The organism is Thioalkalivibrio versutus, from assembly GCF_001999325.1.
Taxonomy (GTDB): domain Bacteria; phylum Pseudomonadota; class Gammaproteobacteria; order Ectothiorhodospirales; family Ectothiorhodospiraceae; genus Thioalkalivibrio; species Thioalkalivibrio versutus.
In genome coordinates this window covers 57,528-109,166 of sequence record NZ_MVAR01000024.1, presented here as the reverse complement: position 1 = coordinate 109,166, position 51,639 = coordinate 57,528, and the positions used below count along the sequence as shown (strand labels likewise).

Sequence of the window (51,639 nt, the reverse complement as noted above, 5' to 3'; positions counted from 1 at the left end):
CCGGGATGACGGGGTATGGCGTTGCGGGCGGGATGACGGGGGGTGCGGTTGGTGCGGGCAGGGGGTGGCGGCGTTGTTGGCGCCATCCAGTCACAAAAAAGGCCCGGGCCGAGCGAACTCGGTCCGGGCCTTTTGCGTTCCCGGGCGAGTGCCCGGGGCGGCGGGGTGCTTAGTAGCGGTAGCCGAAGGCCTTTTCGAACTTGTCGGCGAACTCTTCGGCGGTGAAGTGGTGGTTCTGGGTGCCGGAGTGCGCGATCTTGATCGAGCCGATCAGCGAGGCGATACGGCCGGTGGTCTCCCAATCAAAACCCTTTTCCAGGCCGAACAGGATGCCGGCGCGGTAGGAGTCGCCACAGCCGGTCGGATCCTTGATCGCGGCCGGTTCGACCGACGGGATGGTGATCTTCTTGCCGCCGGTGTAGATGTCGGAGCCCTCGCCACCGCGCGTGACGATCATGGCGTCGACCATCTCGGCCAGCTGTTCCAGGCTCAGGCCAGTGCGGTCGGCGGTCAGCTGCGCTTCGTAGTCGTTGAACGCGGCGTAGGTGGCGTTCTCCATGAAGCGCTTCAGGTCGTCGCCGTCGAACATCGGCAGGCCCTGGCCCGGGTCGAACATGAACGGGATGCCGGCGTCGGCGAATTGCTGGGCGTGCTCGATCATGCCGTCACGGCCGTCCGGGGAGACGATGCCGACCTTGATGCCGTCGGCGTCGGTGACCTTCTGCTGGTGCGAGAAGCCCATCGCGCCCGGGTGGAAGGCGGTGATCTGGTTGTCGTCCTGGTCGGTGGTGATGAAGGCCTGACCGGTGTAGGTGTCCTTCAGCTCCTTGACGAACTTGCGCGAGATGGCGTGCTTGTCCATCCAGTCGGCATACGGGGTGAAGTCGCCGCCCACGGTGGCCATGATGGTCGGGTCCGCGCCCAGCAGCTTCATGTTGTAGGCGATGTTGCCGGCGCAGCCGCCGAACTCGCGGCGCATGTCCGGGACCAGGAAGGACACATTCAGCATGTGCACCTTGTCCGGGAGGATGTGGTTCTTGAAGCGATCGGGGAACACCATGATGGTGTCGTAGGCCATGGACCCACAGATCAGTGCGGACATTGTTGCTCCTTAGCGTTGGCTGAAATCGTTGTCGTGCGCGCCTTTGAAGCCGGCACAGGACGTCCCGTGGCGCGCGCTGGAAGCCCGAATGGCGCGCCGGTCACGGGTCGTGCGATGTGCATAGGGTAAGTATTTGGGCGCAAAACAACAAATCAGGGGGGCTGCACGACGCCCGTCGAGTGCGTCCGCAGCCCCCTGAAGACGTGCCCGGACGGAGGTTCCGGGGCGGTTCGGCTCAGTCGTCCTGTTCGAGCAGGTGGCGTTCCATGTCGACGATGAAGTCTGGCAGGGTGTCGAGGTCGTGCTCGTCGCGGACGCCGAGCTCGCCTTCCAGCACCAGCGCCTGTCCGGGGTGCTTCTCGCTGTGGAGGAACTGATTGGTGATCTGGCCGGGATAGAATACCTCGATCTCGGTCCACTCCGGTTCCGCGTCGTCGAGGTTGCCGTCCACCCGGCGGGCCACGATGTCCGCGTCCTCGTTCTCCAGACCCAGGGTCTGCGGCAGCGAGACCAGATGCCAGCGGGCGCCCGCAGCACTGTGGACGGCGAAGGCCACGTTGTAGGTGCCGCCGTGTTCCAGCGTCTTGCTGTCGCGTTCGTTCGGGGCTTCCAGCGAACGCGTCAGGGCGATGCGCCAGGCACCGTCCTCGTAAGCGCCCGAGGCGCTGATGGCCCCGCGGCTGCCGCTCGGCTCCTGCAGGAAGCGTTGCGGGATGACGTCACCCTCTTCCCAGTCGTGGTCGGGGTCGAACGGGACCGCATTGTCTTCGGAGATGTAGTAGTGGTCATCCTGATCGTACTGGCGATCCAGCAGGGCCTCCCAGTCGAGGGAGCGTGAGCCGGTCTGCTCGGGGTCGAACATCCAGGCGGGCTGGTCCTGCTCGTCGTCCCAGTTGTCGGTGAACATGCTGTCCCCCTCGGAGGACAGCCGGTAGTGCAGCACGTAGTTGTTATCGGCGTAGCCCATGGGGTGGCTGCGATGCGAGCGCCACTGCCACAGATCGATAAAGCCCCCGGCTTTCTGCAGCTCCTCCAGGGCCCCGTCGTCCTTGATCTGGTCCCAGGACTTTTCCGTGGGGTCTTCGGTCGTGCGGGTCTGGGGCAGGTACTTGCGCACGTCGCTGCGGCCCAGTTCCTCACCCAGCTTGGGATGCTCGGTCACGGCCTCGGAGTCCACCTCGGAGGTCAGGCTGCGCATGCCCTCGTGGGCAGTCATCCAGCCGCCCAGGCGATCGAAGCCGTCGACCGCGCCGTCATCCAGCATCATGGAGATGCGGTCTTCGTACAGGCCATGTTCGTCAGGGCCGGGGCCGCCGGAACCGTAGCGGACCCAGTCGCCATCCTCGTAGCGCCACACCTGGTGATACCAGCTGGGATCGTCGGTCTCGTACTTGTAATGGATACGGAACTCTTCGTCGTTGTACACCGCGCCGACGCTCAGTACGGCGCTCCCGTCCTCCTCGGAGGGGATGTACACGTTGCGATCGGTATCGACCATGCGGGGTTCTGCCAGGCCGAGCCCCGGGACTGTTCCGGCGATCGCGATCACGAGCAGTGAACGTTTCATGGTAAATCCTTTCGTTCTGGGTGGGAATTCAATGTGACACCCAGTAGTTCTGGCAGTTCCGCCGGGGCCTTTTCCCCTTCGGCCAGAGTCCCCGGGGCTGGCCTGTGGCAGCATGGGGTCATTCCCGCGAGCGAGGGCGTGACTGATGAATCCGCGTGTACTGATCCCGATCCTGATCATCCTGCTGTTGTTGCTGAGCCTGTGGTCCATGAGCCTGGACGGCGACGGGGGCATCCTGCCCGGCGCGCCCGATACGGGTGCGGCACCGGCGGCCGAGCGCCTGGCCGATGGATCAGGATCGGTTGCGCCCCGGGCGGCATGAATACAGCCACGGCGCCCGCCCCGGATGCGCCGCACGCCGGGCGCGAAGTGATCTTCCGCGCCGCCGGGGTGACCAAGGTCTACCGCATGGGCGAGGTGACGATCCACGCCCTGCGCGGCGTGGACCTGGAGCTCTATACCGGCGAGCTGGTGGTGATGCTGGGGGCCTCGGGCTCCGGCAAGTCGACGCTGCTGAACATCATGGGCGGGCTGGATACCGCGTCCGAGGGCGAGGTGCGCTACCGCGACCAGGACCTGGCACAGGCCTCCGGGCGCACGCTGACGGCCTTTCGCCGTGACCATGTCGGCTTCGTGTTCCAGTTCTACAACCTGATCTCCAGCCTGACCGCGCGCGAGANNTCTCGCGCGACCCGATGCCACCGGAGGAGGCGCTGGCGCTGGTCGGGCTGGAGGACCGCATGGACCACTTTCCCTCGCAGCTCTCCGGCGGCGAGCAGCAGCGGGTGGCCATCGCCCGCGCGATCGCCAAGCAGCCGGCGGTGCTGCTGTGCGACGAGCCCACTGGCGCGCTGGACTCGAAGACCGGCATCCGCGTGCTGGAGGTGCTGCAGCATATCAACGAGCGCCTGGATACGACGGTGGCGATCATCACCCACAACGCGGTGATCGGCGAGATGGCCGATCGCGTGATCCACCTGAGTGACGGCCGCGTGAGCGAGATCCACGAGAATGCCAGCCGGCAGTCTCCTGCCTCGCTGCACTGGTAGCGGCGCCGGTCCCGTCTCGTGCGCGCCCTGAACCGCAAGATCCTGCGCGATCTCGGCCACCTGAAGGGCCAGGCGGCGGCCATCGCGCTGGTGATCGCCAGCGGGGTGATGACGCTGGTGATCGCGGTGACCAGCCTAGATGCCCTGACCATCACCAAGGAGCGCTTCTACTCCGAATACCAGTTCGCTGATGTGTTCGCGGAGATCACGCGCGCGCCGGAGAGCGCGGTGGAGCGCTTCCGCGATGCGCCGGGCATCAACCAGATCGAGACCCGCGTGCAGGCCCCGGTGCGTCTGGAGGTCGCCGGCTTCGACGACCCGATCCGGGGCACCATGCTTTCCCTGCCGGACGGGGGCGAGCCGCTGCTGAACCGGCTCTACCTGCGCGAGGGCCGGCTGCCGGAGCCCGGGCGCGAGCGCGAGGTGGTGGTCAGCGAGGCCTTCGCCGAGGCGCACGGGCTGGGCGCCGGGGATGCCCTGCGCGCGATCATCGACGGGCGCCTGACCGATCTCCAGATCAGCGGCATCGCGCTGTCGCCGGAGTTCGTCTACCAGATCAGCCCCACCGACCTGCTGCCGGACTACGAGCGCTACGGCATCCTGTGGATGAACCGCCGTGCGCTGGCGGCCGCCTACGGCATGGAGGGGGCGTTCAACTCCGTCACCGTGAGTCTGCAAGCGGGCGCCGATCCGGAGCCCGTGATCGAGACCATGGACCGCGCGCTGGCCCGCTACGGCGGTCTGGGCGCCTACGGGCGCGAGGACCAGTTCTCGCACCGCTTCCTGTCCGAGGAGCTGACCCAGCTGCGCGCCCAGGCGGCGATCCTGCCGACCATCTTCCTGGCGGTGGCGGCGTTTCTGCTGAACGTCGTGGTCGGACGCATCATCCGCTCGCAGCGCGAGCCGATCGCGGTGCTCAAGGCCTTTGGCTACGGCAATGGCGCGATTGCCGCGCACTACGGCCTGCTGACCGGCGGCATCGTGCTGGTGGGTTGTGCGCTGGGGCTCGCGTTCGGGGCCTGGGCCGCGCAGGGCCTGGCCGGCATCTACGCCGAGTACTTCCGCTTCCCGGAGATGAGCTTTCGCCTGCAGCCCTGGGTGATGGTGCTGGCGGTGGCCGTGGCGATGGGCGCGGCCATGCTCGGCACCTTCCGCGCGGTCTGGCAGGCGGTGCGCATGGCCCCGGCCGAGGCCATGCGCCCACCGGCACCGGAACGTTTTCACCGCGGCTGGATGGAGCGCACGGCGGCGTGGCGCGGGCTGGATCAGCCGACCCGCATCATCCTGCGCAACCTCGCGCGCCACCGGCTCAAGTCCGTGCTGTCGGTGATCGGCATCGGTCTGTCCGGTGGACTGCTGCTGATGGGCGCCTACCAGCTGAACGCCGTGGATCAGATGCTGGATACCCAGTACGGCCAGGTCCTGCAGATGGACATCGACCTGCAGTTCACCGACCCGGTGCCGTCGCGCGTGGCCGGGGAGCTGCGCCACGAGCCGGGTGTGCTGGCGGTGGAGACCTTCCGCGCGGTGCCGGTGCGGCTGGTCGGCGTGAACCGCGAAGAGCGCGTGCGCCTGCTGGGTCTGGACGCGGAACCGCGCCTGCGTCAGTTGCCGATGGCGGGCGGGCGCGGCCGCCTGCCGGACGAAGGCATCCTGCTGACCGACTACCTGGCGGAGCAGCTGGGGCTGCGCGTCGGCGATCCGGTGGAGCTGGAGATCCTGGAGGGACGCCGGCGCACGGTCTCGGTGCCGCTGGCCGGGGTGGTAGAGGAGCCGATCGGCGTTGGCGCCTACATGTACCGCCCGGCGCTGAATCGCCTGATCGGCGAGGGGCCGGCCGTCTCCGGAGCCTGGCTGCTGACCGACCGCGCGCAGGAGGACGCGCTGTTCGCGCGGCTGTCGGATCGCCCGCGCGTTGCCAGCGTCGGTCTGATCGCGGAAGCCGAGCGCAACATCCGCGAATACATCGGCGAGACCATTATCGTGTTCGCCCTGGTGTTCGTGGCGCTGGCGGTGTCCATCGCCTTCGCCGTGACCTACAACAACGCGCGCATCACCTATGCCGAACGCGCCCGTGACCTGGCGACGCTGGAGGTGCTCGGCTACTCGCGCGGACAGGTGAGCTGGATCCTGCTGGGCGAGATCGCCGTGCTGACGCTGGCGGCGATCCCGGTCGCCTGGCTCACCGGTACGGGTTTCGCCTGGCTGCTGAACCAGGCCTTCGCGATGGACCTGCTGCGCGTGCCGTTCGTGATCACGCCGCAGGCCTACGGCTTCGCCGCGCTGGGCATCCTGGTGGCGGCCAGCCTGACCGCGTTCCTCGCCTGGCGCCGCCTGCAGAGCCTTGACCGCGTGCAGGCCCTGAAGGCCGCGGAATGACATTCCGGAGGACCGCCCAACATTCGAGCAGGCCGGCCGTCATTGCGAGGAGCCGAAGGCGACGCGGCAATCTCCATCCGGAACCACCACAGCCGGATCTTGAACGCATTCCCAGCTTTCGGAGATTACTCGCTGCGCTCGCCTTTCAGGTCGGCCTGCGGCCGTTCAACGCGCTGCGCGCTTTTGTGCTTCGTCGCTGCGCTCCTCGCAATGACGGGTACGGATTTGGGTGGGTGCGGCGCGGGGCAGCGACGTAGGATGTGATGAGCGGAGCGAATCGCATCATCTGGAAGCCACGGGAATCCACCGATGCAAAAAGGTGGCAAAACCGTGGATACCGGCCATTCGCGCGGCTTCCCGGCGCCGTCTTGATGCGATTCGCTTCGCTCGTCGCATCCTACGTGTGGGGGGCGTGTTGCTCGGGGGTGGCCCTGGGCGCGTCGAGGCGGGATTTGCGAGACTGATGGCATGTTGATGAAAAAGCGGATCACGATCGGGCTGGTGGTGCTGGCGGGGGTGGCCGCACTGGTGTGGGCGCTGCGGCCGCAGCCGGTGCCGGTGTCGCTGAGCGAGGTGCGGGCCGGGGCGTTCGAGGAGACCGTGCGCGAGGAGGGGCGTACCCGGCTGCGCGACACCTACACGGTGTCGGCGCCGATTGCCGGCTATCTGCATCGGGTGGCGCTGGAGGAGGGCGACGCGGTGGCGCTGGGCGATACGCTGTTCCGCCTGGAGCCGTTGCCGACGCCAGCGCTGGATGCGCGCTCGCGCGAGCAGGCGCGCGAGAACCTGGCCGCCGCGCGTTCGCGGCTGCAAAGCGCGGAGGCGAACCTGGAGAACCTGCGGGCCGAGGCGCGGTTTGCCGAGTCCGAGTATCGCCGCCACCAGGAGTTGTTCGACCGCGGGGCGGTGTCCGCGACCGAGATGGAGCGCATGGAGACGATGCGCGACCGGGCGCGTTCCGCCGTGCGCGCGGGCGAGTCCGCGGTGGAGGTCGCCCGCAGCGAGATCGAGAGTGCCCGGGTGGTGCTGGATATCGCGAGCGGCCAGATGCCGGAATCCGAGGCGGATACCCTGTCCGTGCGTTCGCCCGCCGAGGGCGTGGTGCTGGAGCGCTACCGCTGCTGCGAGGGCACCATCGGCGCCGGCGAGCCGGTACTGGTCGTCGGCGATCTGGACGACCTGGAGGTGCAGGTGGACCTGCTGTCGATGGATGCGGTGCGCGTGGTAACGGGGATGCGCGTGCGCCTGACCGACTGGGGTCGCGACACGAAGCTGGACGCCACGGTGCGCCGTGTGCAGCCCTTCGGCTTCACCAAGATCTCCGCGCTGGGCGTGGACGAACAGCGTGTGCCGGTGATCCTCGATCTGGATGCGGTGGAGGCGCGCCTGGCCGGGCTGGCCGTTGGCTACCGCGTGGAGGCCGAGTTTCTGCTGTGGGAGGGTGACGACGTGCTGCAGGTGCCGACCAGTGCGTTGTTCCGCGACCGTGGCGACTGGTCGGTGTTCGTGGTCGAGGACGGGCGTGCGGAGCCGCGACGGGTCGAGGTGGGCCGCCGTTCCGGGTTCACCACGCAGATCCTTGAGGGCCTGGAGGCAGGCGAGCGCGTAGTTACCCGTCCGGGCGACCGCGTGCAGGCCGGTACCCGCGTCGTCGAAAACTGACCTGCCCATGGTCGAAACCCCGAATGCCTCGCCCGAGGCGCTGGATGACCTGCTGAGTCCGCTGGATGCCGCGCTGGCCACGCGCGGTGCGGCCGTGCTGGTGGCCGAACCGGGGGCGGGCAAGACCACGCGGGTGCCGCTGCACCTGGCGGATTCCGTATCCGGGGGGCGGGTCATCGTGCTTCAGCCGCGCCGCCTGGCCGCGCGCATGGCGGCCACGTTCATGGCCGGGCAACGCGGCGAGCCGGTCGGGCAGACGGTTGGTTACCGCGTGCGCGACGAACAGAAGGTCTCGGCGCATACCCGCGTCGAGCTGGTCACCGATGGCCTGTTCCTGCGCCGCATCCAGGCCGACCCGCTGCTGGAGGATGTCGCCGCGGTCGTGTTCGACGAATTCCACCTGCGCCGGCCCGAGGCCGAACTGGCGCTGGCTTTCGCGCTGCAGGTGCGCCGGTTGCTGCGCCCGGAGCTGCGGATCGTGGTGATGTCCGCCACCCTCGACGACGAGGCCGTGGCGCGACTGCTTGCGGGGCCGGAGGCGGACCCCGTGCCCGTATTGCGGGCTCGCGGACGACAGTTCCCGGTGGAGGTGCGCTACGCGCCGCCGAGGAAGGGCGCCCCGCTGGCCGACACCGTGGCGCAGGCCGTGCGCGAGGCACTGGAGGCCGAGCCGGGTTCGGTGCTGGTCTTTCTGCCCGGCGAGCGCGAGATCCGCGAGGTGGCCGCGCGCCTGGGGGAGACCCTGGAGACGCCGGTCGGCCCCGCGCGGGTGGCACCGTTGTTCGGGCGGCTGTCGGCGGAGGAGCAGAACCGTGCGGTGCGACCGGCTCCGCAAGGCGAACGCAAGGTGGTGCTGGCCACCGACATTGCCGAGACCAGCCTGACCATCGAGGGTGTGCGCGTGGTGGTCGACGCGGGGCTATCCCGTGAGCCGCGTTTTGATGCCGCCACCGGGCTGTCGCGACTGGTGACGGTCGCCGCCTCGAAGGCCGCGGCGGAACAGCGCGCCGGCCGTGCCGGACGGACCGAACCCGGCGTCGCGATCCGGCTGTGGGCGCGCGCCGAGGAGGTGCAGCGTCCGGACTACGCGACGCCCGGGTTGCAACAGGTCGATCTGTTGCCGCTGGCCCTGGAGCTGGCCGGCTGGGGCGAGGCGGTGGCCGAACTCGACTGGCTGGAGCCGCCGCCGGCGCACGGCATGGCCGCCGCGCAGGCGATCCTTTCGGAGCTGGGCGCGCTGGACGCCGAAGGGCGGATCACCGGTCACGGCCGCGCCCTGCTGCGGCTGCCGACGCATCCGCGCCTGGCGCACATGCTGCTGCGGGCGCGCGAGCGGGGCCTCTCGCGTCTGGCCTGCGAGCTGGCGGTGGTGGTCGAGGAGCCGGGAATGGCCGGGCCGGGTGCCCCGCTGGAACTGGGGGAGCGCCTGGTGCAGGCACGGCGTGCGGGCGGCCGCGCCTGGAAGTCCGGGCTGCGGCGGCTGGAGCAGGCCCTGGCGCGGCTGGACGACCGCGCCGGCGCAGCAGAATCCGTACTGGACGAGGCTGTGGCGCTGGGGGTGCTGGCTGCGCTGGCCTGGCCCGAACGCATCGCGCGGCCACGCGGCGGGCAGGCCGGGCGCTTCGTGATGGGCAATGGCCGCGGGGCGTTGCTGTCGGAGCGCGAGCGCCTGGCGCATGCCGAGTACCTGGTGGCGGTGGACTGCACCGACGCCGAACGCGAGGCACGTATCCGCTGCGCGGTGGCGCTGGACCTCGCCGCGCTGGAGCGCGAGGCCCCGGAGCTTTTCCACCGCGAGACGCGTTGCGACTGGGTGGAGGACGGGGCGCGGCTGGAGAACGCGCGCATCCGCCGCATTGGCACGTTGGTGGTCGAGCGGCAGATGGTCGCGCTGGACGACCCCGCGTCCACGATCCCGCGCTGGTGTGAACGGATGCGCCGCGAAGGGCTTGCGCTGCTGCCGTGGGATGACGCGGCGACCCAGCTGCGCGCGCGCATCCAGCTGCTGCATCAGGCGATGCCGGAGGCGGGCTTTCCCGACATGGGTGACGCCGCGTTACTCGCCGGTCTCGAGGACTGGCTGGGGCCGTACCTGGCCGGGATGACGCGGCTGCGCGATCTGGACCGGCTGGACCTGGCTGCGATCCTGCGCGCGCGGCTGGACTGGGAGCATCAACAGCGACTGGAGCGCGACGCGCCGGCCCGTATCGCGGTGCCCTCCGGTTCCGCCCACCGGGTCGACTACACCCAGGACCCGCCGGTGCTGGCGGTGAAGCTGCAGGAGCTGTTCGGCCTGGCGGAAACGCCCGCGGTAGCCGGAGGTCGCGTGGCGCTGGTGCTGCACCTGCTGTCGCCGGCGCGGCGCCCGGTGCAGGTCACCCAGGATCTGAAGAGTTTCTGGGAGAACGGCTACCCGGAGGTGCGGCGCGAGCTGAAGGGCCGTTACCCGAAACACCCGTGGCCGGAGGATCCGTGGAATGCGCCGGCCACGCGGCATGCGAAGCGGCGTGGGTAGGCAGTCCAGGTTTGGCGGGGGCTTCGCCTGCAAGCAGGCTCCCACAGAGGTCAGCACAACGCGGGACGCCGCGCGTGACCCCCTGTGTCGTCATCCCGGAAACCGCGGAGCGGTTATCCGGGATCTCGGGCGTCGGGGTGGCCATGGCCGCGGAGATCCCGGCTCTTCGCTGCGCTGTGGCCGGGATGACGCCGGGGTGATGAGTGCCAGGCAGCACCTGGGGCGCCGGGTGGTGTGGACGATGCGGCGGAGGGCGTTCTCCGGTAGTGTCGCGTTCAGCTCTGTTGCGAGTCCCGTGCGAGGAAGCGAACCCCGATGCTGAAGTTTCTGACCGTGATCCTGATCCTGCTGTTCGTCTGGTGGCGGGTGTCGCGCTGGATGGATGTGCGCCGCCGCCGTGCGCGGGGGGAGGATGTGTCCTATCAGGTGGACGTGAAGGGGTTTCGCCCGATCACGGTGCTCAGTGTCATCTTTCTGCTGCTGTACGGCGGCTACGTGATCTGGTTTGCCCTGAACGAGTGGTTCGATCTGCTGTAGATCAACGTCTCCCTAGTCGATCCCGAGTTTCTTCAGGCGATAACGCAACTGGCGGAAGCTGAGGCCGAGCAGGCGTGCGGCGGCCGTGCGGTTGCCGCCGGTCTGCTGCAGGGCGGTAGCGATGGCCTGGCGTTCCTGCGCGGCGAGCTGGTCGTCCAGGGCGCTCTCCGCGCCGTCGAAGCCGTTCTCGGGTTCGCCGTACTTCGCGCCCGGGGTGGGTTCGGTGCCCAGACCGTTCGCCGGCAGGTCGATGTTGCCGGCGCGGATCAGCGGCCCTTCGCACAGCGTGGCGGCGCGTTCCAGGATGTTCTCCAGCTCGCGGACGTTGCCGGGGAAGCCGTGCCCCTGCAGGGCCGCGAGGGCGTCGGGTGCCAGCTCCAGGTCGCCGGTCTGCCACTGCTCGCCGATGCGTTGCAGGATGCGCGTGGCCAGGCGTTCGATGTCGCCGCGGCGCGCGCGCAACGGCGGCACCTTCAGCTCGATCACGTTCAGGCGGTAGTAGAGATCCTGGCGAAAGCGGCCCTCGCGCACGGCCTTTTCCAGGTCGTGGTGGGTGGCGCTGAGGATGCGTACGTCGACCGGGATCTCGCGGGTGCCACCGACCGGCTTGATGGCGCGTTCCTGGATGGCGCGCAGCAGCTTCACCTGCATCGGCAGCGGCAGGTCGGCGACCTCGTCGAGGAACAGCGTGCCGCCGTCGGCGGACTGGAACAGACCGGTATGGTCCTGGGTGGCCCCGGTGAACGCGCCCTTGCGGTGGCCGAAGAATTCGCTCTCCATCAGCTCGCCGGGGATGGCGCCGCAGTTGACCGGCACGAACGGACGTTCGGCGCGCGGGCCGAGGCGGTGGATCTCGCGCGCGACCAGCTCCTTGCCGGATCCGGACTCTCCGGAGATGAACACCGGGGCCTGGCTGCGCGCCAGCTTGTGGATGGTGGCACGCAGACGCTGCATGGGCTCGGACTGGCCCAGCAGCGGGCTGTCATCGGGGGTAGCCGGGGTGGCGTCGTCGCCGGGCTCTTCCGCGATCGAGGCAGCCGGCTCCAGGCGCAGGGCCGCGTCGATCAGTTCGCGCAGCTGTTTCAGGTCCACCGGCTTGCTGACGAAGTCGAAGGCGCCCAGCTTCAGCGCCAGGACGGCGGTATCCACGCTGCCGTGGGCGGTGATGACGGCCACGGGAAGCTCCGGGCGTTCGCTCTGGATGTGGCGGACGAGGTCCAGCCCGTCGCCGTCCGGCAGGCGCATGTCGGTCAGGCACAGGTCAAAGTCGTGCTCGGCGATCAGGGCGCGGGCCGGCTCGAGGCGGGTGGCCGTGGTGGCCTCAAGGCCCATGCGGGCCAGGGTGATCTCGAGAAGTTCGCAGATGTCGGGTTCGTCGTCCACGACCAGCACGTGGCGGATGCTCATGCGCCTTGTTCCTTTGGCGAATCGGTTTCCAGGGGGGCGAACAGGATCCGGAAGCAGCCGCCGATGGGTGTGTGGACGTATTCCAGCGACGCCCCGTTGTTTTCGCACAGCATGCGCGAGATGTACAGGCCAAGGCCGGTGCCCCCGGCACGCCCGGAGACGAACGGTTCGAACAGGTCCTTTTCCTGTTCGGCAGAGATGCCCGGCCCGGCGTCGATCACGTCCAGACTGACCACCCGCGCGACCTGGCCGGCGCCGCCGCGCAGCACGATGGGCGGGCTGTCGGGCTGATCGTGGCCGCCATGGATGCGCGCATTGCTGCACAGGTTCCACAGGATCTGGTTGAGCTGGGAGGGGTCGAACTGGATCTCGGAATCGGCCGGTTCGATGCGCGCATGCAGGGTCTCTCGCGGCAACTGCAGCGCACCGCAGAACTCCTCGGCGAAGCGATCCAGGGTCTCCTGAAGGTTCAGCCGCTCGCGTCCTCCGGCGTCCCTGCGTGACAGGCTGAGGACGTTGGAGATCAGTTCGTTCACGCGCTTGCTCTGGTTGTTGATGATGTCGAGCAGGCGCTGGTCGTGAGGCTTGAGATCCGGCGATTCGCCGAGCAGCTGCGCGCTGTGGCTGATGGCTCCCAGGGGGTTGCGGATCTCGTGGGCAATGCTGGCGGTCAGGCGGCCGAGGGCCTGCAGCTTGCCGGCCTGGGCCTGACGCTGGAGTTCGGCGGCGTCCTCCAGGATCAGCAGACTGCCCTGGTCGCCGCGGTCACCCAGCGGGGCCAGACGGATCCGCAGGGCCGGCTGGTCGCGGTCGCCCGGCAGCTGCTGGCTGGTCGTGGGCATGCCGTTGCGCTGCCAGTCGCGGATCACGCGTGCCACCGAGGGCGACAGGGACGACAGGTGGCGTCCCGGCCGCGGGGGGAGCAGACGGCGCGCGGCCTCGTTGATGGAGCGGATGTACCCGTCCGGGTCGACCGCGATGACACCGGCGCTCATGCGCGCGATGATCTGGGCGTTCAGTTCGGCCAGGTTGGCCAGGTCCACCTCCTGGCGTTCCACCTGGGCGCGGGTCTCGCCGGCCCGGCGGGCGAACTGGCGGGCCAGCAGGCCGGCCGCAAACAGGGTGGCACCCAGCAGCCCCGCCTGGGTGATGGCGGTATCGGCGGGGTGCAGGAATAGTGCGCTCACGCCCTCGGCCAGCAATAGCGTCAGGGTGGCGATCGCGGCCAGGGTCAGGGCGAAGCGTGCGCTGGAGAGCAGCACGGCCGCCACCAGGGCCGGGACCAGCAGAAGGCCAATGCCGGTGCCAACCCCTCCGGAGACGATCAGCAACGCGATCAGGCCGATGCCGTCGCCGGCGCCGCCGATCAACGCGATACGGGTGAGGCTGGTGGTGTCCGGATTGTGGGTGCAGCGCCAGGCGAAGGCGGCGGCGACGAGCGCAAACGCGAGATAGGCGGTGGCGATGACCGCGTAGAACTGGGGGGTGACGAGATGCAGCCCCAGCGGGGTATCCGGGAACAGCCCGAGCAGTAGCAGGACCGCCGCGACAAAGACCCGGTAGAGCGCGAAAAGCCAGGCGGAACGCCGGGTGTCGGCGTCGATCGGCGTGTTCCCCCCGGACTGGTTATCCATGGACGAGGGTCAGTCGTCTTCGGTGCGGGAGTCGGCGTCCGAGCGGTTGCGGTCGACCTCGGCGTGCTGCGGTGAGCAGTAGAGGCGGTCGCCGTCGCGGTAGGCCTCGGCCTCCGGCACGTGCACGCCGCAGAAGGCGCAGCGGATCACCGCGCCGCCCTCTTTCAGGCGTTCGGGCCGTTCATCCTGGCGGACCTGCTTGCGGTTGCTGGTGGAGCGCACGAGGGTGCGCACCGCAAGGAACACGGCGACGATGGCGACGATCAGTAGCAGCAGGCGCATGGCGTGATTCTAGGGAGACGCTGATGAATTTGCACGTGCGCGTAGACGCCCCGTTGTGCTGGCAGGATGACGATCGCGGACCCCCGCCGTAGGAGGCCCGCGAGCCCGTTGGCTTTAGCCGGTATTGCGCATGCCCGCGGCGATCGCGTTGATCGAGCGCAGCAGGGGCGACAGCCACGGGTTTTCGTCGGCGTCGTCGTCGGCCTCGGCGTCGAACTGGCGAGACTCGCGCAGCAGGTGAATCTGGATGCTGTTGAGCGGGTCCAGGTACGGGTTGCGCCGTTGCAGCGAACGCGCCAGCAGGGGCGTTTCGTCCATCAGTCGGTCCAGTTGTGCCACGCGCAGCACTTCGGTGACGGTGCGGCTGTGTTCCTCGCGCACCAGGACGTAGATGCGCTCGGCCAGTTCCGGGTCGCTGCACAGGCGGGCGTACTCCGCGGCGGTGCGCATGTCGGCCTTGGTCAGGGCCATCTGGCAGTTGGACAGCAACGAGCGGAAGAACGGCCACTCCTGGTACATGCGCTGCAACTGGGCCAGGCGTTCGGGGTCGTCGCCGCGCCACTGTGCCAGCGCGGTGCCGATGCCGTACCAGGCGGGCAGGGTGTGGCGCGCCTGGGCCCAGCCGAAGACCCAGGGGATCGCGCGGATCGAGCTCTTGGAACGGTCGGTCTTGCGCCGGTGCGATGGCCGCGAGCCGATATTCAGGAAACCGATCTCCTGTACCGGGGTGATCTCGTAGAAGTAATCGAGCACGCGCTCGGTGCGGTCGATCAGCTCGCGGTAGGCATCCTCGCCAGCCTGCGCGAGCTCGTGCATGGTGGCGCGGTAGTCGTCGCGATCCTTGCGCGGCGGCCGGATCAGGCTGCGCGAGGCGAGCATGACGCCGGTCGCACCCATGCCCAGCTCGTACACCGCGGTTTCCACGTTGGAGTACTTGTACGACAGTACCTCGCCCTGTTCGGTGAACTTGATCCGGCCCTGCACCGTGGCCGGGGGCTGGGCGAGGATGGACTCGTGGGTCGGGCCGCCGCCGCGCCCGACGGTGCCGCCGCGGCCGTGGAACAGCTGGCAGCGCACGCCGAAGCGGTCGGTAATGCCGACGATCTTCTTCTGTGCCTCGTAGAGGTTCCAGCTGGAGGCGAGGATGCCGCCGTCCTTGCAGGAATCGGAGTAGCCGAGCATGACGTCCTGGATGTTCCCGGAGGCGGCCAGCAGTCGTGCATACACCGGGTTGGACAGCAGGCCCTCGAGGACGTCCTCGACATGCAGCAGGTCCTCGATGGTCTCGAACAGCGGCGAGATGCGCAGATGGCAGAACGGGTTGCCTTCTTCGTCGTTGCCCGCGAGACCTGCCAGGCGGCCCAGCAGCAGGACCTCCAGCACATGCGAGGCGGCGTGGGTCATGGAGATCACGTAGGTGCCGATGCCGTCCGGACCGACCTCGCGGCGCATGCTCTGGATCACCTCGAATACGCGCAGGGTCTCGCGGGTGCTCTCGCCCAGGGCCTTGCGGTCCACCTCGGGCAGGTTCTCCACGGCGATCAGTTCGCTCAGCGCCTGCTGGCGGCCGGTCTCGTCCAGCGCGGCGTAGTCGGTGTCCGGTGCCAACTGGCCCAGCAGTTCCGCGATCGCGTCGGAGTGGACGGTGGACTCCTGGCGCACGTCCAGGTGGTGCAGGTGAAAGCCGAAGGTCTCGACCAGGCGGATCAGATCGGTCAGCGCGCCGCTGGCGATGTTGCGATCACCATGGCTGACCAGCGAGTCGCGGATCAGCTTGAGGTCGTTCAGGAAGGCCTGGGCGTCGGCATAGGCGCTGTTGGTCGGCAGCACGGCGGCCTCGCCGCGGACCCGGCGCACCACGGTGTCCAGGGTCTCGCGCAAACGGTAGCGCATGATGTAGAGCTTGCGCCGGTAGGGCTCGCTCTCGAAGCGGTCGGAGGCGCCCTGGAACACCGCGTTGGCGATATTGGAGTCGGCGTCCAGGCTGTCGAGGAATGCCTGCGACGGCTGGCACATGAAGGACGAGTGCGTCAGCACGTTGCGCAGGTGGTTGACCCGCTTGAGGTACTCGCGCAGGACCTGTTCCATCGCCAGGCGGCAGGACAGCTCGGTGACCTCGGGGGTCACGTTCGGGTTGCCGTCGCGGTCGCCGCCGATCCAGGAGCCAAAGTGCAGGAAGGCCGGGATGCGTACCGGCAGGCTGCCGTCCGGGTTGACGCCGTAGATCCGGCGGATGGCCTTCTCGAGGAAGCGGTAGGACTGCGGGATGGCCTCGAACAGGCTCTCCTCGAAATAGAACAGGCCGTACTTGATCTCGTCCTGAACCTGCGGCTTTTTCACCCGCACCTCGTTGGTGCGCCAGAGGATCTGGATCTGGGTCTCCAGTTCCTCGGTGATCAGGCGGCGCTCTTCCTCGCCCAGCCCCGGCTGGTTCAGCCGGTCGGCGGTCTCGAACACGCGGCGCTGGTTCTCCATCGTGGTCCGGCGGCGGGCCTCGGTGGGGTGGGCGGTGAACACCGGCTGGTAGTGCAGCTCGTTGAGCAGGCGTTCCAGCTCCTCGGCGGTGACGCCTTCGCCATGCAGCTCGCGCAGGGTCTGGTCGAAGGAGCCGGTCCATAGCGGCTCGCCGCTGGAGACCTGGGCTCGGCGCCAGCGGTAGAACAGGTCTTCCTCGGCGATGTTGACCAGGCTGAAGTAGATGCTGAAGGCGCGGATCACGCGCTCGGTCAGCGAGGCGTCGAAGTGCGTGATGTCGGCCATCAGCTGGCGGCGCAGGTCCGGATCCTCGTCCTTGCGCAGGCTGACGAAGCCGCGGCGCAGCTTCTCCACCGCGTCGAACACGGCCTGGCCTTCCAGGTCGTGAATCACGTTGCCCAGGAGTTCCCCGAACAGGCGCACGCGGGCGCGCAGTTCCTTGTCCTTGGGGAGGAATCGGTCGTGTTGATCGCTTCGAGTCATATCGGGCCTGTGCGCGCAGGACGACGATCGCCGCTGCCTGGGCTTGCCGGTTGGGGTTCGGGAGGTCGCGAAAAGGACGCGATTATAGCGCAGATGCCGCCTTCGCACGCCGGCTGCGGCGCGGAAGCTGTTCGCGGTACAGGGCGAGATAGGCATCGGCGCTGGCGGTCCAGCCGAAGTCGCGTGCCATGCCGTTGTGCATCAGCTGTTCCCAGTGGCCGTCGCCGCGGGCGGTATACAGCGCCAGGGCGCGCTCCAGGGCGGCGCCGAGGGCGGCGACGCTGTCCGGGGTGAAGCTGAAACCGGTGGCGGTGCCCGCCTCCAGGTTCTCCGGCGTGGCATCCACGACGGTGTCGGCCAGACCGCCGGTGGCGTGGACCACCGGCGGGGTGCCGTAGCGCAGGCTGTAGAGCTGGTTGAGCCCGCAGGGCTCGAAGCGCGACGGCATCAGGAACAGGTCGGATCCGGCCTCGATCTGGTGGGCCAGCGGTTCGTCGTAGCCGATGTGCACGCCGACCTGGCCGGGGTAAGCGCGCGCGAGGGCGCCGGTGGCGTGTTCCAGGTCCTTCTGGCCGGAGCCGACCAGGGCCAGCTGGATGCGCCCGGCCTCCAGCAGTGGCGTGCAGGCCGCATGCAGCAGATCGACACCCTTTTGGTCGACCATGCGGCCGACATGGCCCAGCAGCGGGATGTCCGGGTTGGTCTCCAGGCCCATGCGGGTCTGCAATGCCGCCTTGTTGGCGGCCTTGCCCGCGAGGTCCTCGGCGCTGTAGCGCGCGGCGATGTGGCGGTCGCGCGCCGGATCCCAGTCGCTGTAGTCGACCCCGTTGAGGATGCCGTGCAGGTCGGCGCTGCGGGCGCGCAATACGCCGTCCAGCCCCATGCCGTGGACCGGTTCCTGGATCTCGCGGGCGTAGGTGGGCGAGACCGTGGTGATCGCGTCGGCGAAGATCAGGGCCGCCTTCATGAACGAAAGCTGGTCGTGAAACTCGAGGGCCTCCGGGTGCCACAGGTCCGCGGGCAGGTTCAGATCCTGCACGGTGCTCGCCGGGAACAGGCCCTGGTAGGCCAGATTGTGGATGGTGAACACCGTCCGCGGGCGTTCGACGCCGGTGCGCTCCGGATCCAGCAGCAGAGGCACGAGACCGGTCTGCCAGTCGTTCAGGTGAATCAGTTCCGGCGCCCAGTCCAGCCCGGCCTCGTCCCGCGCCAGCGCCACGATGGCGCGGGCGAAACCGGCAAAGCGCTGGGCGTTGTCCGGCCAGTCCATGCCGTTGCTGGCGCTGTAGGGGTTGCCGGCGCGCTGGAAGTATTCCGGCCAGTCGATCAGGTAGACCGGAAGCCGGGTCCCGGGCAGTCGGCCCTCGATGATCTGCCAGGGGGCGCCGTCCGGACCCGGGCGCGGGGTGGCATCCACCAGGTTGCGACAGGCCTCGGGGTAGCCGGGTAGCACCAGACGGGCATCCTGGCGCCGCCGGCGCAGGGCGGCGGGCAGGCTGGCGCTGACATCGGCGAGCCCCCCGGTCTTGACCAGACCGTAGGCCTCGCTGCTGGCGAACAGGATGCGCATGCAAAAAATCCCCAAGTGCGGAACCGGCGGCGCCGGATGACTTTCTGCTAATTGTAACGCAGGGGCCGGGGCGGCACTCTGGAGGTCTAGAGAGACACTGATCAATATACTTTGCGTTGATGCCTTGTGGCCCTCGATCCGGTGTGCAGCCCCTACCCAAAGAATGGGGGACCATTGGACATGGGGCACGAACGCGAATGTGTACATTGATCAGCAACTCCTAACAACCGAGGGAAAAGAATGGCGGCAGGAGTGGGTGCGGTGATGGAGAGTGCCTTGCGGGTCGAGGCCCGACGGCTGGCGGACGAGCCCCTGCGCGAGCTGTTCGCGCGCGATCCGGATCGAGTGCAACGCGACGTACAGGAGGTCGCCGGGTTGCGCCTGGACTGGACGCGCCAGCGCCTGGACGGTGCGGCCTGGGATGCCCTGTACGAGCGCGCTGCGGCCTGTGAGGTATCGGAGGCGGTGCGGGCGCTGTTTGCCGGCGAGCGGGTCAACACCACCGAGGGGCGGGCGGCCCTGCACACGGCCCTGCGCCTGCCGCGCGACGCCCACTGTGAAGTGGATGGCGCGGACGTGGTTCCGCAGGTGCATGCGCAGCTCGACCGGGTCGAGACGTTCGTGCGGCGGATCCACGACGGGGCCCACCGTGGCTACAGCGGGCGTCCGATCCGTCGCGTGGTGAACATCGGCATTGGCGGCTCCGACCTCGGGCCGCGCATGGTCTGCCGGGCGCTTGCGCCGCATGCACAGGCGACGGCCGACGGCGTGCCGCTGACCGTGCAGTTCGTCTCCAACGTGGATGGCGCGGCGCTCTCCGCCGTGTTGCGCGAGGCCGATCCGGAAACCACGCTGTTCATCGTCGCATCGAAGACCTTCGGCACCCAGGAGACCCTGACCAACGCCCGTGCGGCCCGCGCCTGGCTGCTGCGGCATGCGCCGGACGACACGGCCGTCGCGCGCCACTTCGTGGCGGTCTCCACCGCACGCGACCGGGTAACGGAGTTCGGCATCGACCCGGACAACATGTTCGGCTTCTGGGACTGGGTCGGCGGGCGCTATTCCGTGTGGTCCACCATCGGGTTGCCGGTGGCGCTGCTCCTCGGCATGGACGGCTTCCGTGCGTTTCTCGGCGGGGCCCATGCCATGGACGAACACGTGCTCCAGACGCCGGTCTCCAGCAATGCCGCAGTGCGCATGGCGTTGGTGGATTTGTGGAACCAGAACCTGCTGGGGGCGCAGTCGCGCGCGGTACTGCCCTACGACGAACGCCTGTCGCTGCTGCCGCCGTACCTGCAGCAGGCGGAGATGGAGAGCCTGGGCAAGCGCGTGGGGCTGGACGGGCAGGTCGTGACGGACGCAACCGGCGCGGTGGTCTGGGGTGCGGTGGGCACCGATGGTCAGCACGCCTTCTTCCAGTTGCTCCACCAGGGCACGCGCTTCATCCCGGCCGAGTTCATCGGCGTGGCCCGCCCCGAGCACGACCTGCCGGCGCAGCACCCGTTGCTGCTGGCCAACCTGGTGGCGCAGGCCGAGGCGCTGGCGATGGGCAAGGACGAGGCCGCGGTGCGCGCCGAGATGGCGGCGGCCGGGCAGTCGCCGGAGGCGATTGATGCGCTGGCGCCGCACCGGACCTTCCCCGGCAATCGGCCGAGCACGCTGATTCTGCTGGAACGCCTGGATCCGGCCACGCTGGGCGCGTTGATCGCGCTGTTCGAGCACAAGATCTACGTGCTGGCCACGCTGTGGGGGATCAACGCCTTCGATCAGTGGGGGGTGGAGCTGGGCAAGCAGCTGGCCGGTCAGGTACTTGAGGACCTGGCGCCCGGCGCGACCGCCGGCGAGCACGATCTTGCAACCACCGCCACGCTCGACTGGCTGCGCCCGCGGCTTCCGCCGCGGGACTGACCCGCGTCCGTTCCGGCTCTGCTCAGACGGTCAGGGCGTCGTCGGACTCCTCGATCTCGGGGACGTCCGTGGGCAGCGTGATACTGCGGGTCTCGCCATCCAGCCAGTAGCGGATTTCGGCGGGCTCGCCCTCCGGTGTCGCGGAGATCGCCTCGAGGAAGTCCATCGGGGTGGTGGGCGTGCGCTCGTTCACTTTCAGAATCAGGGCGCCGTGGGTCAGGCCCGCGGCGGCGGCGCGGCCCGCGGCACGGCTGACCAGCACGCCGGATTCGTCCGGCAGTTGCAGGGCTTCGCGCAGGTCGTTGCGGGCCTCCACAACGGTGATGCCGAGGGCGGTGACGACCTCGTCCTCGCCCGGCGGGGTGTAGTCGAAGGCGACATCGGCCTCCAGGATTTCCGGCGCGACATGGATGGCGGCCCCGCTGCGTACCGCCAGGGCGAGCCCGTCGCTGGGGCGGGTGTCGATCAACCGGGGTTCGGCCTCGCCGGCGATCCGTACCTCCAGCCAGCCGAGATAGGTACCGTTCTCCAGGCCGTCAATGATCACCCGTTCCAGGCGCGCATCCATCTGCTCCAGCAGGTCGATCATCAGGTCGTGGGTCTGCGGGCGCGACAGTGTTATGTCGTGCATGGCCAGCAGGATCGCGCGGGCCTGGTCGGTCCCGATCACGATGGGGACCACCTCGCCGGACGCCGGGTGTCGCAACAGCGCGATGGGCGTGCCGGAGCCGGCATCCACCCCGACGGTGGCCAGTTCGACCGGCAGCAGGCGCTCCGGGTCGGTCGCCATGTCGCGGGCCAGCGCCTCGCCGCCGATGACCAGCAACAGGACGAGCAGGGCGGGCAGGAACAACCGGAAGCGGGGTGTCATCAGGGCAGCCTGGAAATAGGGTGTATCCCGATCATGGCAGTGCGGTTGCGGGGCGTCCAGAATACCGCCTTGTCCCCCGTGAACGGATCGCTGCGATGACCTCCGACAAGCCCTATGCCCCGGCCGCGGATCAAAACCGCGCGCCGATCCTGGCCCAGCTGCGCGAGCAGTTCCTTGCGCATGGACGGGTGCTGGAGATCGGCGCCGGCACCGGGCAGCACGCGGCGCATTTCGCCGCGGCTTTGCCGCATCTCGACTGGTATCCCAGTGACGTGGCAGAGAACCTGCCGGGCGTGGAGGCCTGGCGACGCGACGCGGCCCTGCCCAATCTGCGGCCCCCGCTGAAACTGGACGTGCTACGGGATGCCTGGCCGGAGGGGCCGTTCGAGTACGTCTACAGCGCGAATACCGTGCATATCATGCACTGGCCGGCGGTGGAGGCTCTGTTTGCCGGCGTGGCCCGGGTACTGGCGCCGGGTGGGCTGTTCGCGCTGTACGGCCCGTTTGCCCACGACGGTTCGCATACCGCCGAGTCCAACGCCCGGTTCGACCAGATGCTGCGGGCGCAAGATCCGGGCATGGGCGTGCGCGACCGCGCCGACCTGGATGCCCTCGCCACGGCCGCCGGCCTCGAGCCCGCGGCGGTCATCGACCTGCCGGCCAACAATCAGATCCTTCTCTGGCGCAGGGCTTAACGACCACGAAGGCACGAAGAAGGGCCAGAGCGAAAGAATATTCACCACGGAGGTCACAGAGGGCACGGAGAAGAAAAACGATCTGGGAAGAGGCACAAGCAGGGGTAGCGACTTGCGTAACTTCAGCCCCCGGACTTTTCTTCGTGCGTTTCGTGGTGAATACAGGGGGTCAGCAGTCGCCGATGCGCTGGCCGCGCATCTCCATGCGCACGTTCATCCGGCCCATCGGGGTATCCATCTCGCTGGTCATTTCGCCCTCGGTGCGATCGCCCATGAAGCGCATGCTGCCGTCCATCTGCATGCGTCCGCCCTGCGGGCCGGGGCAGCTCATGGTGTAGTCCATGCGGTCGGCTGTCATGTCCATCTGGTCCAGGGTGCAGCCTTCCGGCGCCTCGATGATGTTCTCGCCGCGGTCGAGGTCTTCCTGGGTGACGCACTCGGTGGTGGTCTCGGTCTGGTCCGGCATGCCGCCCATGCCTTCCATGATCATGGTGGTCTGGTTTTCCCAGAGACCGGGCTGGATGTTCGGGGTCTCGGCCTGGACGACGAGCGGCAGGGCAACGAGCGGCAGGGCGGCAAGAAGGATGCGCAGCATGGCTGTCTCCTGAAAGGGGCGTGAGTGCGTCTTGCCCAATGGTGCCTGGCGCGTCATGACGGGGCAAACGCGGGTGGCGGTGCCCGCTGGCTGGTACCTTGGGTGTGTGGGAGGGAGGAACTGTAATGGCAATACCGTTATGGCTGGTCGGCGGTGTCGGGGCGCTCGCGCTGGGCGGTGTCCTGTGGCAGGAGGGGCAATTGTCGGGCGGCTCCGCGGGGCATGCGCACTTGGCCGCGCCGCGCTGCGAGGTGCCCATCACCCTGCATCTGGAGGCTGTGGACCCGCGCTTCCGGCTGGAGCGTGACGCGGTGCAGGCGGCCCTGGATGCGGCCGTGAGCATGTGGGACGGGCAGACGCCGGAAACACTTTTCCATCAGCGCGAGGGCGAAGGCATGCCGGTGCGGCTGGTGTTCGACGAGCGCCAGGCGGGTGCCGAGAGCCGCGACCGGGCGCGCGCGGAGCTGGACCGGCTCAAGCGGGGGATCGCCGAGCGCGAGGAGCGCCTGGATCACCGTCACTCGGCGCTGGCGGCGGATGCCGCGGGCTATCAGCGACGCCTGGACGACCTTCAGGCGCGCCAGCGCGAGTACGAAGAGGCGGTGGCCGCCTGGAATGCCGGACGCATGGCGCACAGCGCGGGGAACCGCGAGCGGCTGGAACGGCAGCGCCGGGCGCTGGATGCGGCGCGGGACGACCTGGAGCAGCGCCGCCGCACGCTGGAGCGTCGGCGCGACGAGCTCAACCGCGAGATCCGCGACCTCGAGGGCGAGATCGATGGCTTCAACGAACGGGTCGCGGAACTGAACCGCGAGATCGGCGCGACCGGGGCCTTCGATATGGCGGTCTACGAGCAGCAGGGCGCGCGGCGCTCCATCACCGTGTACAAGGCCAGTGACGCGGACGAGCTGCGCCTGACGCTGGCGCACGAGCTGGGGCACGCCCTGGGGATCGAGCATGTGGACGACCCGACCGCGGTGATGCACGCGATCCTGGGCGAGGCCAACGCCGGGCGGCGCGATCTGAGTGACGCCGACCGGCGCGCCCTGGCGGCGGCCTGCGAAGTGGAGCTGGAGCGGTGATGAACGGGGCGGGGCGTATGCCCGGCCCCGGATTCGGCGCTAGAAGTGGTAGCGCATGGCGGCCGACAGGACGTGCACGTGACCCTTGGTCGTGCCCTGCATGTTGATGTCGGTCCCGTTAAAGCTGCGCGTGATGTCGAGATCCTCGCTGGCGATGTGGATGTAGCTGTAGCCCAGGTCGAAGGTGAAGCGCTCGCTGCGGGCGTAGCTGGCGCCGAAGGAGAACCAGGTGCGGTCGCCATCCGGGGTGCGCGTGCCGCGCCCGTTGGTCTGCGTCGGGGTCTGGTCGTACTGGATGCCGCCACGCAGGGTCCAGCGCGGGTTCATCGCGTACTCGGCCCCCACCGCCAGGGCGTAGCTGTTGCGGTAGTTCTGTTCCAGCACCTGGTCGCCGGTCGCGAGTTCGATCCGGATCTCGTCGAAGTTCGACCAGTTGAACCAGGTGTACTGGGCGAGGCCGGTCCAGCGGTCACTGAAGCGATGACGAATGCCAATCGAGGCGATATCGGGTAGCTTCAGGTCGGCCTGGCCACCTTGAACGATGGTGTCGCCTACTTGGGCGCGTAGGGGGTCGTTTGTCGATAGCGTCGCGGTGGCTGTGCCCTGGAGGGTATGGGTGACGCCTTCACGGTAATGGATGCCCAGGCGGGTCGCATCGCTCAGGTCGAACAGCATCCCGATGTTGAAGCCGACATCCCAGTTGTCGCCCTCGAGTTCGAATTTCCCGTCGGTGTCCGGATTGAGACCGGCCGGGTCCGGTGTCGCGCTGCGCAGGGTGGCATCGGCGTACTGCAGGTCGAGGCCGCCGCCGATGGAGATCCGGTCGGTCAGCTCGAACGCGATGCTCGGTTGCAGATTGAGCACGCGCAGGTCGGATTCCAGTGAGTCGTAGCGGGCGAAGAAGTTGTCGTTGTACTTATTCTTCAGGCCGAACGGGGCGCTGAGGCCGAAGCCCAGCCAGACTCGGTCGGAGTACTGCTGTGCCCAGTACAGGTTGGGCACCGGGGTCGGGTCATAGGGGTTGCTGCTGTCGCGCCCGGGGATCTGGGTGCTGCGCTGATTGACCTCGGAGTTGGGCATCAGCAGATGCACACCGGCCTGGAGTTCGTTGCCCTTCAGGCGGGTCATGCCAGCCGGGTTGAAGTAGATGGTGGAGGCATTTGAGGCGACGGCGACATCCCCCGCATGGGCCCGGCCGAGGCCGGACGCGCCCTGCGTCTGGATGTAGAAGCCGGCGGCCATCAGGGTTGCGGGGGCGGCAAACAGGGCGGAGCTAACGGCGATCGAGAGCGCCAGGCGGCGCGACGGTGTCAGAGTCATGCGGTCTCCCCTCTTTTTTTGTTCCAGGGGGCCGCAGCGATGCCGCGTCCGGTGTCGGTCGCAGGCTCCCCCGAGGCGGACCCTACCGCCTCGGGAAGATCACGCCAACCGCATCACATTTTCGAGGTCATCAGGATCAGGCCGATCAGCGCGGCCACGCCGCCACCGATAAGCAGCGCGAGGGTGCGCCGGGTGAAGCGGCCAAGGAACAGCCGCGCCGCGCGCTCGCGCATGCCGAAGGCGTCCTGAACACCGACCAGGGCGGCGATCAGGCCGCCAACCAGCAGGATGATGCCGAGGATCTGGATCATGAGAACTCCTTGGATCGGGTGGATCAGGCCTTTCGGATCAAGCGAAGCAGACCGAGCAGCAGCACGGCGCCCACGGTGGCGGCGGCAAGGCTGCCGATCAGTCCGGCTGCCTGCACCCCGAGCTGGGTGAACAGCCAGCCGCCGAGGAAGGCGCCGATCACGCCAACCACGATATTCAGCAGGATGCCCTGCCCGGACCCGTGTACCAGCAGGCCTGCGAGCCAGCCGGCAATGCCGCCGATGAGCAGGAGGAGGAGAAGGGATTCCACGGGCATGTTGTCGCGCTCCTGGCAAGTGACGGGCGATTGGATCGCGCGGATGTCGAGGCGTTCCCCCAGGGAGGCACTGCTCAACTCGAGCACGGGCGTGCGAATTGATCAGTGCCTCCCTGGCCTCAAGGATGCCCGCTGGGTTTGGCGGAGCCTTTGGCCTTGTTCCTGGCCGCGGTCGTTCGCTCGGCGATGGGCCGGACTTCGACTGTACAGGGCGTGTCGCCCTTGTGCCCACCGGCACGGGTGAGCTGAACATCCGTGAACGGATACTTGGTGATTCTGCAACCCCGCGAGTGTGGGTATTTTTGAGAACCATTCCGCAAAACCCTAGTCTCTGTATCGGACATTCATGGATCCGTCATGGAATCGGTTGGCGTTTGACGCCGGCTGCCGACGGGAAGGAAACCGGTATGACCGAACAATCGAAGCGCAAGGGACGGGTCACTCGCTCCGCGCGCTGTGGGCGAGCCTTCCGGGCATTGATCCCGGCGGCCCTGCTGGCGTTACTGGCCGGGTGTGGTTCGGAGAACGGGCAATCCGGAACGATGGTTTCCAACGCGGCTGCGGGCGATCGCCTGGCCTCCGTGGATGAGACCGGAACGCTGCGCGTGGTGACCCGCAACGCACCCACCACCTGGTACTTTGACCAGCATCTGGAGACGTCCGGCACCGAGCACGACCTGGTCGAAGGCTTTGCCCTGGCGCATGGCTGGAAGGTGGAATGGGTCATGGCCGACTCGGTTTCCGGTGTCCTCGATGCGCTCGAATCCGGCGCGGCGCACATGGCGGCAGCGGGTCTGACCCATCTGCCGTCGCGCGATGAGCGCTTTCGCCGCGGTCCGCACTACATGGAGGTGAGCGAGCAGGTCGTCTGCCATCGCGACTTGTCCGGCTTGCCGGGTTCGACGGACGAGCTGGAGGGCGTCGATCTGGTCGTCTCGGCCGGCAGCAGCTACGTCGAAACCCTGGATGAGGCGCTTCCGGAATCGGTCGATTTCGAGGTGCGCGAGATCGGCACCGAGCGCCTGATGGCGCAGGTCGCCCGGCAGGAGATCGGCTGCACCGTGGCTGATTCGCACATCGTGCGTTACAACCGCCGCTCCTTCCCGCATCTCGACATCGCCTTCGATCTGTCCGCGCCGCGCGCGCTGGGGTGGTATGTCGATCCGGAGCATGCCGAGCTCGCCGAGCTGGCCGCCACCTGGATGCAGGGCGCCGGTGGCCGCGAGCTGCGCGACCTCGTGGACGAGCGCTATTACGCCTACATCAACCAGTTCGACTTCGTCGACCTGCGCGCGCTGAACCGGCGCATAGAGGATCGCCTGCCCCAGTACCATCCCCACTTCGAGGAGGCGGCCGAGCGCACGGATCTGCCCGCGGATCTGCTGGCTGCACTGGCCTATCAGGAGTCGCACTGGGATCCGGAGGCGCGCAGCCCGACGGGCGTGCGCGGGCTGATGATGCTGACCCGTCGCACCGCCGAGTCGCTGGGCGTGGATCGCCTGGACCCGGTGGAGAGCATCGACGGCGGGGCCCGCTACCTGCAGCGTCAGCACGGGTTGCTGCCGGATGACATCGTCGAGCCGGATCGTACCTACCTGGCGCTGGCGGCCTACAACATCGGCCGGGGTCACTTGCTGGATGCGCGCCGCCTGGCGCGCGAGCTGGGACGGGACCCGGATCGCTGGGCCGACATGCGCGAGATCCTGCCGCTACTGACCGAGGAGCGTTACTACAAGGATCTGCGTTACGGCTATGCGCGCGGGTATCAGCCGGTGTACTACGTGCAGCGCATCCGCAATTACCGCGACGTGATCCGCCCGGTGTTCGTGGCCGAGGACGAGATGTCGGATCGGGTCGTCGTCAGCCGCGATTGACCCGTGACCCCTTGCGCTCGCCCATAACGAGGTCGTCCAGCATCCCTTTCCAGTCCGGCTCCAATCGGCCCGGCGTCCACGCGCGGACGTCGGGTGCGGGCGGGGCGCCTTGTTGCAGCCATGCCTGCAGGCGCTGCGTCAGCGTGTCGACATCGCCTTGCGGGTAGCGACAGGCATCGGGGTATTGTTCGCGGTAGGCCAGGGCATCCGGGACCAGCGGTGTGGCACCAGCGGCGCTGGCCTCCAGCACTGCCAGGCCCTGGAACTCGTGCCGGGCGGTACTGACGACGATGCCTGCGCGGCCCAGTAACGCGTCGTATTCGCTGCGGGGCAGCTTGCCATCGGCGATGATCCGGTTCCCCAGGGCCTCGCGCAGCTTTTGCAGGGGTTCGGGGGCGTTCGCCGGCCGCGGCCCCAGCAGGGCAAGACGGAAATCCACGCCCGACCCGGCCAGCGTCAGCATGGCCTCGGCAAAGACCTCCGGGGCCTTGTCGTATTCCCAGCGGTGATTCCAGAGGATCAGGCCCGGATCGCGAGTGCCGCCGGCCACGGCCGTTGGCTGGATCGGCACCGGGAGGATCGCGCTGCGCTGCGTCAGTCGGTCCCGTATCCCGGGAGGTACCGCATCCGGCATGCGTCCGAGCAGGGTCGCCATCCCTTCCAGGAACGAGTCGCGGTTGAACGCCGAGTTGAAGGCGATGCGGTCCGCGGCCAGCGCCGCATAGATCTGCACCATCTGCGGGTCCACCGAATCCACCTGTTGCGGGCCCAGCGGATAGGCAAACTGGTTCTCGTGCACGTAGTAGAGCGTGGGCAGGGCGGCGAGGTGGGGCTGGAGTCCGCGCAGGGTGGCGAGATCCACCATCGAGGTGGCGATGACTGCGTCGACTTCCGTGGTCGCCAGTGCGTCCAGCCAGGAGATCGGGTTGCCGCGGATGCGCCAACGGAAGTGGCGCCCCGGCAGTTCCAGTAGCTGCCAGTCGAACGCATCGAAGGTGCTGGTTAACCAGTCCGCCCAGGCCGCGTGGCTGTCGGCGCGATAGGCGGACAGCAGGAGGATGCGCTTGCGATGGTCCGGCACGCCCCTGTACGCCTCCGGTCGGAGAGGGGCCACCGGTGCGGCCCCTCGTGTGATTACCAGGTCAGGACTTTGCCGGCCGACCCCAGCGAAGGCAAGGCCTGCGAGGGCGTAAGCAAGGGGAGGTCCGGGTAGGCCAGATCCGATTCATCCATTCCGTTCAGCTCAAGCGATTGCCGGCAGCCCATCATCTGGACGCCGTTGTCCATGGCGTTCTTCATGAAGTCGGCGATGCTCTTGCCGCCCTCCATGGGATGGATGTTCTCGGCGACGCCGGTTTTCAGCAGTTCCGTGGCCGGCCCGGTGAAGTACATGATGACGTTCTGTTCGCTTGCGGCGGCGGTGGCCGCCAGAAAGAAGGCCGACGGCAGACGACGCTTGTTCTCCGGCCCGGTGATCATGATGACAACAAGATCGGCGGTTTCTTCGCTCATGTGGGTTTCTCCTTCGGGGACGTTGGGACGGCGCGGTTATGCGCCCGGTGCCGTCCAGCGCTCGCCGGCCATGGGCTCGTCGACCGGGGTGCCGGCGATGTGGTTGGTGTAGTTGGACAGGGTCTTCAGGCCGATCGCCAGGATCACCTCCAGCATCTGCGGGTGCGTGTAGCCGGCGTCCAGGAAGGCCTGCTGGGTGGCCTCGTCGACCCAGCCACGCTGTTCGATCATGGCGCGGGTGAACTGGCGAAGCGCCTCCAGCTTCGGGTCGTCGATCGGCCGGTCCTCGCGCAGCGCATCGACCACGCCGTCCGGAACGCCGGTCATGCGGCCGGTCATGCTGTGCGCGGCCATGCAGTAGTCGCATTCGTGATAGCGGCTGACCGTCAGCAACAGGGTGCACTGCTCGGTCGGGCTCATGGAGGTCTGCTGCAGCAGGGTATTGAGGGAAAGATAGGCCTCCGCCAGGGCTGGCGCGCTGGCCATTTTGCGGATCAGGTTGGGGACCATGCCGAAGGTCTGCTCGGCCTGCTCGAAGGCCGGCTTCGCGTCGGGGGCGCTGGCGGCGTCATGCAGGGGGAAGTGTTCATCGCTCATGGTGGACCTCCGGGGTCGGGTTGAGCAGGAGCGCCCCGAGCGCGGGGCCCAGGCGCAGGATCGTGGCCGGATCCTGATCGGCCTTGGCCATCACCAGGATCCCTTCCATCAGCGCCAGCCACTGTTCGGCGGCGGCCGCGGTGTCGGTTTCGGGCGGAAGCTCGCCGTTTTGTACGGCCGCGTCCAGCACGGCGCGAAAATGTGCGGTGACCGCATCCAGGTGCTTCCGGATCGCCTGGCGCAGGGCCGGGTTGTGGGTACCCATCTCCACCGCCAGGTTGCCGAAGGGGCAGCCGGGCAGCTGTCCGGATTCCGTCTGCATCCGCGCCTCGAAGGCATGGATCGCGTGGACGAACGCGTCGATGCGAGCGCGGAGCCCGTTGGCGCCCGACAGCCCGGGGATCAGCACGTCGCGCTCGAAGTCCGCGTAGAGCGCGTCCAGCATCGCCAGGGTGAGCGCCTCCTTCCCGGGGAAGAAGTGGTACAGACTGCCCTTGCGCACGCCCGCCTGCGCACAGATCTCGGCAATGCCGACGGAGGCGTAGCTGCGCGTGACAATGAGGTCGCGGGCGGCCTGCAGCAGGGCTTTGCGGCTTGCACCGCGGGTGTCGTTGGGTGTGATGGCTTCCATGTCTTTGCACACTAGTTGACCGGTCGGTAAAGTGCAAGGACGACACCTTGTACGGAGACGAGCCAATGACGCGCGAACGGGGTATGCAGGATGGGGACGAGGGTGGCGTGGCCATCCCGGCGCACTACGCCGAATCCTGGGCGGATGGCTTTGGGGTGCGTGGCTGGAAGCTGGATCTGCCAGGACGCGGCACGGACGTGATCGCGGCGACGCCCTTCGCCGGCGAGCGCATCCCGACGTCGGTGTTCGTGCACGACATCGTGGATCATCACTTGTGCGGGTTTGCCCTGTCCGGTTATCGCGACGAGGCCGGGGCATTGATCCAGCTGGCGCAGCGCACGGGTTCCGACCCGGTCCCGGACTTCGTTCAGATTATCGACGAGGATTTGATGCCGGGCGCTTTCGAGAGCGATGACTGGCGCGAGCTGTTGCCCGCATCGCTGGTCGCGACGGTGGAGGCCGCCGCGGATACGCGTTCCGGGATGGCGCAGTTGCGCCAGCAGTGGGGTGATGGGGTGCTGCGCGCGCTGTGGATTGCCGGGTTCGTCGAGACCGGCTGGAGACTGGCGGATGCGGCCCGTGCCGGATGGGAGCGCCACGGCCTGGAATACGCGGCCCGGGGTGCCACTGCGTTGGCGTTGCAGCGGCTGTTCGAGCGGGTCGACGCGAGCGTCCTGGAACAGGGCTGGATACAGGCGGAAGGCGAGTTCCGGGTCGCGACGGATGCGGTTGGCTTTCGTTTCGAGGGGGGCGGTGCGGAGCTCGTTGAGCGTGTCGAGATGATGCGCTGAGGCGCCTCCCGCGAGGCAGCCCCGGGTCTAGTCCGGCTCACCCCGTTCGCGGGGGATCTCCAGGGATGGCCGGTGCAGGTGATAGCCCTGCGCCATGTCCACGCCCAGTTCGGCCAGCATCGCGAGGGTCGGGCCGTCTTCCACGCACTCGGCGACGGTGCGTTTGTCGAGACCGCGGGCGACATCGACCATCGCGCGGATGAAGGCCTGGTTGTCGCGGTTGTTGGGCAGATCGCGCACGAACATGCCGTCGATCTTGAGGATCTGCACGCCCAGGTACTTGAGATAGGCGAAGGTGGAGAAGCCGGAGCCGAAGTCGTCCAGGCAGACGGTGCAGCCGGTGTGCTGCAGCGCCTCGATGAAGCGCTGGGCGTCCTGCATCTCGGACACCGCGGCGGTCTCGGTCAGCTCGATGATCAGCCGGCGGGGCTCGACCGCATGCTGTGCCAGCTGCTGGGCGATGTACTGCGGAAGGCTGGGTTCGTCGAAGCTGCGCCCGGAGATGTTGATCGCGATGCCGGCGATCGCCGGGTCGCCGGCCAGGCGGGCGATGCTCTCGCGGATCACCCAGCGGTCGATATCCAGGATCTGGCCGGTCTTCTCCGCGATCGGGATGAACTGGCCGGGCATGGCGATCTCGTCGGGTTTGGTCGGGTCGCGCATGCGCACCAGGGCCTCCAGGTGGTGCAGGTGGCCGTCATCGATGGCGTAGATCCCCTGGTAGTGCAGCTCCAGATGGCCCAGTTCCAGGGCCGAGGCGATGCGCTGGCTCCAGGACATCCGCTCCAGCATGTGCTCGGCGGTGTTGCGGCTGCGGTCGAATACCGCCCAGGTGTTCTTGCCCAGGTCCTTGGCCTGGTACATCGCGGTGTCCGCGTGGGCCACCAGGTCCTCCACGTTGTCACCGTGCTCGGGGTAGTGGGCGATGCCGATGCTGGCGGTGAGCCGGTAGTTCTGGCCGCGGAAGCGGAACGGGATTGAGGCGATCGCGCGGCCAACGCGTTCGGCCAGCTCGATCGGCTCGTGCTCCGAGTCGCGATCGACCAGGATGGCGAACTCGTCGCCGCCCAGGCGGGCGAAGATATCCTGGCTGCGAACCAGCGCGGCGATCTCGCCGGCCGCGCGTACCAGCACGGTGTCTCCGGCGCGGTGGCCGAAGGTGTCATTGATGGTCTTGAACTCGTCGAGATCGAAATACAGCAGGGCAAAGCGGCCGCTGCGGCGGCGTTCGCTGTGGATCATGTGTTCCAGGTGCTTCTGGAAGTGATGGCGGTTGTAGAGCCCGGTCAGGGCATCATGCTCGGCCAGATAGACCAGCTGCTGGGCGGTCTGGCGCTCGTGGGTCACGTCCTCGTACAGCCACAGGCGGCCGATGGTGCGCTCGTCGGTATCGTGCACCGGGTAGGAGACCTGGGTGAGGATGCGCCCGTCGTACAGGTCGACCTCGAAGCGTTCGCTGATCTCGTGGGTATCCAGCACGTGCAGCACATGGCGCGAGGCGTGGTCCGGCCGGGCGAAGCGGTGGGTGGAGTGCTCCAGCACCTCGCGTGAGGCCCGTCCCACCAATTCCAGTTGGTTGTCGATGGCCCACATCCGGCGGAAGGCCGGGTTCACGTATTCCACGCGGCCGTCGCGGTCCTCGAACAGGATGCCGATGCTCATCGCGGAGAGCAGAGCGGCCATGCGCCCCTGTTCGCGCTGGGTCAGTTCCAGCAGGCGGGATTGTTCGTCGCGCGAGGTCTCCAGCTCGGCCAGGGCCTGCAGCAGCGCCTCTTCGTTGCGCTTGCGCTGGGTGATGTCGTGCGAGATCGCCACATACCGGGCCGTCTCGCCGCGGGGCGCCACCATCTGCAGGGAGATCTCGACCGGCACATCGAAGCCGTCGCGATTCCGGTGGCTGGTATCGAAGCGGAGCTGGTCGCGTACGCCCCGGCGCAGCGGCTCGATCAGCTGACGAAAGCGGCCTTCCGGGAAGTCCGGCTTGATATCAAAGGGGTGCAGGGTCAGCAGGTCCTCGCGCGCGATGCCGGTCTGGTCCACTGCTCCCTGGTTCACGTAGATGAAGCGCAGGGTCTCGACGTCGAACAGGAAGACCGCGTCCAGGGTCAGATCGAGGGTGGAGCGAAAGGCCTCCAGTTCGTCGGTCTTGGCGCGCAGGCTCTCGCTGGTGGTGACCAGTTCGTCGGCATCGATCACGTGGCCCTGGATGTACCGAAGCCGGCCCCGGTCGTCGTAGGTGCCGGCCCCACGCTCGAATACCCAGCATACGCCCCCATCCTGCCGCATCATGCGCCACTGGATCTGAAACTGACCGGAGCGCTGAAGGCCCTCCGAGACCTCGCGCCATACCCGTTCGCGATCATCCGGATGGACCAGGTCGCCGAACGTCATGCCGCCCTCGACAAAATCCCCGCGCGGGTACCCGGTGAATTCCTCGATTGCGCCCTCGGCATTGATCACGTCCCAGCTCGGGTTGTTGCGGCAGCGATAGACGAAGCCGTTGAGGGTGTCGAGGATGCGCAGTAGGTCGTCGCCCTGCTGGGTGCCCAGGGTGCGGGTCAGGCTCATCAGTGCGATGCCGGCGAGGAGGGCCGTGAACATGCGCAACAGCTGTACCGGCAGCCCGGTCGCCTCGAGGAAGTCGCCATAGGTTGGCAGCCAGCCGGGCAGCCCCGGATCGACGGTCCCCGGGAACGGGGTCAGCAGGGCATAGCCGAGGAAGGCCAGTGCCAGGGTGGCTACGGCCGGATAGTGGCGGCCATGATCGCCGGGTTGCGGGGCGCGCAGGGCGGGGCGCCGCAGCAGGAACCAGAAGGCCAGGCCGACGAGCAGTGCGCCGGGGACGCCGACCAGGTAGCGCCCGCCATTGGCGAGGCCGCGGCCCGGATCCTCCGCCATCCCGATGACGAGCAGCAGTCCGGCGACGATGACCGGGTACAGCCACAGGGCATCCAGGCGGATGCGTGCGTGGCTGACGATCAGGGCGCGCCGTCCGAACTCCAGCAGCGGCACATAGGAGAGCAGTTGCCAGGTGGCGTTGAGCCACAGGTTCCGGGCGGGCGGATAGTGCAGGCCTGCGGCCTGCAGGAACTCGTAGGTGCCATGGACCAGACCGAACAGGGCCAGGAGCCAGAAATGCCGGGCAAACGGCAGCGTGCCATCGCCCCGCGGCAGGACCAGGGCGACCACGCCCAGCGAGAAAAATGCCAGGCCGTAGACCAGGTAGAGGATGGTGAAAGCGGCGGGCGAGAGGTCCATCAGCGGCCGACTCGCGAGTCGGGGCGTGGGTCGCCGGAGGCGATGCGGCGAGACGGCCGGGATGAGTGGTCAGGCACGCACATTCCTTTCGGCCACGTTCGGCAAGGGTGAGGCCGGTTTACGGAATTGAGGGTCTAGCTTGCGGGGAGGTGCGGCGGGGATGCAAGTCGCAGCGGGGGAGCGCTGCGGGAGGCAACGTCCGGCCCGGATACCCGGACCGGACGGAGGTGTCAGGATCAGGCCCCGACGTACTCGTCACACCAGCCAGCGGCGTTCACCTGAACACCCTGGAAGTCGGCGTGGAAGCACTGGCCCCATTCGGCGTCGCCGCCGCCCCAGAAGGCGCAGTTCTTGCACTTCTCGCCTTCCGAGTAGTCCTCGTGACCGGCAGCGTCTGCTGCATTGTTCACGTAGTCGTGGCGATGGCCGTCCTCGGCCTTGGGGTTGTCGGCCTTGGCCGTGGACATCCCAGCCATGCTGATCACCGGGATGGCCGCCACGGCCGCGGATGCCTGACGCAGGAACTTTCGACGATTTGCATTCGGTTGGTCGGACATGAGGTCCTCCGTTTGCTTCTGAGTGGATGGTTCTTCTTGTTGCTTGGAAGAGCGAACTTCGCCTTTTCGGGTTGGGCGGGTTCACCCCCTTCGAGGCCTTCGGCCGCCGAGGGTTCCCCTGAATGTTTCAGGGATCAGGAAACCCCGTCCGGGGTCGAGCTTCGGCTGAGAGATGCAACTGCGGGGAGGAAAATTCCATTCCGGGCCACGCGTTCCGTAAGCGCGTGATGAAGATCACGCCATGCTGGGCTACCATTAGCGTCTGCTTATTCATATTGATCAGGAGGTGTGCGATGCAGCACAAGAAGACGATGTCGATGTTGGCCCTGGGTGCATTGGTGCTGGTGCCGTTCGCGCAGGCCAGCGCGGTCGAGCGTGGCATGGAGCCCAGCGTGGCCCTGCTGGGCGGGGTGGTTTCTCCGGACCTCTCCGATGCCAGTTCGGATGCGGCCTATGGCGTCGAGATCGGTGCCAACTGCCAGTTGTTTCAGCCGGCCACCGGGGTGCTGCGTCATCACTTCAGCGTGACCCGCTACAGCGACGACCCACTGAAGATGACCAGCGCGGAGATCAACAGCCACTGGATGTTCGAGCCGAACGAACGTCTGTCGCTGGGCTTCGGTCCGGGTATCGGTTACGTGCGGGCCGAGCTGGACGACGAGACGAACGGCCTGTGGGCGGCCCAGGTGGGCGGCAGCCTGAAGTACCAGCTGGATCGCCAGTGGTTCCTGGGGCTGGAGGCGCGTTACCAGTTCACCGAGAACGACCGTTTCGACGGCCGCCGCGCGGATGCCGACAACATGCGCGTGATGGGCAAGGTCGGGATGCAGTTCTGATCCGTTCGCCGATGCGGCAGGCAGGCATCCAGGGATACACCGATCAGGGTTTCCCTGGGGCTTGCCGTTCCCCGGGTGCCGGGGGACGATAGGGCAGCGCTGACATGCGAATGGGTTGCCCATGGCCGAACTTTCCGACCCCCAGTCCTCCCGCGCGGATCGCGATGTCCCGGCATGGCACAGCCAGAACGCGGATGCCGCGTTCGAACACTGGGGGACCTCGCGCGAGGGGCTGACGGCAGAACAGGCCGAGGAGCGCCTGGCGCACTACGGCCCCAATCAGTTGCGTCCGCCCGAACGGGCGGGTGTTCTCCGGCGCTTCCTGCGCCATTTCCACAATGTTCTGATCTACATCCTGCTGGTAGCCGCGCTGGGGACGGCGCTGCTGGGTCACTGGGTGGATACCGGCGTGATCCTGGCCGTGGTCCTGATCAACACGCTGATCGGGTTCGTCCAGGAGGGCAAGGCGGAGAAGGCGCTGGATGCCATCCGCCGCATGCTCTCCCCGCGCGCGCTGGTGGCGCGCGGCGGCGAGCGGCGCGAGATCCCCGCGGAGCAGCTGGTCCCGGGGGACATCGTGTACCTGCAGGCCGGGGACCGGGTACCCGCGGACCTGCGCCTGTTCGAGACCAAGAATCTGCGCCTGGAAGAGGCCGCGCTGACGGGTGAGTCGGTGGCGGTGGAGAAGGACACCGCCGCGGTAGAGCCGGAGGCGGGCCTGGGGGATCGCCGCGGGATGGCCTTCTCCGGCACGCTGGTCGCCTTTGGCCGCGGTATGGGCGTAGTGGTGGCGTCCGGCGAGCACACCGAGATCGGGCGTATCTCCACCATGCTCGGCGAAGTCGAGGGGCTGGAGACGCCGCTGGTGCGCCAGATGGAGCAGTTCGGCCACTGGCTGGCCGCGGTGATCGTGGTGCTTGCGCTGGCCACCTTTGCCTTCGGCTACTGGGTGCGCAGCTATCCGCTGGACGAGATGTTTCTGGCTGCGGCCAGCCTGGCGGTGTCCACCATCCCCGAGGGATTGCCAGCGATCATGACCATTGCCCTGGCCATCGGGGTGCAGAAGATGGCGCGGTGCAATGCCATTATCCGCCGCCTGCCGGCGGTGGAGACCCTGGGTTCGGTCTCCACGATTTGTTCCGACAAGACCGGCACGCTCACGCGCAACGAGATGACCGCCCAGACGCTGCGTACGGCCACCCGCGAGATCCTCGTCAGTGGCGTGGGTTACGCGCCGCAGGGTCAGTTCTCCGAGGACGAGCGGGACATCGACCCGGATGACGACCCGCTCTTGAACCAGGTGCTGCGGGCGGGTCTGCTGTGCAACGACGCCCGGCTTTACGAGAAGGACGGCGACTGGGTGATGGAGGGTGACCCGACCGAGGGCGCGCTGATTACCCTGGCGCGCAAGGCCGGGCTCGACCTGCACCTGGAGGGCGAACGGTTGCCGCGCACCGATGTGATCCCCTTCGAGTCGGATCATCGCTACATGGCCACCCTGCACCACGACCACGAGGGGCATGCGTGGATCTTCCTGAAGGGCGCGCCGGAGCGCGTGCTGGAGCTTTGCAGCGAGCAGCAGGTGGATGGCGAGACCCGCGAGGCGCTGGATCCGGATCACTGGCACGCGGCGATGGAGGCGGTGGCGGCCCGCGGCCAGCGGCTGCTGGCGGTCGCGGTGCGCGAGGCCGAAGCGGATGGTGGCGAGCTGCGTTTCGACGATGTCGAGGCCGGTGGCTTCACCCTGCTGGCGCTGGTGGGCATCATCGACCCGCCGCGCGAGGAGGCCATCCGCGCGGTGGCTGACTGTCGCGCGGCGGGGATCGACGTGAAGATGATCACCGGGGACCACCTGGCCACTGCGCGGGCGATCGGTGAGCAGCTGGGCCTGGGGCGGGAGGCCGAGGCGTGCGCCGGTCACGAGCTGGATGCGCTGGACGATGCCGCGCTGGCGGAGATCGCGGAGCGCACGGATGTCTTTGCGCGGACCTCGCCGGAGCACAAGCTGCGTCTGGTGAAGGCGCTGCAGACGGGCGGACGGATCGTCGCCATGACCGGCGATGGGGTGAACGACGCCCCGGCGCTGAAGCGCGCGGATGTGGGCGTGGCCATGGGCGGGAAGGGTACCGAAGCGGCCAAGGAGGCCTCGGAGATGGTGTTGGCGGACGACAACTTCGCGTCCATCGCCCATGCGGTCGAGGAGGGCCGCACGGTCTACGACAACATCCGCAAGGCCATCCTGCACATGCTGCCGACCAACGCCGGGCAGTCGCTGACCATCATGATGGCCATCCTGATGGGCCTGGCCCTGCCACTGACCCCGGTGCAGGTGCTGTGGGTCAACATGGTGACCTCGGTGACGCTGGCGATGGCGCTGGCCTTCGAGCGCGCCGAGCCGGGGGTGATGCAGCGCCCGCCCCGCGCGCCGAATGCCCCGTTGCTGTCCGGCTTCCTGCTGTGGCGCATCCCGTTCGTTGCCTTGCTGCTGTGGGCCGGCACCTTCGGGCACTTCGTCTACATGGAGAGTCTTGCCGGGGTCGCCGACGAGGTCGCGCGCACGGTGGCGATCAACACCCTGGTGGCCGGACAGGCGTTCTATCTGCTGAATCTGCGGCTGATCCACCAGCCGGTGCTACCGGGCGGGGAGCTGTTCCGCTCGCGCGCGATGTGGCTGGCGATCGGGGTGCTGGTGGTGCTGCAGCTGGCGTTTACCTATGTCCCGCTGATGCACACGCTGTTCGGGACCACCGCCATCGGTGCGGACGACTGGGCGCGCATCCTGGCTTTCGGGCTGGCGGTGTTCGTGATCGTGGAGCTGGAAAAGCTGGTGGTGCGTCAAGTGATCGCGCGCCGGCGTGGGGTGGCACCGCAGGCCGTGTGACACGCACCCCCATGCTTTTCCGAGTCCATGCAGCCGTCGGTCGTTCTACCGACAGCCCACCAGGGCATCGCCGGAAAGCAGGGCCGTGGCGCTGGCGGCGTCCACCGGTGGGGAATAGTAGTAGCCCTGGGCCAGGGTGCAGCCGAGGGCGCGCAGCGTCGCGGCGTGGGTATGGCTTTCGACGCCCTCGGCCACGGCCTCCAGACCCAGGTTGCGGGCCATGTGGATTACGGTCTGAACCAGGCGCTGGCTGTATTCGTCGTGGTCCAGCCCGGAGACGAAGCTGCGATCGATCTTGAGAATGTCCAGCGGTAGCCGGTGCAGGTAGCTGAGTGACGAGTAGCCGGTGCCGAAGTCGTCCATTGCCAGGCTGATGCCCAGGGCCTTGAGCTGGTGCAGGGTCTCGATCAGCTCGTCGAGATTGCCGAGCGTCGCGGTCTCGGTGATCTCCAGGCGCACCTGGGAGGCCGGCACCCCGGTGCCGGCAAGAATCGTCTGCACCTCGTCGACCAGTCCCGGGCGCGTGAGCTGCCGGGCGGATAGGTTGGTGCTGATGGTCAGCGGCATCTCGGGGTGGTCGATCCCCCATTGCACCAGCTGACAGCAGGCCGTGTAGAGCACCTGCATGTCGATCAGGTGGATTTGCCCGGTGTCCTCGGCGATGGGGATGAAGTCGTCCGGCGCGACCAGCGCGCCGTTGCGCTGCCAGCGCACCAGGCCCTCGAAGCCGGTGATGCAGTCCTCGCCGAGTGACACGATGGGCTGGAAGTGGACGATGAAGTCGCCGCGCTCCACCGCATGGCGCAGGTCGGTCTCGAGGGCCAGACTTTGCAGCGCCTGGGTCTGCATGCCGGGGTCGCAGAACTCGCAGCGGGCCTTGCCCAGTGACTTCGCGCGGTACATCGCCATGTCTGCCTCGCGCATCAGGTCGTCCGGCGTGGCCGGGCGCGCGGGGTCGTCCGCCGCGTTGGTCTCGCGGGCGGGGCAGCTCTGGCCGTAGGGGCGGGTGGCAATGCCGATGCTGACGGTGACGTAGATATCCTGCCCGGCGATGGTGAACGGCTCGTGCAGCACGGCCTGCAGGCGTTCGGCCACGCGCAGGGCGTCCACCGGCTCGTGCAGGCCTTCCAGCAGGATGGTGAATTCGTCGCCGCCCAGGCGCGCGAGGGTGTCGTCCGGGCGGTTGGCCTCGTCCCCCTTGGGCCGCGAGACGGTGTCGTTCTGGCGCAGGGCGTTCAGCAGGCGCCGCCCGACCCGCACCAGCAGTTCGTCGCCGGCCGGGTGCCCGAGGCTGTCGTTGACGACCTTGAAACGGTCGATATCCACGAACAGCACGGCGAACAGGTTGAAGGGTTCGCGGGTGGCGCGGGCAATGGCATGGGCCAGGCGGTCGTGGAACAGGCGGCGGTTGGGGAGCCCGGTCAGCTGGTCATGGGAGGCGTTGTGGAGCAGGTGTTCTTCGTGGCGGTTGCGCTCGATCACGCGGCCCAGTTGCACGCCGATCTGCCACATCAGCCACAGCAGGTCGGGGTCGGTGGTGGTGGGTTCTGTGGCAAAGAACTCGAGGACGCAGGCGACCTCCTGGCCGACCATGACCGGGAACGCGAATCCGGACCGCAGGCCGCTGGCGGCGGCCTGCGGTGCCCGCGGGAAATTGTCGTCCGCGGCCAGGTTCTCGATCCATGCCGGTTCGCCGTTCGTCAGTACCCGGCCGGGTAGCCCGTGGCCACTGGCAAAGGGCGTGTTGTCGGTGTTCTCGCGGAACTCGGTGAATGGCTCGGTGGCGGCGAGGTGCCAGATGCCGGTGGGGTTCAGCTCTCTGTAGTCGCTGTTTTCGTCGTGTCGGGTCAGATAGGCATGCCCCACCGGCCAGTCGAGGTACTGCCCGATGGCCGCGAGGGCCGAGCGCAGAACATGCGCGATGGAGTCCGACTGGTTGGCCGTCGAGGCAATGGTGTTGAGCAGCTCGATCTGTTTCTGCTTGGCGTAGACGTCCTGCAGCCGGGTCTCGGCCAGGGTCTCGGCGCGGCGCCTTGCCTGGCGTTCCTGCTCGACCAGGCCTTGCAGACGGGCTTGTTCGCTAACCGCCGCGAAGTCGTTGGCGCGTCGATTCACGCGCACCCCCGGTGCTCGCTGTCACACGCGCGCTGTTTGGCATCATGCATGGGCCCCTCCCGGCCGTCCTTGTTTTACTGCATTCCCTGCCATGCGGTGACCGCGCAGCGTCTCATTCGAATGACGCCGGTACAGGCCGACTCATTCCGTGTGCATTGTATCGGGGCTGCGCGGCGGTGTGCGTATGGCTCGGCGTCGGGTTAGCCGTCGGGGTGGGTCACCCAGGGTTCGCCCATGGCCTCTTCCCAGTCGGCCTGGGTGGGGTGGTTGCGGTCGTAGCGTGTCCAGGCCTCGAAGATCTCGTCCGGCCAGTGCGACTGCAGCCAGGCGATGATCGCCTCGGCATCCGCCTCCGAGAGCGTGTCCTCGAAGCTGGGCATGGCGCCGCCACGCGCCTCGGCGCCAAAACGGATCATGTCCTTCAGTTGCCAGTACGGGTGGTGCCAGGTATGGGCGCTGCCATCCAGCGGCGGCGGGGGCAGGGTGCCGTCGGGGTTGCGCTGGCGCCAGTCCTCGGCGCCCTCGCGCTGCGCCCCGTGGCAGGCGATGCAGTGCTGCTGGTAGAGGCGCTCACCGCGCTGGAGGACCTCCGGATCCGTGGTGCGCTCGAGGTGGTCGGGGGTCCCGGGCGCGCCGCCGAACCCGTCGCAACCGGTCAGGCTGGCGGATGCGAGGATCAGCGCCGCGCTGCCGATCCAGGGGGTGAGCGATGGGTGTCGCCGCATCAGTCCTGAACGTCCGGCTCGCCCGCATTCCCGGCCGGTTCGTCGTCGCCGCGGAAGGCGTCACGCACCGAGCCCCAGGCCTTGCGCGAGCCGTCGCGCACGCCGCCCCAGGCGTCCTTTGCCCCGTCGCGAATACCGCCCCAGGCGCCGGAGGAGCGCTCGCGCATCTCGCTCGACCATTCGGCCAGGCGGTCACGTTCCTCGACCAGTCCGTCGTAGGCGCGTTCGCGGCGCTCGCGAGTCGCGTCGCTCAGGTCATCCCAGCCCTCGCGGAGGTTGTCGCCCAGGCGGCCGAGTTCGCGGTCCATCGCGTCCAGGGTCTCGCGGGTGCGCGAGCGGGTGGCCTCACCGGCCTCGGTGCTTTCTTCCTGGATCTCCTCGCGGGTCTCGGCCCAGGATTCGCGCAGTTCTTCCATCTCGCTGGCGGTGGTGTCGTCCTCTGCGGCCGACGCATGCTCGTCGGAGTGGAGCGGGCTTGCGGCCAGCAACAGGGCGCAAAGGCTCGTCATCAGGATGTGGCGCAGCTTGAACAGTTTCATGGTGTCTTCCTCCCGGTCCGCGCAGGGCGGCGGACTGATCTGGTCTTTCTGCCATGGTAGGACGTTTGGTGGTCCGGTATGTTCGAGCGCAAGGAAATTTTTGCGAGAGGAACCACGGGATGCGATGGGGATGGCGGGTTGCATGGGGGTGTCTGACGGTACTGCTGGCGGGCTGTGCCACGTCCGCTTCGGGCCCGGACACGAGCACTGCGCCGGACGGCTGGGAGCCGGCGCCTACGGCCTTCGAGGCGCAGGTGGTGCCTTCGCAGGAGCCCTCGGTGATGCCCGGTGCCGCGGTGATGGCGTGGCTGGCGGCCAGCCCCTGGCATTCTGGACTGGCGGTTGACTACGCCGGGCTGGAGATCGACCAGCCGCGTCCGGAGCGCGCCGAGGTCCGCCTGACCGGCTTGCGCGACGATGCCGTCAGTGCCTACGAATTCCGCCTGGAGCTGGACGAGGTCGAGGCGGGCTGGGTGGTGCAGTCAGTGGAGCGCCGTGCCATATGCCGCCGTGGCCTAGGCGACAGCGGCCTTTGCCGGTAAGGCTTCGTGGAGGATTCGCCCTTGACCTGGCCCTTCTCCATGCGTTCCGGAGGCTTTGTGGTGAATCCAGGGCAGCCTCTGGTTCAGCGGCGGCGGGCCAGGGTCAGGCCGTCGCCGATGGGGACCAGCGAGAGGTCGATGCGTTCGTCGTGATGCAGGGCGTCATTGAAGGCGCGGATCGCGCGGGTGTCGTCGCGCTGGTCGTCCGGGTCGGCGACGGTTCCGTGCCACAGGGTGTTGTCGGTCAGGATGAGGCCGCCGGGACGTACCAGGCGCAGGCAGTGTTCGAAATAGTCGGGATAGCCGGTCTTGTCGGCATCGATGAAGGCCAGATCGAAGCGACCGGTCTCGCCGGCGGCCTCCAGCGCCTGCAGCGTGTTGCGCGCCTCGCCCAGCTCGAGCCGGATGCGTCCGGCGACCCCGGCGCGCTCCCAGTAGCGCCGGGCCGTGGCGGTCCAGTCCGCGCTCTTGTCCAGGGTGATGACCTCGCCGTCCTCCGGCAGGACGAGGGCGATGGCCAGCGCGCTGTAGCCGGTGAAGGTGCCGATCTCCAGATAGCGCTGTGCGCCCATGAGCTTCGCCAGCAGCGCCATGAACTGTCCCTGCTCCGGGGCGATCTGCATGTTCGCCTCCGGCAGGCCGGCCGTTTCGGCGCGCAGCTGCGCCAGTACCTCGGGCTCGCGCAGCGAGTGCTCGAGGAGGTAGTGGTACAGCGGTTCATCGAGTCCGATGGAACGATTGGACATTTACGCGCTCCGCGGCTGTGGGTGAGGGATCAGGCGGTCCAGCCACCGGCGCAGGACCGGTGTGGCCAGGACGATCAGGATGACCAGGGTGCTCCACTCGAGCCAGGCGGGCAGCAACTCGCCGGCGGCGCCCATCTGGGTGGCGACGTCGACCCCGGTGTGGGCCAGTCCGGCGTCCAGGGCGAGCCCCAGCGCGATGGTGGTGGCCGCGATTCCGGCCAGGTAGAGCACCAGCGCCGGGGTGCCGAGTTCGCGGCGGAATACGCCCAGCGTCGCCAGGCTGGTGATCGGCGCGGCCAGCAGGAACACCAGCACGGTGCCGGGCGAAACGCCGGCCGCGATCAGACCCACGGCGATGGGTGTGGCGGCGGTCGCGCACAGGTACATCGGGATGCCGATGATGGCCATCACCAGCATCGCCGTCAGGCCCGAGCCCCAGGCGGCCAGGGTGGCCGGCGGGACCAGGGCGAGCAGGGCGCCGGCGACCAGCAGGCCGATCACCAGCCACAGGCGGATATCGTCGAGCACGTCGTGGAAGGCATAGTGCAGTCCGCTGCGGAGCCGCGTGGGGAGATGTTGCGGGGCTTCGGGCGTGGCGCAGCCCGTGTCGGTTTCGCAACATCCGCCGCAGGTGTCGGGTTCGGCCCCGGTCGCCTCCGGGGGGTCCGTCGCGGCGCGCGTGCGCCCCACCAGTAAACCTGTCGTGATGGCCGTGACGATGGCGCCAAGGGCGCGGGCCACGGCCATTACCGGGCCCAGCAGGGCGTAGCTGATGGCAAGCGAGTCCACGCCGACACCCGGCGTTCCGATCAGGAAGGCGGTGGTGGGCCCGCGTCCGGCACCGCCGCGATGCAGGGCCAGGGCGGTGGGGATGGCCCCGCAGGAACAAAGCGGCAACGGGGCCCCGACGACGGCGGCACGCGCCGTGGCCGCCAGGCCGGCGCCGCCGAGCCAGCGCTGCAGGGCGGCCTCCGGGATCAGGGCCTTGACCGCGCCGGCGGCCAGCAGACCCAGCAACAACCAGGGCGCCGCGGTGAGCGCGACGCCCAGTGTTTCATTGAGGATGTCGACGATCATGCCCCGATCTTCCGTTGCGCGCGGGGCGCCTGCAAGAAGCCTGCCCGCCGGGTGGCGGATCAGCGGGGGCGTTGCGTGTCAGCCGCGCTGGCGCGAGATGCGCAGGACGTCGGACAGCCGCCGCAGGCCGCGCATGATCTGGGCCAGGTGCTGGCGGTCACGTACGGTCAGCAGGAAGGTCATCGCGGTGGAGTGGCCGTCCTGCTCGTTGAACGAGATGTGCTCGATGTTGGAGCCGTGATCCGCGATGACCGCGGCCATGTCGGCCAGCGCCCCGCGGCGGTTGGCGGTGCGGGTGCGTACGGCGGCGGTGAATTGCAGCTGGGGCTCATGCGACCACTCCAGCGCGATGGTGCGGTCGGACCGGTCGCGGCTCTCGTGCAGGACGTTGCGGCAGTTCTCGCGGTGGACCACCAGGCCGCGCCCGGCGCTCAACTGGCCAATGATCGGGTCGCCCGGGATCGGGTGGCAGCAACGGGCGTAATTCAGCACCAGCCCTTCGGTGCCGTTGACCGCGAGCGTGGTCGTAGTGGCGGGCTCTGTGGCGGTCGGGTCGGGGCTTTCCTTGCCGACCATCTGGCGGGCCACCAGCGAGGCCATGCGATTACCCAGGCCGATATCGATCAGCAGCGCGTCCAGGTCTTCCAGCTGCATCGCGTCCAGCATCTGGTCCAGGCGGGCCGGCGAGATGCGGGGCAGGCTGGTATCCATGGATTCCAGCGCCTTTTCCAGCATGCGCTCGCCGAGGGTGCGGGCCTCCTCGGACTGCATGGACTTGAGGCAGTGGCGGATGCCGGTGCGCGCCTTGCCGGTGACCACGAAGGACAGCCAGGCCGGGTTGGGGCGGGCGCCGGGCGAGGTGACGATCTCCACCGTCTGGCCGCTTTGCAGGCGTACCGACAGCGGGGCGAGTTGGCGATCGATCTTGGCGGCCACGCAGCGGTTGCCGACGTCCGAGTGCACGGCGTAGGCGAAGTCGATCGGGGTGGCGTCGCGCGGGAGCACGAGGATGTCGCCCTCGGGGGTGAAGGTGTAGACCTCGTCGGGGAACAGGTCGACCTTGACGTTCTCCAGGAACTCGATGGAGTTGCCGACGCTGTTCTGGATCTCGAGGACATCCTTCAGCCATTCGCGTGCCCGGCTCTGGGCCGTGCGGCTGGATTCGCTGCCGGCCTTGTACTGCCAGTGTGCGGCGATCCCGCTCTCGGCCACGCGATCCATCTCGGTGGAGCGGACTTGCACCTCGATCGGGGCGCCCTGCGGACCGAACAGGATGGTGTGCAGCGACTGGTAGCCGTTGGACTTGGGGATCGCGATGTAGTCCTTGAAGCGTCCCGGAACCGGCTTGTAGAGGTTGTGCACCACGCCCAGCGAGCGGTAGCAGGTGTCCACGTCGTCGACGATGATGCGGATGGCAAAGACGTCGAACACGTCTTCGAACGAGTGGTGCTTGTCGCGCATCTTGCGGTAGATGCTGTACAGGCTCTTCTCGCGCCCGGAGATGCGCCCGATGATCCCGGAAGCCTCCATGCGCGAGCAGATCGCCTGTTCGATGTTCTTCATCGGCTCGCGGCGGTTGCCGCCGGCCCGGTGTACTGCGCGTTCCAGTACCGCGGCGCGCCAGGGGTGCTTGGCCGAGAAACCGAGTTCCTCCAGCTCGCGGCGCATGGCATTCATGCCCAGGCGCTGCGCGATCGGGGCATAGATCTCGAGGGTTTCCTTGGCGATGCGGCGGCGCTTGTCCGGGCGCATCACACCGAGGGTGCGCATGTTGTGCAGGCGGTCGGCCAGCTTGATCAGAATCACCCGGATGTCGCGGGTGATCGCCAGCATCATCTTGCGGAAGTTTTCCGCCTGCGCCTCGGCCTTCGACTGGAACTGCAGGTGGGTCAGCTTGGACACGCCGTCCACCAGCTCTGCGACCTCCTCGCCGAACTCGGCGCGGATACGGTCCTTGCTGGTGGCGGTGTCCTCCATCACGTCATGCAGGATGGCGGCGCTGATCGCCTGGTGGTCCATCCGCATCTCGGCCATGGTGCGAGCCACGGCGAGCGGGTGATAGATGTAGGGCTCCCCGGTCTTGCGGGTCTGGCCCTCGTGCGATTCCGCGCCCAGGAGATAGGCGCGATAGACCTCCTCGACCTCTTCCGGCTCGAGGTAGGCCTCGAGTTCGGAACATAAATCGCTGATCAGGAATCGGGTCGAGTCGCCTGGTACCGAGGAGGGGGCCCCGGGCGAAGCTGGCTGCCCAGCGGCCATTCAGAAAATCTCCTAGCGCTCGTCGGCTTCCAGCTGTTCCAGATGACGGATGGTGCTGAAGTCCAGCATCTGGTTCTGGGGCCGTTCGTCGTGTTCGTCGAACACCTCGATACCGACCACGCCGGCGGCGATTTCGCGCAGGGCAATTACCGTGGGCTTGTCGTTGTCCTCGGGTACGCGGGCTTCCTTCCCGTGGGCAATGTGGCGGGCCCGGCGGGCAGCCATCAGCACCAGCTGGAAACGGTTTTCGACATTTTCGAGGCAGTCCTCGACGGTGACGCGTGCCATCGGATACTCCGGTCAGTAAATTCTTGAAACTTGCATGTTACGCCGACCCATGCGCGCCCGCCAACAGATTCCCGATCGTGGATGCGGATCGGATCTCCTGTTCCACGGTGCGCAGGCGGTTGGCGCGGAAGATACAGGCCAGATCGCGCACGGCCTGGTCGAAGTCGGCATTGACCACGGTGTAGTCGTACTCGCGGAAATGCGTGCAGTCGGATTCGGCATCCCGCAGACGGCGCTGGATCACGTCTTCCTCGTCCTGCCCGCGGCCGCGCAGGCGGCGTTCCAGCTCGTCGCGCGAGGGCGGCAGGATGAAGATGGAATGCGCATCCGGCACGGCGGCGCGCACCTGGCGCGCACCCTGCCAGTCGATCTCCAGGATCACGTCCACGCCGGCGTCCAGGCGTTCGTCGACACTGGCGAGCGCGGTGCCGTAGAAGTTGTCGAACACCTTGGCGTGTTCCAGCAGCTGGCCGTCCTCGATCATCCCGAGGAAGGTCTCGGCGCTGACGAAGTGGTAGTGCTGTCCGTCGACCTCGCTGGCGCGCGGCGTCCGTGTGGTATGCGAAACCGAGACCTCCACCGCCGTCACCGATTCAAGCAGGGCGGCGACCAGGCTGGTCTTGCCGGCACCCGAGGGCGCGGAAACGATATAGAGGGTGCCGCGAACGGCCGGGGTATTGGCGGTCATGGACGTGTCCGCAGGGCCTGAACGTGATCGGGATCTGGCCGCTTCCGGATGGGCCGCTTGAATCGGGCCACAGGCCGGAAGACCAGGGTCAAGAAGAAGGTTGGTCGGAGTGAAAGGATTCGAACCTTCGACCCCTGCCTCCCGAAGGCAGTGCTCTACCAAGCTGAGCTACACTCCGAACCGAGCCCGCTATTATGCCGAGCCTCCCGGGGCGTGTCCATGCCCCGGGCGCTGAAAATCCTATCGGTAACGGTCGACCCGCCATGCGGCGTGGGTCGCGCCGCGTCAGTGGTTGCGCCCGACGGCGAAACGGGCGAGATCGATCAGGGCCTGACGCTGGGGCGAATCGGGCAACGTGGAGATTGCCTCGATGGCGGCGTCGGTTTCGGCCTCGGCGCGAGAGCGGGTGTAGGCCAGGCCGTCGGTTCCGTGTACGGCCTGCAGCACGGCGTCGACCTGATCGCGGCCGCCTTCTTCGATCGCCCGGCGCACGACGGCCTGCTGCTCGGGGGAGCCCACGCGCAGCGCATGGATCAGCGGCAGCGTGGGCTTGCCCTCGGCGAGGTCGTCGCCCATGCGCTTGCCGGTCACCTCGTCATCGGAGGAGTAGTCCAGGACGTCGTCGATCAGCTGGAAGGCGGTGCCCAGGTGCATGCCGTAGCGGGCCAGCGCCTGCTCGTCGTGTTCCGGGCGTTCGCCCAGAATGGCGCCCAGCTGGCAGGCGGCCTCGAACAGCTTGGCGGTCTTCGACTGGATCACGTGCATGTAGCGCTGTTCGTCAACGTCAGCGTCGTGGCAGTTCATCAGCTGCATCACCTCGCCCTCGGCGATCACGTTGGTCGCGTGGGAGAGGATCTCCATGACCCGCATGCAGCCGACCTCGACCATCATCTCGAACGCGCGCGAGTAGAGGAAGTCACCGACCAGGACGGCGGCCTCGTTGCCGAAGATGTGGTTGGCGGTCTCGTTGCCGCGGCGCAGCTCCGAGGCATCCACGACGTCGTCGTGCAGCAGGGTCGCGGTATGGATGAACTCCACCACCGCCGCCAGTGTCACCGGGTCCTGGCCCTGCACGTGGCAGGCCCGCGCCGACAGGGTGGCCAGTAGCGGTCGCAGGCGCTTGCCGCCCGAATGGATGATGTAGTGTCCGAGTTGGTTGATCAGCACCACCGGCGAGCTGAGGCGCTCGCGGATGCACTGGTCGACGGCCTGCATGTCGTCGGCCGCCAGTTCTCGGATTGCTTCAATGGGCATGGGGGTAGGCAAGCAGGCTCATGTGAGGTGGTCGTGAGGGGCGAAGGCATGCTAGGGAAACGCTGCCTAATGTACAAGTTCGGGCGCGCGCCGGAGCGGTTTGCGGGCAGGGTGGGCCAAGGGCTGTTGCCGTGCGCCCCGGATCGAAAAAACGGGGTGTCCGCGTGTACCCGTCCATGAGCGTTCCCGCGGCCTGGCCGCTTCCCGGCATTGACCCGAGCGAGAAGCGCTGCTAGCATTTCCGCCCTTTCGCGAGACCAGCTCCCAGTCAGCTGGTCCACACAAGGTATCGCAACGGAGTCCCAGGGAAATGTACGCGATCATCGCAACAGGTGGTAAACAGTACCGCGTCGCCGAAGGCGACGTGATTCGCATCGAGAAGCTCGAGGCCGAGGCCGGTTCCGAGGTCGAGTTCGACCAGGTGCTGATGGTCGGTGCGGGTGACGATGTCCGCGTCGGGGCCCCGCTGGTGGACGGTGGCAAGGTCACCGCCAAGGTCGAAGACCATGGCCGCGCCAAGAAGATCCACATCATGAAATTCCGGCGGCGCAAGCACTCCCAGAAGCAGATGGGACACCGCCAGCATTACACCACCGTGCGCATCACCGGCATCGCCGGTTGATCGCCGCAGGCATTCAGGAGAGCTGAACCATGGCACATAAAAAGGCAGGCGGCAGTACCCGCAACGGGCGCGATTCCGAGAGCAAACGCCTGGGCGTGAAGCGCTTTGGCGGTCAGGTCGTGCGCGCCGGCAACATCCTCGTTCGTCAGCGCGGGACGCAGTATCATCCCGGCGAGGGCGTGGGTTGTGGCAAGGACCATACGCTGTTCGCCAAGGTTGACGGCCAGGTCGTCTTCAAGGTGGGCGGTCCGCACAACCGTCGTTTCGTGAGCATCCAGCCGCAGCAGTAAGCCGGCCGGACAGCGAAGCGTTCGCGAAAAGCCCCGTTCGACGGGGCTTTTTTTGTTCTGTACTTCGGGAAGCAAGCAATGAAGTTCATCGACGAGGCCACCATTACCGTAAAGGCCGGCGACGGCGGGAATGGCTGTGTCAGCTTCCGCCGCGAGAAATACATCCCCTTTGGCGGGCCCGACGGGGGTGACGGCGGAGATGGCGGCTCCGTATGGCTGGTGGGCGACGAAGGCCTTAACACCCTGGCCGATTTTCGCTACCAGCGCCGGTTTGATGCCGAGCGTGGCGAGAACGGCAAGGGGCGCAATCGTACGGGGTCTTCCGGCGAGGATCTGGAGATCGCAGTGCCGATCGGCACTCAGGTGCGCGATGCCGAGACCGATGAGATCCTGGGTGATGTGACCCACGAGGGTCAGCGTCTGCTGGTCGCTCAGGGTGGTTTCCACGGGCTCGGCAATACCCGGTACAAGTCCTCCACCAACCAGGCGCCCCGTCAGAGCAAGCCGGGCACCCCGGGCGACCTGCGCAAGCTGTCGCTGGAGCTGATGGTGCTGGCCGACGTCGGTTTGCTGGGCCTGCCGAATGCCGGCAAGTCCACGCTGCTGGCGCGGGCCTCGGCCGCTCGCCCGAAGATCGCCGACTACCCGTTCACCACCCTGATCCCGCAACTGGGCGTGGTGCGCATCGGGGTCAACCAGAGCTTCGTGATCGCCGACATCCCCGGGTTGATCGAAGGCGCGGCCGAGGGAGCGGGTCTGGGTACACGTTTCCTCAAGCATCTGGCCCGCACCCGCTTGCTGCTGCACGTGGTGGACGTGTCCCCGCCGGACCCGGAGGCCGATCCCCTGGTGGACCTGCGCACCGCGATCACCGAACTGGAGCACCACAGCGACAAGCTGGCGGCTCTGCCGCGCTGGATTGTGCTGAACAAGAAGGAACTGCTGGATGCCGACGAACTCGCGGCCCTGGTCGAGCGCGTGCGTGCGGACCAGGGCGAGGCGCATCCGGTGTTTACCATCTCCGCGGTGACCGGCGAGGGCGTGGACGCCCTGCTGCAGGCGGTGATGCGCCATGTCGAGGAGGCCGCGCAGGCGGCGGCCGAGGCCGATCGGCGGGGTGCGACAGGGACGCCGGAGGACAAGCCGGAGGACCCCGCGTGACAGCGTCTGCCACACGGGCGCTCCCCGCCATTCGCCGGGTCGTCGTCAAGATTGGCAGCGCGCTGATCACCGCCGATGGTGCCGGGCTCGACCGCCCGGCGCTGGAGTCCTGGGCGCACCAGATCGCGGCGCTGCGCCGGCGCGGGCTGGAGGTGATCCTGGTCTCCAGCGGGGCGGTGGCCGAGGGCATGCGTCGGCTGGGCATGACCGAGCGCCCGCACCAGTTGCACCACGTGCAGGCCGCCGCCGCGGTCGGACAGATGGGCCTGGTTCAGGCCTACGAGCGCGAGTTCGCCAGCCACGATCTGCATGCGGCGCAGGTCCTGCTGACCCACGACGACCTCGCCGACCGCTCGCGCTACCTGAATGCCCGCAGCACCATGCTGGCCCTGCTCGAGATGGGCACGATCCCGGTGGTCAACGAGAACGACACCGTGGCCTACGAAGAGATCCGTCTCGGCGACAACGACACCCTGGCCGCGCTGGTGGCTAACCTGGTGGTGGCCGACCTGCTGCTGATCCTGACCGACCAGGATGGCCTGTTCGACCGCGATCCGCGCAAGCATGCGGATGCCCGCTTGATCCAGGAGGGCCGGGCCTCGGATGCCGGGCTTCACCGCTATGTGGCAGCCGATTTCGGTCGCCTGGGGCGGGGTGGCATGGCAACCAAGCTGCTG

At 68.0% G+C, this 51,639-nt stretch carries 44 protein-coding genes, 1 tRNA gene and 1 pseudogene (1 of these 46 cut by a window edge); 18 read left to right on the top strand and 28 right to left on the bottom strand.

Translation table 11 applies throughout. The features are described from left to right. Positions 1–169: 169 nt before the first annotated feature. Both B0684_RS09770 and B0684_RS09765 read right to left on the bottom strand, forming a co-directional pair. The gene (locus B0684_RS09770) at positions 170–1,102 is read right to left on the bottom strand and encodes a carbohydrate kinase family protein (protein WP_018650465.1); all 933 of its coding nucleotides are present in this window, start codon (positions 1,100–1,102) and stop codon (positions 170–172) included. 235 nt (positions 1,103–1,337) lie between these two features. Then, positions 1,338–2,669: an ethylbenzene dehydrogenase-related protein gene (locus tag B0684_RS09765; protein ID WP_018650464.1), complete on the bottom strand. Its 1,332-nt coding sequence runs from the start codon at positions 2,667–2,669 to the stop codon at positions 1,338–1,340. 145 nt (positions 2,670–2,814) lie between these two features. Between B0684_RS09765 and B0684_RS13890 the strand changes: the two genes are divergently transcribed. The 6 genes and pseudogenes from B0684_RS13890 (at position 2,815) to B0684_RS09740 (ending at position 10,811) form a co-directional block, all read left to right on the top strand. Continuing rightward, the gene (locus tag B0684_RS13890) at positions 2,815–2,991 is read left to right on the top strand and encodes a hypothetical protein (RefSeq protein ID WP_018168010.1); all 177 of its coding nucleotides are present in this window, start codon (positions 2,815–2,817) and stop codon (positions 2,989–2,991) included. A 155-nt stretch (positions 2,992–3,146) separates the two neighbouring features. Next, positions 3,147–3,718 (top strand): annotated as a pseudogene (locus B0684_RS09760) (ABC transporter ATP-binding protein). Between the two features lie 18 nt (positions 3,719–3,736). Continuing rightward, the gene (locus B0684_RS09755) at positions 3,737–6,097 is read left to right on the top strand and encodes an ABC transporter permease (protein WP_018650462.1); all 2,361 of its coding nucleotides are present in this window, start codon (positions 3,737–3,739) and stop codon (positions 6,095–6,097) included. A 468-nt stretch (positions 6,098–6,565) separates the two neighbouring features. Continuing rightward, positions 6,566–7,759 (top strand): efflux RND transporter periplasmic adaptor subunit, encoded by a 1,194-nt coding sequence (locus B0684_RS09750; RefSeq protein ID WP_018650461.1) that lies wholly within the window; start codon positions 6,566–6,568, stop codon positions 7,757–7,759. 7 nt (positions 7,760–7,766) lie between these two features. Then, a complete protein-coding gene (gene hrpB / locus B0684_RS09745) occupies positions 7,767–10,274 on the top strand; it encodes an ATP-dependent helicase HrpB (RefSeq protein WP_018650460.1) in 2,508 nt (835 codons plus the stop codon). A gap of 315 nt (positions 10,275–10,589) precedes the next feature. Continuing rightward, entirely contained in the window at positions 10,590–10,811 is a 222-nt protein-coding gene (locus B0684_RS09740; protein ID WP_018146336.1) for a hypothetical protein, read from the top strand. A gap of 12 nt (positions 10,812–10,823) precedes the next feature. On the opposite strand, the gene B0684_RS09735 is transcribed toward B0684_RS09740, so the two are convergent. The 5 genes from B0684_RS09735 to glgA all read right to left on the bottom strand — a co-directional run bounded on the left by B0684_RS09735 (position 10,824) and on the right by glgA (position 18,662). Further along, positions 10,824–12,218 carry a sigma-54-dependent transcriptional regulator gene (locus B0684_RS09735; RefSeq protein ID WP_018650459.1) on the bottom strand — a complete coding sequence of 465 codons (1,395 nt, stop codon included), beginning with the start codon at positions 12,216–12,218 and terminating at the stop codon, positions 10,824–10,826. Further along, the gene (locus B0684_RS09730) at positions 12,215–13,852 is read right to left on the bottom strand and encodes a sensor histidine kinase (RefSeq protein WP_018650458.1); all 1,638 of its coding nucleotides are present in this window, start codon (positions 13,850–13,852) and stop codon (positions 12,215–12,217) included. Before B0684_RS09730 ends, B0684_RS09735 begins: the two co-directional genes overlap by 4 nt. A gap of 9 nt (positions 13,853–13,861) precedes the next feature. Beyond that, the gene (locus B0684_RS09725) at positions 13,862–14,134 is read right to left on the bottom strand and encodes a PP0621 family protein (protein WP_018168003.1); all 273 of its coding nucleotides are present in this window, start codon (positions 14,132–14,134) and stop codon (positions 13,862–13,864) included. Positions 14,135–14,248: 114 nt separating this feature from the next. Next, on the bottom strand, positions 14,249–17,092 hold the full coding sequence (ppc, locus tag B0684_RS09720) for a phosphoenolpyruvate carboxylase (RefSeq protein ID WP_018650457.1): 2,844 nt from the start codon (positions 17,090–17,092) through the stop codon (positions 14,249–14,251). 82 nt (positions 17,093–17,174) lie between these two features. Further along, the gene (glgA, locus tag B0684_RS09715) at positions 17,175–18,662 is read right to left on the bottom strand and encodes a glycogen synthase GlgA (protein WP_018650456.1); all 1,488 of its coding nucleotides are present in this window, start codon (positions 18,660–18,662) and stop codon (positions 17,175–17,177) included. A gap of 264 nt (positions 18,663–18,926) precedes the next feature. Here glgA and pgi point away from each other — a divergent pair, with 264 nt between their 5' ends. Continuing rightward, positions 18,927–20,570 (top strand): glucose-6-phosphate isomerase, encoded by a 1,644-nt coding sequence (gene pgi, locus B0684_RS09710; protein WP_018650455.1) that lies wholly within the window; start codon positions 18,927–18,929, stop codon positions 20,568–20,570. Between the two features lie 22 nt (positions 20,571–20,592). Here the strand turns inward: pgi and B0684_RS09705 are convergent, their stop codons facing one another. Then, a complete protein-coding gene (locus B0684_RS09705; protein WP_018650454.1) occupies positions 20,593–21,441 on the bottom strand; it encodes a bifunctional nuclease domain-containing protein in 849 nt (282 codons plus the stop codon). Between the two features lie 95 nt (positions 21,442–21,536). Here B0684_RS09705 and B0684_RS09700 point away from each other — a divergent pair, with 95 nt between their 5' ends. After that, the gene (locus B0684_RS09700) at positions 21,537–22,136 is read left to right on the top strand and encodes a DUF938 domain-containing protein (RefSeq protein ID WP_018167998.1); all 600 of its coding nucleotides are present in this window, start codon (positions 21,537–21,539) and stop codon (positions 22,134–22,136) included. A gap of 169 nt (positions 22,137–22,305) precedes the next feature. Here the strand turns inward: B0684_RS09700 and B0684_RS09695 are convergent, their stop codons facing one another. Next, a complete protein-coding gene (locus tag B0684_RS09695; protein ID WP_018650453.1) occupies positions 22,306–22,731 on the bottom strand; it encodes a DUF3617 domain-containing protein in 426 nt (141 codons plus the stop codon). A gap of 125 nt (positions 22,732–22,856) precedes the next feature. On the opposite strand from B0684_RS09695, the gene B0684_RS09690 reads away from it, so the two are divergent. Continuing rightward, positions 22,857–23,813, top strand: coding sequence for a matrixin family metalloprotease (locus B0684_RS09690; protein ID WP_018650452.1), 957 nt, complete (start codon positions 22,857–22,859; stop codon positions 23,811–23,813). 39 nt (positions 23,814–23,852) lie between these two features. On the opposite strand, the gene B0684_RS09685 is transcribed toward B0684_RS09690, so the two are convergent. The 3 genes from B0684_RS09685 to B0684_RS09675 form a co-directional block, all read right to left on the bottom strand. Beyond that, the gene (locus B0684_RS09685; RefSeq protein WP_018650451.1) at positions 23,853–25,133 is read right to left on the bottom strand and encodes an OmpP1/FadL family transporter; all 1,281 of its coding nucleotides are present in this window, start codon (positions 25,131–25,133) and stop codon (positions 23,853–23,855) included. Positions 25,134–25,246: 113 nt separating this feature from the next. Next, positions 25,247–25,444 carry a DUF3185 family protein gene (locus B0684_RS09680; protein WP_018146324.1) on the bottom strand — a complete coding sequence of 66 codons (198 nt, stop codon included), beginning with the start codon at positions 25,442–25,444 and terminating at the stop codon, positions 25,247–25,249. Between the two features lie 23 nt (positions 25,445–25,467). Then, positions 25,468–25,719, bottom strand: a complete 252-nt coding sequence (locus B0684_RS09675) for a GlsB/YeaQ/YmgE family stress response membrane protein (protein ID WP_026304801.1) — start codon at positions 25,717–25,719, stop codon at positions 25,468–25,470. 407 nt (positions 25,720–26,126) lie between these two features. Here B0684_RS09675 and mltF point away from each other — a divergent pair, with 407 nt between their 5' ends. Continuing rightward, a complete protein-coding gene (mltF, locus tag B0684_RS09670) occupies positions 26,127–27,593 on the top strand; it encodes a membrane-bound lytic murein transglycosylase MltF (RefSeq protein ID WP_018650450.1) in 1,467 nt (488 codons plus the stop codon). Here the strand turns inward: mltF and B0684_RS09665 are convergent. The 4 genes from B0684_RS09665 to B0684_RS09650 are packed head-to-tail and all read right to left on the bottom strand — an operon-like array spanning position 27,580 to position 30,333. Beyond that, entirely contained in the window at positions 27,580–28,674 is a 1,095-nt protein-coding gene (locus tag B0684_RS09665; protein ID WP_018650449.1) for a tRNA-queuosine alpha-mannosyltransferase domain-containing protein, read from the bottom strand. The genes mltF and B0684_RS09665 overlap by 14 nt on opposite strands. 53 nt (positions 28,675–28,727) lie before the next feature. Next, complete coding sequence (locus tag B0684_RS09660) at positions 28,728–29,105, bottom strand: DsrE family protein (RefSeq protein WP_018176524.1); 378 nt, start codon at positions 29,103–29,105, stop codon at positions 28,728–28,730. 36 nt (positions 29,106–29,141) lie between these two features. Next, positions 29,142–29,702, bottom strand: coding sequence for a carboxymuconolactone decarboxylase family protein (locus B0684_RS09655; RefSeq protein ID WP_018650448.1), 561 nt, complete (start codon positions 29,700–29,702; stop codon positions 29,142–29,144). Beyond that, on the bottom strand, positions 29,692–30,333 hold the full coding sequence (locus B0684_RS09650; RefSeq protein WP_018650447.1) for a TetR/AcrR family transcriptional regulator: 642 nt from the start codon (positions 30,331–30,333) through the stop codon (positions 29,692–29,694). Before B0684_RS09650 ends, B0684_RS09655 begins: the two co-directional genes overlap by 11 nt. A gap of 65 nt (positions 30,334–30,398) precedes the next feature. Between B0684_RS09650 and B0684_RS09645 the strand changes: the two genes are divergently transcribed. After that, positions 30,399–31,124 (top strand): hypothetical protein, encoded by a 726-nt coding sequence (locus tag B0684_RS09645; protein WP_018650446.1) that lies wholly within the window; start codon positions 30,399–30,401, stop codon positions 31,122–31,124. 27 nt (positions 31,125–31,151) lie between these two features. On the opposite strand, the gene B0684_RS09640 is transcribed toward B0684_RS09645, so the two are convergent. Together B0684_RS09640 and B0684_RS09635 are read right to left on the bottom strand one after the other, a co-directional pair. Continuing rightward, a complete protein-coding gene (locus B0684_RS09640; protein ID WP_018650445.1) occupies positions 31,152–34,382 on the bottom strand; it encodes an EAL domain-containing protein in 3,231 nt (1,076 codons plus the stop codon). A 236-nt stretch (positions 34,383–34,618) separates the two neighbouring features. Then, complete coding sequence (locus tag B0684_RS09635) at positions 34,619–34,939, bottom strand: high-potential iron-sulfur protein (RefSeq protein WP_018650444.1); 321 nt, start codon at positions 34,937–34,939, stop codon at positions 34,619–34,621. Between the two features lie 293 nt (positions 34,940–35,232). Here B0684_RS09635 and B0684_RS09630 point away from each other — a divergent pair, with 293 nt between their 5' ends. Next, positions 35,233–35,775 (top strand): porin family protein, encoded by a 543-nt coding sequence (locus tag B0684_RS09630; RefSeq protein WP_018650443.1) that lies wholly within the window; start codon positions 35,233–35,235, stop codon positions 35,773–35,775. A 121-nt stretch (positions 35,776–35,896) separates the two neighbouring features. Further along, complete coding sequence (locus B0684_RS09625) at positions 35,897–38,656, top strand: cation-transporting P-type ATPase (RefSeq protein WP_018650442.1); 2,760 nt, start codon at positions 35,897–35,899, stop codon at positions 38,654–38,656. 45 nt (positions 38,657–38,701) lie between these two features. On the opposite strand, the gene B0684_RS09620 is transcribed toward B0684_RS09625, so the two are convergent. From B0684_RS09620 to B0684_RS09610, 3 genes are all read right to left on the bottom strand, one after another. Further along, positions 38,702–40,777, bottom strand: a complete 2,076-nt coding sequence (locus B0684_RS09620) for a putative bifunctional diguanylate cyclase/phosphodiesterase (protein ID WP_018650441.1) — start codon at positions 40,775–40,777, stop codon at positions 38,702–38,704. A 194-nt stretch (positions 40,778–40,971) separates the two neighbouring features. Beyond that, on the bottom strand, positions 40,972–41,496 hold the full coding sequence (locus tag B0684_RS09615; RefSeq protein WP_018650440.1) for a c-type cytochrome: 525 nt from the start codon (positions 41,494–41,496) through the stop codon (positions 40,972–40,974). Then, positions 41,496–42,035: a hypothetical protein gene (locus tag B0684_RS09610; RefSeq protein WP_018650439.1), complete on the bottom strand. Its 540-nt coding sequence runs from the start codon at positions 42,033–42,035 to the stop codon at positions 41,496–41,498. The genes B0684_RS09615 and B0684_RS09610 overlap by 1 nt, the downstream gene beginning before the upstream one ends. A 119-nt stretch (positions 42,036–42,154) precedes the next feature. Between B0684_RS09610 and B0684_RS14040 the strand changes: the two genes are divergently transcribed. After that, on the top strand, positions 42,155–42,577 hold the full coding sequence (locus B0684_RS14040; RefSeq protein ID WP_332881460.1) for a hypothetical protein: 423 nt from the start codon (positions 42,155–42,157) through the stop codon (positions 42,575–42,577). A gap of 83 nt (positions 42,578–42,660) precedes the next feature. Here B0684_RS14040 and B0684_RS09600 read toward each other — a convergent pair whose 3' ends face one another. The 7 genes from B0684_RS09600 to ispB form a co-directional block, all read right to left on the bottom strand. Next, a complete protein-coding gene (locus B0684_RS09600; RefSeq protein WP_018650438.1) occupies positions 42,661–43,323 on the bottom strand; it encodes an O-methyltransferase in 663 nt (220 codons plus the stop codon). Next, a complete protein-coding gene (locus B0684_RS09595; RefSeq protein ID WP_018650437.1) occupies positions 43,324–44,400 on the bottom strand; it encodes an SO_0444 family Cu/Zn efflux transporter in 1,077 nt (358 codons plus the stop codon). It abuts the gene before it with no gap. Between the two features lie 78 nt (positions 44,401–44,478). Continuing rightward, complete coding sequence (spoT, locus tag B0684_RS09590; RefSeq protein ID WP_018167978.1) at positions 44,479–46,659, bottom strand: bifunctional GTP diphosphokinase/guanosine-3',5'-bis pyrophosphate 3'-pyrophosphohydrolase; 2,181 nt, start codon at positions 46,657–46,659, stop codon at positions 44,479–44,481. Positions 46,660–46,671: 12 nt separating this feature from the next. Further along, positions 46,672–46,947, bottom strand: coding sequence for a DNA-directed RNA polymerase subunit omega (rpoZ, locus tag B0684_RS09585; RefSeq protein WP_018146305.1), 276 nt, complete (start codon positions 46,945–46,947; stop codon positions 46,672–46,674). Between the two features lie 37 nt (positions 46,948–46,984). Further along, a complete protein-coding gene (gmk, locus tag B0684_RS09580; RefSeq protein WP_018146304.1) occupies positions 46,985–47,635 on the bottom strand; it encodes a guanylate kinase in 651 nt (216 codons plus the stop codon). A gap of 101 nt (positions 47,636–47,736) precedes the next feature. Next, a tRNA-Pro gene (locus B0684_RS09575) sits at positions 47,737–47,813 on the bottom strand. 107 nt (positions 47,814–47,920) lie between these two features. Beyond that, complete coding sequence (ispB, locus tag B0684_RS09570) at positions 47,921–48,889, bottom strand: octaprenyl diphosphate synthase (protein WP_018650436.1); 969 nt, start codon at positions 48,887–48,889, stop codon at positions 47,921–47,923. 310 nt (positions 48,890–49,199) lie between these two features. Between ispB and rplU the strand changes: the two genes are divergently transcribed. The 4 genes from rplU to proB all read left to right on the top strand — a co-directional run. Continuing rightward, entirely contained in the window at positions 49,200–49,511 is a 312-nt protein-coding gene (rplU, locus tag B0684_RS09565; RefSeq protein WP_018146302.1) for a 50S ribosomal protein L21, read from the top strand. Between the two features lie 29 nt (positions 49,512–49,540). Further along, on the top strand, positions 49,541–49,801 hold the full coding sequence (gene rpmA / locus B0684_RS09560) for a 50S ribosomal protein L27 (protein ID WP_017941884.1): 261 nt from the start codon (positions 49,541–49,543) through the stop codon (positions 49,799–49,801). Between the two features lie 78 nt (positions 49,802–49,879). Next, positions 49,880–50,962: an Obg family GTPase CgtA gene (cgtA, locus tag B0684_RS09555; protein ID WP_018650435.1), complete on the top strand. Its 1,083-nt coding sequence runs from the start codon at positions 49,880–49,882 to the stop codon at positions 50,960–50,962. Next, positions 50,959–51,639: the 5' portion of a glutamate 5-kinase gene (gene proB / locus B0684_RS09550; RefSeq protein ID WP_018650434.1), read on the top strand. 453 nt of this gene lie beyond the right edge of the window; 681 of the gene's 1,134 nt are visible here — the first part of the coding sequence; the start codon lies at positions 50,959–50,961; its stop codon lies off the right edge, out of view. Before cgtA ends, proB begins: the two co-directional genes overlap by 4 nt.

Coding starts and splice junctions, on each gene's coding strand:
- B0684_RS09770 (WP_018650465.1), bottom strand. CDS start 1,102: ATGTCCGCACTGATCTGTGGGTCCATGGCCTACGACACCATCATGGTG.
- B0684_RS09765 (WP_018650464.1), bottom strand. CDS start 2,669: ATGAAACGTTCACTGCTCGTGATCGCGATCGCCGGAACAGTCCCGGGG.
- B0684_RS13890 (WP_018168010.1), top strand. CDS start 2,815: ATGAATCCGCGTGTACTGATCCCGATCCTGATCATCCTGCTGTTGTTG.
- B0684_RS09750 (WP_018650461.1), top strand. CDS start 6,566: ATGTTGATGAAAAAGCGGATCACGATCGGGCTGGTGGTGCTGGCGGGG.
- hrpB (WP_018650460.1), top strand. CDS start 7,767: ATGGTCGAAACCCCGAATGCCTCGCCCGAGGCGCTGGATGACCTGCTG.
- B0684_RS09740 (WP_018146336.1), top strand. CDS start 10,590: ATGCTGAAGTTTCTGACCGTGATCCTGATCCTGCTGTTCGTCTGGTGG.
- B0684_RS09735 (WP_018650459.1), bottom strand. CDS start 12,218: ATGAGCATCCGCCACGTGCTGGTCGTGGACGACGAACCCGACATCTGC.
- B0684_RS09730 (WP_018650458.1), bottom strand. CDS start 13,852: ATGGATAACCAGTCCGGGGGGAACACGCCGATCGACGCCGACACCCGG.
- B0684_RS09725 (WP_018168003.1), bottom strand. CDS start 14,134: ATGCGCCTGCTGCTACTGATCGTCGCCATCGTCGCCGTGTTCCTTGCG.
- ppc (WP_018650457.1), bottom strand. CDS start 17,092: ATGACTCGAAGCGATCAACACGACCGATTCCTCCCCAAGGACAAGGAA.
- glgA (WP_018650456.1), bottom strand. CDS start 18,662: ATGCGCATCCTGTTCGCCAGCAGCGAGGCCTACGGTCTGGTCAAGACC.
- pgi (WP_018650455.1), top strand. CDS start 18,927: ATGGAGAGTGCCTTGCGGGTCGAGGCCCGACGGCTGGCGGACGAGCCC.
- B0684_RS09705 (WP_018650454.1), bottom strand. CDS start 21,441: ATGACACCCCGCTTCCGGTTGTTCCTGCCCGCCCTGCTCGTCCTGTTG.
- B0684_RS09700 (WP_018167998.1), top strand. CDS start 21,537: ATGACCTCCGACAAGCCCTATGCCCCGGCCGCGGATCAAAACCGCGCG.
- B0684_RS09695 (WP_018650453.1), bottom strand. CDS start 22,731: ATGCTGCGCATCCTTCTTGCCGCCCTGCCGCTCGTTGCCCTGCCGCTC.
- B0684_RS09690 (WP_018650452.1), top strand. CDS start 22,857: ATGGCAATACCGTTATGGCTGGTCGGCGGTGTCGGGGCGCTCGCGCTG.
- B0684_RS09685 (WP_018650451.1), bottom strand. CDS start 25,133: ATGACTCTGACACCGTCGCGCCGCCTGGCGCTCTCGATCGCCGTTAGC.
- B0684_RS09680 (WP_018146324.1), bottom strand. CDS start 25,444: ATGATCCAGATCCTCGGCATCATCCTGCTGGTTGGCGGCCTGATCGCC.
- B0684_RS09675 (WP_026304801.1), bottom strand. CDS start 25,719: ATGCCCGTGGAATCCCTTCTCCTCCTCCTGCTCATCGGCGGCATTGCC.
- mltF (WP_018650450.1), top strand. CDS start 26,127: ATGACCGAACAATCGAAGCGCAAGGGACGGGTCACTCGCTCCGCGCGC.
- B0684_RS09660 (WP_018176524.1), bottom strand. CDS start 29,105: ATGAGCGAAGAAACCGCCGATCTTGTTGTCATCATGATCACCGGGCCG.
- B0684_RS09655 (WP_018650448.1), bottom strand. CDS start 29,702: ATGAGCGATGAACACTTCCCCCTGCATGACGCCGCCAGCGCCCCCGAC.
- B0684_RS09650 (WP_018650447.1), bottom strand. CDS start 30,333: ATGGAAGCCATCACACCCAACGACACCCGCGGTGCAAGCCGCAAAGCC.
- B0684_RS09645 (WP_018650446.1), top strand. CDS start 30,399: ATGACGCGCGAACGGGGTATGCAGGATGGGGACGAGGGTGGCGTGGCC.
- B0684_RS09640 (WP_018650445.1), bottom strand. CDS start 34,382: ATGGACCTCTCGCCCGCCGCTTTCACCATCCTCTACCTGGTCTACGGC.
- B0684_RS09635 (WP_018650444.1), bottom strand. CDS start 34,939: ATGTCCGACCAACCGAATGCAAATCGTCGAAAGTTCCTGCGTCAGGCA.
- B0684_RS09630 (WP_018650443.1), top strand. CDS start 35,233: ATGCAGCACAAGAAGACGATGTCGATGTTGGCCCTGGGTGCATTGGTG.
- B0684_RS09625 (WP_018650442.1), top strand. CDS start 35,897: ATGGCCGAACTTTCCGACCCCCAGTCCTCCCGCGCGGATCGCGATGTC.
- B0684_RS09615 (WP_018650440.1), bottom strand. CDS start 41,496: ATGCGGCGACACCCATCGCTCACCCCCTGGATCGGCAGCGCGGCGCTG.
- B0684_RS09610 (WP_018650439.1), bottom strand. CDS start 42,035: ATGAAACTGTTCAAGCTGCGCCACATCCTGATGACGAGCCTTTGCGCC.
- B0684_RS14040 (WP_332881460.1), top strand. CDS start 42,155: ATGCGATGGGGATGGCGGGTTGCATGGGGGTGTCTGACGGTACTGCTG.
- B0684_RS09600 (WP_018650438.1), bottom strand. CDS start 43,323: ATGTCCAATCGTTCCATCGGACTCGATGAACCGCTGTACCACTACCTC.
- B0684_RS09595 (WP_018650437.1), bottom strand. CDS start 44,400: ATGATCGTCGACATCCTCAATGAAACACTGGGCGTCGCGCTCACCGCG.
- spoT (WP_018167978.1), bottom strand. CDS start 46,659: ATGGCCGCTGGGCAGCCAGCTTCGCCCGGGGCCCCCTCCTCGGTACCA.
- rpoZ (WP_018146305.1), bottom strand. CDS start 46,947: ATGGCACGCGTCACCGTCGAGGACTGCCTCGAAAATGTCGAAAACCGT.
- gmk (WP_018146304.1), bottom strand. CDS start 47,635: ATGACCGCCAATACCCCGGCCGTTCGCGGCACCCTCTATATCGTTTCC.
- ispB (WP_018650436.1), bottom strand. CDS start 48,889: ATGCCCATTGAAGCAATCCGAGAACTGGCGGCCGACGACATGCAGGCC.
- rplU (WP_018146302.1), top strand. CDS start 49,200: ATGTACGCGATCATCGCAACAGGTGGTAAACAGTACCGCGTCGCCGAA.
- rpmA (WP_017941884.1), top strand. CDS start 49,541: ATGGCACATAAAAAGGCAGGCGGCAGTACCCGCAACGGGCGCGATTCC.
- cgtA (WP_018650435.1), top strand. CDS start 49,880: ATGAAGTTCATCGACGAGGCCACCATTACCGTAAAGGCCGGCGACGGC.